Origin of the sequence: Pseudomonas sp. PB105, assembly GCF_009764655.1 — a bacterium.
Classification (GTDB): domain Bacteria; phylum Pseudomonadota; class Gammaproteobacteria; order Pseudomonadales; family Pseudomonadaceae; genus Aquipseudomonas; species Aquipseudomonas cyclaminis.
In genome coordinates this window covers 1-56309 of record NZ_RWIO01000064.1, presented here as the reverse complement: position 1 = coordinate 56309, position 56309 = coordinate 1, and the positions used below count along the sequence as shown (strand labels likewise).

Annotated in this window: 57 protein-coding genes (1 of these 57 running past the window's edge); 33 read left to right on the top strand and 24 right to left on the bottom strand. The window is 61.0% G+C overall.

The window, feature by feature from the left end; all coding sequences use genetic code 11:
- The 4 genes from EJD88_RS17160 to EJD88_RS17145 all read left to right on the top strand — a co-directional run.
- Positions 1–493, top strand: partial view of a TonB-dependent siderophore receptor gene (locus EJD88_RS17160; RefSeq protein WP_112192602.1) — the final stretch only. 1946 nt of this gene lie to the left of the window's left edge; 493 of the gene's 2439 nt are visible here — the last part of the coding sequence; its start codon lies beyond the left edge, outside the window; its stop codon occupies positions 491–493.
- Positions 494–557: 64 nt separating this feature from the next.
- Entirely contained in the window at positions 558–1661 is a 1104-nt protein-coding gene (locus tag EJD88_RS17155; protein ID WP_158878559.1) for a PepSY domain-containing protein, read from the top strand.
- Positions 1658–1840: a hypothetical protein gene (locus tag EJD88_RS17150; protein ID WP_112192604.1), complete on the top strand. Its 183-nt coding sequence runs from the start codon at positions 1658–1660 to the stop codon at positions 1838–1840. Before EJD88_RS17155 ends, EJD88_RS17150 begins: the two co-directional genes overlap by 4 nt.
- A 164-nt stretch (positions 1841–2004) precedes the next feature.
- A complete protein-coding gene (locus EJD88_RS17145; protein WP_099585720.1) occupies positions 2005–2634 on the top strand; it encodes a glutathione S-transferase in 630 nt (209 codons plus the stop codon).
- Positions 2635–2796: 162 nt separating this feature from the next.
- On the opposite strand, the gene creD is transcribed toward EJD88_RS17145, so the two are convergent.
- The 4 genes from creD to EJD88_RS17125 are packed head-to-tail and all read right to left on the bottom strand — an operon-like array spanning position 2797 to position 6839.
- Positions 2797–4170: a cell envelope integrity protein CreD gene (gene creD / locus EJD88_RS17140; RefSeq protein WP_099585721.1), complete on the bottom strand. Its 1374-nt coding sequence runs from the start codon at positions 4168–4170 to the stop codon at positions 2797–2799.
- Positions 4171–4221: 51 nt separating this feature from the next.
- A complete protein-coding gene (gene creC, locus EJD88_RS17135) occupies positions 4222–5661 on the bottom strand; it encodes a two-component system sensor histidine kinase CreC (RefSeq protein ID WP_158878558.1) in 1440 nt (479 codons plus the stop codon).
- Complete coding sequence (creB, locus tag EJD88_RS17130; protein WP_158878557.1) at positions 5661–6329, bottom strand: two-component system response regulator CreB; 669 nt, start codon at positions 6327–6329, stop codon at positions 5661–5663. The genes creC and creB overlap by 1 nt, the downstream gene beginning before the upstream one ends.
- Positions 6330–6338: 9 nt before the next feature.
- Positions 6339–6839, bottom strand: a complete 501-nt coding sequence (locus EJD88_RS17125) for an ATP-dependent zinc protease (protein ID WP_099585724.1) — start codon at positions 6837–6839, stop codon at positions 6339–6341.
- Positions 6840–7011: 172 nt separating this feature from the next.
- Here EJD88_RS17125 and EJD88_RS17120 point away from each other — a divergent pair, with 172 nt between their 5' ends.
- Positions 7012–7899, top strand: a complete 888-nt coding sequence (locus EJD88_RS17120; RefSeq protein ID WP_158878556.1) for an acyltransferase — start codon at positions 7012–7014, stop codon at positions 7897–7899.
- Here EJD88_RS17120 and EJD88_RS17115 read toward each other — a convergent pair.
- Positions 7896–8468 (bottom strand): DUF2780 domain-containing protein, encoded by a 573-nt coding sequence (locus EJD88_RS17115; RefSeq protein ID WP_158878555.1) that lies wholly within the window; start codon positions 8466–8468, stop codon positions 7896–7898. The two genes, EJD88_RS17120 and EJD88_RS17115, sit on opposite strands and share 4 nt — an antisense overlap.
- Positions 8469–8598: 130 nt before the next feature.
- Here EJD88_RS17115 and EJD88_RS17110 point away from each other — a divergent pair, with 130 nt between their 5' ends.
- The 5 genes from EJD88_RS17110 to EJD88_RS17090 all read left to right on the top strand — a co-directional run bounded on the left by EJD88_RS17110 (position 8599) and on the right by EJD88_RS17090 (position 12019).
- On the top strand, positions 8599–9225 hold the full coding sequence (locus EJD88_RS17110) for a sigma-70 family RNA polymerase sigma factor (protein WP_158878554.1): 627 nt from the start codon (positions 8599–8601) through the stop codon (positions 9223–9225).
- Complete coding sequence (locus tag EJD88_RS17105; protein ID WP_112192608.1) at positions 9222–9899, top strand: anti-sigma factor domain-containing protein; 678 nt, start codon at positions 9222–9224, stop codon at positions 9897–9899. The genes EJD88_RS17110 and EJD88_RS17105 overlap by 4 nt, the downstream gene beginning before the upstream one ends.
- Before the next feature lie 76 nt (positions 9900–9975).
- Positions 9976–10434 carry an anti-sigma factor domain-containing protein gene (locus EJD88_RS17100; protein WP_099585729.1) on the top strand — a complete coding sequence of 153 codons (459 nt, stop codon included), beginning with the start codon at positions 9976–9978 and terminating at the stop codon, positions 10432–10434.
- Between the two features lie 250 nt (positions 10435–10684).
- Positions 10685–11659 (top strand): hypothetical protein, encoded by a 975-nt coding sequence (locus EJD88_RS17095; protein ID WP_158878553.1) that lies wholly within the window; start codon positions 10685–10687, stop codon positions 11657–11659.
- A complete protein-coding gene (locus EJD88_RS17090) occupies positions 11660–12019 on the top strand; it encodes a hypothetical protein (RefSeq protein WP_158878552.1) in 360 nt (119 codons plus the stop codon).
- A gap of 46 nt (positions 12020–12065) precedes the next feature.
- Here EJD88_RS17090 and fdhA read toward each other — a convergent pair whose 3' ends face one another.
- From fdhA to EJD88_RS17050, 8 genes are all read right to left on the bottom strand, one after another.
- Positions 12066–13265 carry a formaldehyde dehydrogenase, glutathione-independent gene (gene fdhA / locus EJD88_RS17085; RefSeq protein ID WP_099585732.1) on the bottom strand — a complete coding sequence of 400 codons (1200 nt, stop codon included), beginning with the start codon at positions 13263–13265 and terminating at the stop codon, positions 12066–12068.
- Positions 13266–13447: 182 nt separating this feature from the next.
- Positions 13448–14305, bottom strand: a complete 858-nt coding sequence (purU, locus tag EJD88_RS17080; RefSeq protein ID WP_016977808.1) for a formyltetrahydrofolate deformylase — start codon at positions 14303–14305, stop codon at positions 13448–13450.
- 10 nt (positions 14306–14315) lie between these two features.
- Complete coding sequence (locus tag EJD88_RS17075) at positions 14316–14948, bottom strand: sarcosine oxidase subunit gamma (protein WP_112192612.1); 633 nt, start codon at positions 14946–14948, stop codon at positions 14316–14318.
- A 61-nt stretch (positions 14949–15009) separates the two neighbouring features.
- Positions 15010–18027, bottom strand: a complete 3018-nt coding sequence (locus EJD88_RS17070; protein WP_158878551.1) for a sarcosine oxidase subunit alpha — start codon at positions 18025–18027, stop codon at positions 15010–15012.
- A complete protein-coding gene (locus EJD88_RS17065; protein ID WP_065885450.1) occupies positions 18024–18326 on the bottom strand; it encodes a sarcosine oxidase subunit delta in 303 nt (100 codons plus the stop codon). Before EJD88_RS17065 ends, EJD88_RS17070 begins: the two co-directional genes overlap by 4 nt.
- Positions 18327–18341: 15 nt before the next feature.
- Positions 18342–19592 (bottom strand): sarcosine oxidase subunit beta, encoded by a 1251-nt coding sequence (locus tag EJD88_RS17060; protein WP_010207084.1) that lies wholly within the window; start codon positions 19590–19592, stop codon positions 18342–18344.
- A 22-nt stretch (positions 19593–19614) separates the two neighbouring features.
- Complete coding sequence (glyA, locus tag EJD88_RS17055) at positions 19615–20868, bottom strand: serine hydroxymethyltransferase (RefSeq protein ID WP_099585735.1); 1254 nt, start codon at positions 20866–20868, stop codon at positions 19615–19617.
- Positions 20869–21022: 154 nt separating this feature from the next.
- The gene (locus EJD88_RS17050) at positions 21023–21751 is read right to left on the bottom strand and encodes a TraX family protein (RefSeq protein WP_158878550.1); all 729 of its coding nucleotides are present in this window, start codon (positions 21749–21751) and stop codon (positions 21023–21025) included.
- Positions 21752–21841: 90 nt separating this feature from the next.
- On the opposite strand from EJD88_RS17050, the gene EJD88_RS17045 reads away from it, so the two are divergent.
- Together EJD88_RS17045 and EJD88_RS17040 are read left to right on the top strand one after the other, a co-directional pair.
- Positions 21842–22882, top strand: coding sequence for a low specificity L-threonine aldolase (locus EJD88_RS17045; RefSeq protein WP_099585737.1), 1041 nt, complete (start codon positions 21842–21844; stop codon positions 22880–22882).
- Positions 22883–23058: 176 nt separating this feature from the next.
- Positions 23059–23256, top strand: coding sequence for a hypothetical protein (locus tag EJD88_RS17040; RefSeq protein WP_158878549.1), 198 nt, complete (start codon positions 23059–23061; stop codon positions 23254–23256).
- 56 nt (positions 23257–23312) lie between these two features.
- Here the strand turns inward: EJD88_RS17040 and gbcB are convergent, their stop codons facing one another.
- Entirely contained in the window at positions 23313–24413 is a 1101-nt protein-coding gene (gene gbcB / locus EJD88_RS17035) for a glycine-betaine demethylase subunit GbcB (RefSeq protein ID WP_038443963.1), read from the bottom strand.
- A 282-nt stretch (positions 24414–24695) separates the two neighbouring features.
- Here gbcB and gbcA point away from each other — a divergent pair, with 282 nt between their 5' ends.
- The 14 genes from gbcA (at position 24696) to EJD88_RS16965 (ending at position 38022) form a co-directional block, all read left to right on the top strand.
- Positions 24696–25991, top strand: coding sequence for a glycine-betaine demethylase subunit GbcA (gbcA, locus tag EJD88_RS17030; RefSeq protein WP_158878548.1), 1296 nt, complete (start codon positions 24696–24698; stop codon positions 25989–25991).
- Between the two features lie 860 nt (positions 25992–26851).
- Positions 26852–27346, top strand: coding sequence for a type II secretion system protein (locus tag EJD88_RS17025; RefSeq protein ID WP_158878547.1), 495 nt, complete (start codon positions 26852–26854; stop codon positions 27344–27346).
- On the top strand, positions 27321–27701 hold the full coding sequence (locus EJD88_RS17020; protein ID WP_099585741.1) for a type II secretion system protein: 381 nt from the start codon (positions 27321–27323) through the stop codon (positions 27699–27701). Before EJD88_RS17025 ends, EJD88_RS17020 begins: the two co-directional genes overlap by 26 nt.
- Positions 27688–28194, top strand: coding sequence for a type II secretion system protein (locus EJD88_RS17015; protein ID WP_177411501.1), 507 nt, complete (start codon positions 27688–27690; stop codon positions 28192–28194). The genes EJD88_RS17020 and EJD88_RS17015 overlap by 14 nt, the downstream gene beginning before the upstream one ends.
- Positions 28195–28268: 74 nt before the next feature.
- Positions 28269–29801, top strand: a complete 1533-nt coding sequence (locus EJD88_RS17010) for a lytic polysaccharide monooxygenase (protein ID WP_158878546.1) — start codon at positions 28269–28271, stop codon at positions 29799–29801.
- Positions 29802–30070: 269 nt separating this feature from the next.
- The gene (gene gspG, locus EJD88_RS17005) at positions 30071–30502 is read left to right on the top strand and encodes a type II secretion system major pseudopilin GspG (protein ID WP_112192618.1); all 432 of its coding nucleotides are present in this window, start codon (positions 30071–30073) and stop codon (positions 30500–30502) included.
- Between the two features lie 6 nt (positions 30503–30508).
- The gene (locus tag EJD88_RS17000; RefSeq protein ID WP_099585744.1) at positions 30509–30973 is read left to right on the top strand and encodes a transglycosylase SLT domain-containing protein; all 465 of its coding nucleotides are present in this window, start codon (positions 30509–30511) and stop codon (positions 30971–30973) included.
- The gene (locus EJD88_RS16995) at positions 30970–32154 is read left to right on the top strand and encodes a type II secretion system F family protein (RefSeq protein WP_158878545.1); all 1185 of its coding nucleotides are present in this window, start codon (positions 30970–30972) and stop codon (positions 32152–32154) included. Before EJD88_RS17000 ends, EJD88_RS16995 begins: the two co-directional genes overlap by 4 nt.
- Positions 32155–32158: 4 nt before the next feature.
- On the top strand, positions 32159–33796 hold the full coding sequence (locus EJD88_RS16990) for a GspE/PulE family protein (RefSeq protein ID WP_158878544.1): 1638 nt from the start codon (positions 32159–32161) through the stop codon (positions 33794–33796).
- Positions 33777–34502, top strand: coding sequence for a hypothetical protein (locus EJD88_RS16985; RefSeq protein ID WP_158878543.1), 726 nt, complete (start codon positions 33777–33779; stop codon positions 34500–34502). Before EJD88_RS16990 ends, EJD88_RS16985 begins: the two co-directional genes overlap by 20 nt.
- The gene (locus EJD88_RS16980) at positions 34499–35053 is read left to right on the top strand and encodes a hypothetical protein (RefSeq protein WP_158878542.1); all 555 of its coding nucleotides are present in this window, start codon (positions 34499–34501) and stop codon (positions 35051–35053) included. Before EJD88_RS16985 ends, EJD88_RS16980 begins: the two co-directional genes overlap by 4 nt.
- 6 nt (positions 35054–35059) lie before the next feature.
- Positions 35060–35596 (top strand): hypothetical protein, encoded by a 537-nt coding sequence (locus EJD88_RS16975; RefSeq protein ID WP_158878541.1) that lies wholly within the window; start codon positions 35060–35062, stop codon positions 35594–35596.
- Positions 35593–36084, top strand: a complete 492-nt coding sequence (locus tag EJD88_RS16970; protein ID WP_158878540.1) for a hypothetical protein — start codon at positions 35593–35595, stop codon at positions 36082–36084. The genes EJD88_RS16975 and EJD88_RS16970 overlap by 4 nt, the downstream gene beginning before the upstream one ends.
- 18 nt (positions 36085–36102) lie before the next feature.
- On the top strand, positions 36103–38022 hold the full coding sequence (locus EJD88_RS16965; protein ID WP_158878539.1) for a secretin N-terminal domain-containing protein: 1920 nt from the start codon (positions 36103–36105) through the stop codon (positions 38020–38022).
- A gap of 46 nt (positions 38023–38068) precedes the next feature.
- Here the strand turns inward: EJD88_RS16965 and EJD88_RS16960 are convergent, their stop codons facing one another.
- The 6 genes from EJD88_RS16960 to EJD88_RS16935 form a co-directional block, all read right to left on the bottom strand.
- Positions 38069–38839, bottom strand: a complete 771-nt coding sequence (locus EJD88_RS16960) for an electron transfer flavoprotein subunit beta (RefSeq protein ID WP_112192626.1) — start codon at positions 38837–38839, stop codon at positions 38069–38071.
- A gap of 10 nt (positions 38840–38849) precedes the next feature.
- Positions 38850–40070 (bottom strand): electron transfer flavoprotein subunit alpha/FixB family protein, encoded by a 1221-nt coding sequence (locus EJD88_RS16955; protein WP_158878538.1) that lies wholly within the window; start codon positions 40068–40070, stop codon positions 38850–38852.
- Complete coding sequence (dgcB, locus tag EJD88_RS16950; RefSeq protein ID WP_158878537.1) at positions 40070–42022, bottom strand: dimethylglycine demethylation protein DgcB; 1953 nt, start codon at positions 42020–42022, stop codon at positions 40070–40072. Before dgcB ends, EJD88_RS16955 begins: the two co-directional genes overlap by 1 nt.
- 171 nt (positions 42023–42193) lie before the next feature.
- Positions 42194–44254, bottom strand: coding sequence for a dimethylglycine demethylation protein DgcA (gene dgcA, locus EJD88_RS16945; RefSeq protein WP_099585755.1), 2061 nt, complete (start codon positions 44252–44254; stop codon positions 42194–42196).
- Positions 44255–44269: 15 nt separating this feature from the next.
- On the bottom strand, positions 44270–44800 hold the full coding sequence (locus tag EJD88_RS16940; RefSeq protein WP_005792152.1) for a DUF5943 domain-containing protein: 531 nt from the start codon (positions 44798–44800) through the stop codon (positions 44270–44272).
- Between the two features lie 69 nt (positions 44801–44869).
- Positions 44870–45847 (bottom strand): dipeptidase, encoded by a 978-nt coding sequence (locus EJD88_RS16935; protein WP_099585757.1) that lies wholly within the window; start codon positions 45845–45847, stop codon positions 44870–44872.
- 220 nt (positions 45848–46067) lie between these two features.
- Here EJD88_RS16935 and EJD88_RS16930 point away from each other — a divergent pair, with 220 nt between their 5' ends.
- Positions 46068–46469, top strand: a complete 402-nt coding sequence (locus tag EJD88_RS16930; protein ID WP_158878536.1) for a lysozyme inhibitor LprI family protein — start codon at positions 46068–46070, stop codon at positions 46467–46469.
- 41 nt (positions 46470–46510) lie between these two features.
- On the opposite strand, the gene EJD88_RS16925 is transcribed toward EJD88_RS16930, so the two are convergent.
- Positions 46511–47476, bottom strand: a complete 966-nt coding sequence (locus tag EJD88_RS16925) for a tyrosinase family protein (RefSeq protein WP_099585759.1) — start codon at positions 47474–47476, stop codon at positions 46511–46513.
- Positions 47477–47692: 216 nt separating this feature from the next.
- On the opposite strand from EJD88_RS16925, the gene EJD88_RS16920 reads away from it, so the two are divergent.
- Positions 47693–48109 (top strand): DUF3010 family protein, encoded by a 417-nt coding sequence (locus EJD88_RS16920; protein ID WP_158878535.1) that lies wholly within the window; start codon positions 47693–47695, stop codon positions 48107–48109.
- A 125-nt stretch (positions 48110–48234) separates the two neighbouring features.
- Here EJD88_RS16920 and EJD88_RS16915 read toward each other — a convergent pair whose 3' ends face one another.
- Positions 48235–49401 (bottom strand): AAA family ATPase, encoded by a 1167-nt coding sequence (locus EJD88_RS16915; protein ID WP_158878534.1) that lies wholly within the window; start codon positions 49399–49401, stop codon positions 48235–48237.
- Between the two features lie 68 nt (positions 49402–49469).
- Positions 49470–50414 (bottom strand): GlxA family transcriptional regulator, encoded by a 945-nt coding sequence (locus EJD88_RS16910; RefSeq protein ID WP_160385001.1) that lies wholly within the window; start codon positions 50412–50414, stop codon positions 49470–49472.
- 193 nt (positions 50415–50607) lie between these two features.
- Here EJD88_RS16910 and EJD88_RS16905 point away from each other — a divergent pair, with 193 nt between their 5' ends.
- The 5 genes from EJD88_RS16905 (at position 50608) to EJD88_RS16885 (ending at position 54551) form a co-directional block, all read left to right on the top strand.
- Positions 50608–51552, top strand: a complete 945-nt coding sequence (locus EJD88_RS16905; protein WP_099585763.1) for a choline ABC transporter substrate-binding protein — start codon at positions 50608–50610, stop codon at positions 51550–51552.
- A gap of 73 nt (positions 51553–51625) precedes the next feature.
- The gene (locus EJD88_RS16900; RefSeq protein ID WP_099585764.1) at positions 51626–52513 is read left to right on the top strand and encodes a 3-keto-5-aminohexanoate cleavage protein; all 888 of its coding nucleotides are present in this window, start codon (positions 51626–51628) and stop codon (positions 52511–52513) included.
- Positions 52514–52576: 63 nt separating this feature from the next.
- On the top strand, positions 52577–53542 hold the full coding sequence (locus tag EJD88_RS16895; protein ID WP_099585765.1) for an L-carnitine dehydrogenase: 966 nt from the start codon (positions 52577–52579) through the stop codon (positions 53540–53542).
- 13 nt (positions 53543–53555) lie between these two features.
- The gene (locus tag EJD88_RS16890) at positions 53556–54032 is read left to right on the top strand and encodes a thioesterase family protein (RefSeq protein ID WP_158878532.1); all 477 of its coding nucleotides are present in this window, start codon (positions 53556–53558) and stop codon (positions 54030–54032) included.
- A 255-nt stretch (positions 54033–54287) separates the two neighbouring features.
- A complete protein-coding gene (locus EJD88_RS16885; RefSeq protein ID WP_017735989.1) occupies positions 54288–54551 on the top strand; it encodes a hypothetical protein in 264 nt (87 codons plus the stop codon).
- Positions 54552–54657: 106 nt separating this feature from the next.
- Here EJD88_RS16885 and EJD88_RS16880 read toward each other — a convergent pair whose 3' ends face one another.
- A complete protein-coding gene (locus EJD88_RS16880) occupies positions 54658–55761 on the bottom strand; it encodes a GlxA family transcriptional regulator (RefSeq protein WP_099585767.1) in 1104 nt (367 codons plus the stop codon).
- Positions 55762–56309: the final 548 nt, after the last annotated feature.

Here is a 56309-nt window from a genome sequence, read left to right as displayed (position 1 = left end):
AGGCAGCATCACTCGCCAAGTCGGTGAGGTACGAGTCCGTGGACTTGAATTGGAAGCCAGCGCCGACGTTACCGAGAGCCTCAAGCTCGTGGGTTCCTATACCTATAACGACAGTGAAATCACTGAAGGTGTTGCCGCAGAAAAAGGCAATCGTCTGAACCAGCTGCCTCGCAACCAAGCCACCGGCTGGGCCGACTACACCTGGCGCAGCGGCATGCTGGACGGATTCGGTGTGGGTGCAGGCGTGCGCTACGTCGGCGACACCTACGGCAATGCCGCCAACACCGACCTCGGTCATGTGGGCTCCTACACCGTATACGACGCCTCGGTGCACTACGACCTGGGCCGCGTAAACAGCTCCATGAAAGGTGTGACCGTGGCAGTCGACGCCAAGAACATCTTCAACAAGGATTACCTGTCGACCTGCGACGGCTTCTACTGCTACTACGGTGACCAGCGTAACGTGGTCGCCAGCGTGAACTACAAATTCTAAGACGGTGAAAAACCGCTGATGAAGGGCCGCCTGAACCGCGGCCCTTTTGCCTTTTGGAGCCGTGATGAAAAGCAAAACCATCCGCCGCTGGTCCTTCCTCCACACCTGGACCAGCCTGATCTGCACCGTATTCCTCCTGCTGCTCGCCCTCACTGGCCTGCCGCTGGTGTTTCACCATGAGATCGACCATCTGCTGGGCAACGAGCCCACGCTGGCACAGATGCCTGCCGATACGCCGCAGCTCAACCTGGAGCAGCTTGTCGCCAAAGCAGAGGCCCATCTACCCGGCGAAGCCATGCAATACCTGGCCTGGGACGAGGACGATCAGAACGGCGTGATCGCGATCATGGCCGCCACCGCCGGCACCGAGCCCAATTCGTCCCACACCTTCATGCTCGACGCGCGCACCGGCGATGCGGTGGAAATGCCCTCGGCCAATGGCGGTTTCACGCTGTTCCTGCTGCGCCTGCATGTGGATATGTTCGCCGGGTTGCCCGGCAAGTTGCTGCTGGCGTTCATGGGCGTGCTGTTTGTGCTGGCGATCATTTCCGGCACGGTGTTGTACCTGCCGTTTATGCGTCGCTTGAAGTTCGCCACCGTGCGGCAGGACAAATCCACCCGCCTGCGCTGGCTCGACCTGCACAACCTGATTGGCGTGGTCACCCTGACCTGGGCGCTGGTGGTGGGCGTGACCGGCGTGATCAGCGCCTGCGCCGACCTGATCATCGCCGCCTGGCGCCAGGACAGCCTCAACGCCTTGATCGAACCCTACAAAAATGCCCCGCCGCTGACCCTGCGTGCGCCTGCAACGGAACTGCTGACCATCGCCGCCGAGGCCGCCCCCGGCATGCGGCCGGACTTTATCGCCTTCCCCGGCACGCGCTTTTCCAGCGAGCACCATTACGCGGTGTTCATGAAGGGCAGTACGCACCTGACCTCGCACCTGCTCACGCCGGTGCTGATCGACGCCAGTACCCTGGCCGTCACCGCCATCGCCGAACGCCCGTGGTACATGGACGCCATGGGCATGTCCCAGCCGCTGCACTTCGGTGATTACGGCGGCATGCCGATGAAGATCCTGTGGGCGGTGCTGGATGTGTTGACCATCGTGGTGCTGATCAGCGGGATTTACCTGTGGATCGTGCGACGCAAGGCAGGCAAGGCATGAAGCCGCGTCAGTCGAATTTCTGGAAGGTGTTTGGCCTTCCGCTGGGGATTGGCCTGCTCAGCGCCGCCGGGTTGTTTGCGGCGCTGCTGGGGGATGGGCTGTGGGATTCGTTGAGTTGGCTCGGGCTGGGCATACCTGCCGCCATAGGTGCCTGGGGGTTGTTCAAGCGGCGCGACTGAGGGCCTTATCGGGGGGAAAGCCCCCTCCCACATTCTGATTTGTGAACACGTTCAAGTGTGGGAGGGGGCTTGCCCCGATGAGACCCATAAAAACCCCCACAATCCCCCTCGCCAGCCACCGCGCAACCCTCTAGGCTAGCCCCAGCCTATTCAGAGGAATGCCCATGTCCGCTCCCAGCATGACCTTGTTTCATAACCCGGCTTCACCCTTCGTGCGTAAAGTCCGCGTGCTGCTGATCGAAACCGGCCAGCAAGATCGCGTCGCCCTGCAAGGGTGCATGCCGACCCCGGTCAACCCGGATGCTCAGGTGGTGCAAGGCAACCCCGTGGGCAAAATCCCGGCCCTGCGCCTGGCGGACGGCACGGTATTGCACGACAGCCGGGTGATCCTCGATTACCTGGACTACCAGCATGTAGGCAACCCGCTGATCCCCCGTGATGGCTCGGCCCGCTGGCGCCGCCTGACCCTGGCGTCGATGGCCGACGGCATCATGGATGCCGCCGTGCTGGTGCGCTACGAAACCACCCTGCGCCCGGTAGAAAAACACTGGACCCCGTGGCTCGACGAGCAGCGCCACAAGATCCGTCGCGCGCTTGCCGAATTGGAGCAGGACGCGATTGCCGAACTGACCAGCCACTTCGACATCGCCGCCATCAGCGTGGCCTGCGCCTTGGGTTATCTGGACTTTCGCCATCCGGACATGCAGTGGCGGTTGGATAATCCCAAGCTAGCTGCGTGGTACGCCGAGGTCAGCCAGCGGCCGTCGATGCAGCAGACCCAACCACCCATGTGAGGTTTCGTGGCGAGGGAGCTTGCTCCCGCTGGACTGCGCAGCAGTCCCCTTCTTTTGGGCCGCTTCGCGCCCCAGCGGGAGCAAGCTCGCTCGCCACAAAAAATAGCCGGTCAATCCGTGACACCAATGTTGCCTTCATTTGCTGATCCTCGCGCAACCCGATCATTGCACTGCCTCCAGATCAAACACCAACGGCTCAACCTCCTTGCGCTTGCCCACGCCATACCAGTCCAGCTTACGCGTCAGCACCATCACCGTGCCCAGCAAGCCGAACAGCAACAACGACCCCATCAGCAGCGCGTAATCCTCGGCGCTCAACAGTCCGTACAACAAGCCATACAACGCCGCCAACCCCGCCGAAAACCCCAGGCCATGGACGACGCTGCGCAGCACGTGGCACACATAAAAGCCGATCAACATCACACAGGCACTCGCCGAGATCAGGTACGCCAGGGCAAAGCCCAAGTGCTCGGACAGCGACAACAGCAGCAGGTAGAAGAACGCCAACGCCACGCCCACCAAGGCGTATTGAATCGGGTGCACCGCCAGGCTCTTGAGCACTTCGAACAGGAAGAAGCCGGCAAAGGTCAGGGCGATAAACAGCAGTGCGTATTTGATCGCACGGTCGCTCTTGAGGTACTGGTCCACCGGGTCGATGAAGTTCACGCCGAAGCTGCGGCTGTTGAAGTCCTCGCAGCTGTTTTCGGACAGGCAACCGCGCAGGGCTTCTTCAAGGTTGGTGGAAAAAAACGAGGTCTGCCAGTTGGCCGTGAAGCCTTGGTCGGTAACCTCGCGCTGAGCCGGCAGGAAGTTGCCGATAAAGCTCGGGTGCGGCCAATTGGAGGCCAGCGACACCTGGCTGGTCTTGCCCACCGGCACCACTTGCAGTTGTTCGGTGCCTTGCAGGCGCAGGTCAAAGGCGAAGTCCATGGCGGCCGGTTTCTTGTTGTCCTGCGCCGGCAGTTCGACGTGTACACCTTCGCCCAGCCAGCCCACCTGGCTGCCCGGCGAGAACTCCAGGCGCTGGCTGCCCAGTTCCAGTTTCAGTGCGTTTTCGATGCCGCGAATATCGCTGATGCCCACCGCCAGAAACGCCGGTTCAAAACGGTAATCGGCATAGTTCTCGGTGATACCCCACTGCTCCGGCAGCACAAAACGCCCGCTGATGCGGTTGTCGGCATGGAACAGTCGCGCCTGGTAAATGCCCCGTGCGCGCAGTTCGGTCTGCACCTTGCCATCGAGCTCAAAACGCTCCGGCAGGAAGTACAAACGACCACGCACTTCACGGGTTTCTTCGTAGCGCTTGTTGAGCTTTTCATTGAGCTTCCACTCGCGCACGGTTTTGCGATACGGCACCACCATCACCGGGCCGGTGAGGCGCTGGGCGTAGCTGGAACTGCGGGCGATGTCCATCAATACGCCGTCGCGCAGTTGCTGGCGGTCGCTGATGATGCCGTTGATCATCAGCAACGGAATCAGCAACAGCAGGATCAGCAGCGCAATCGCGCCAAGTTTGAAAAGCAGGCTGCGGTTCATGGGTCTCTCCCTGTTTTGATGGAGGGAGAGTGGGCCGCGTGTGTGGGGGTTTTATGTGGGCAATGTGGAGACTGTGTGGAGATGCAGTTCCACGCGCACGCCGCCGGGGACGTTACCGATCTGCAAAGCGCCGCCGTGGAGCTTCATCACTTCCTCGACAAAGTTCAGACCCAGGCCCGTGCTTTTGCGTCCGCTGGCCGGGCGTGGCAGCGAATAAAAGCGCTCGCTCAGACGCGGCAAGGCGTAGTCGGGAATCGGTGCGGCCTGGTTGAACAGGCTCACCTGCACTGCGTTGTGGTGCGTCTGCGCCGCGAATTTCAACAGGCCGCCCGGCGGTGTGAAATCCAACGCGTTCTCCAGCAGATTGCCCAGCGCCTGGCGCAGCAGAAAGGGCTCGCCGAACACCTTCACATCCGCCGCGATCGTCTGCTCCACTCGCAAGCCGGCGCTTTCGATCCGTGCACATTGGGCCTTGAGCACTTCGTCGACCAAGGCGGCCAGCGCGATAGTTGCCTGCTCTTCCAGGCCCTGGCGTTGCTCCACTTGCGCCAGGTTCAGCAGGCGCTCGATCAACTGTTGCAGGCGTGCGCTTTCGCTGTCGATATTGCCGACAAAACGCTGCTGCTGCTCGCGGGTCATGTCGCCCTGCAACAGCTCCGCCGCACCGCGAATCGCCGCCAGCGGGCTTTTCAATTCATGGGTCAGGGTGTGCACGTAATGCTCGACGTAGGCCTTGCCCTCCAGTTGCGTGCGCATGTGCTCCACGGCGGTGGACAACTGCTTCAACTCGCCGCCACGGTAGTGAGGCAACTCGGCGCGCCGCCCTTCACTGACCGCCTCGGCATAGGCCGTCAGCCGCCGTAGCGCAACGCTCAACCACCACGACAACAGCGCGCCCAGCAGCAGGCCCAGGATGACCAATCCGGCGCCGTACCACAGCAGGCGCCGCTCGGTGCGATCCACATAAGGCTGCAATGAGCTATTGGGTTTGGCCACAGTGACCACGCCGATGATCTGCCCGTTGTCGCGGATCGGCGCGCCCACGTGCATCACCGATGACGTGGCGTCATCCACATCGCTGCGGGTGGAACGGGCGCCGTATTCGCCGCGCAGGGTGAGGTAGACATCGTTCCATTTGGAGTAGTCCTGGCCCACCGCCTGGCCCGTGGAGTCGAGCAACACGATGCCTTTGGCGTCGGTGACGTAGATGCGGTGGTTGACCTGGTTTTTCGGCAGGCCCCAGATGGTCGCGCCCGGCTGGCGGTTGCCGTAGGCCTTGAGCAGTTCCTGCCAGTGGCTTTGGCCAAGGGTGCGGTTTTTCACGTCGTCGCGCAGGATCTCGGCCAACAGGTTGGCGGTGTCCACCAGGGTTTCTTCGGTGGACTGGCGCACGCCGGGGCGGATTTCCTTCATGACGGTGCTGAGCACAAAGTAACCGGTAAGGCCGATAAACAGCGCGTACACCAGGAAAATCCGCAGCCCCAGGCGCATCAGCTGTTGCTCGGGCTGTAGCTGTAGCCCAGGCCGCGATGGGTCTGGATCGGCTCGGCCTGCGCCGCCACGCTACGCAGTTTGCTGCGCAGGCTTTTGATATGGCTGTCGATATTGCGCTCGTAGCCGGCATCCGCCGGTACACCCACCGCATCGAGCAACTGCTCGCGGCTGAACACCCGCTCGGGTTGCTCCAGCAGGCTTTGCAGCAGGCGGAACTCATGGCGCGTGAGGTTCAGGGGCTGGCCGCGATAGTGGATCTGCATGCGTTCCAGATCCACCTGGAACACTGGCGGTGCAACGCCAGGGCCGACCCGCTTGAGGATCGCCTTGACCCGCGCCGCCACTTCCCGCGGGCTGAACGGCTTGACCACATAATCGTCCGCGCCGATTTCCAGCCCCACCACGCGGTCGATTTCGCCATTGCGGGCGCTGAGGAACATCACCGGCACTTCGGTGAAACGGCGCAATTGCTTGCAGGTTTCAAACCCGCTGATGTCGGGCAGGCCGATGTCGAGGATGATCAGGTCGGCGGGGCTCTGGCGCTGATGGGCCAACGCCTCCTGGCCGAGGCTCAGCCAGGTGGTGGTGAAACCCTCGCCTTGCAGGGCGAATATCAGCGTGTCGGCTATCGCCGCTTCGTCTTCGACAATCAGGATGTGGGGCATTTGGGTCTGTCAGCAGTCCGGTTTGTCGGCAGTGTACCGACGGGCCGGGTTTACCGCTGCGCCGAATTCACGCAGGGCCTTGGCGCCGATCAGCAGCGGGTAGTTGAAGCTGCTGCGGTCGGTAAGGTTGACCTCGACGGTGCGCTTGACGTCGCCCAGGCACATTTCCAGGTCGATCACCGGGCGCTTGGCCACGCTGGCTTCGTCCTTGTCGTCGTCTTCGTCGGCGCGGCTCTTGATCTTGCTGATGCGCGAGACTTTGTGTTCGTAGACTTTGTTGGAAGCGTCCTTGCCGCCGAGGCGGAAGCGCACCCAATCGTCGCCATCACGGGTGAAGGTTTCGATGTCGCGGGCCGACAGCGAGGCGGTCAGCGCGCCGGTGTCCATCTTGGCCTTGAAGGTTTCGCCGATCTCCGGCAACTGGATGTATTCGTAGCGACCGTAAAGGGTCGGCTCGGCGGCCATGACGGGCAGCGCAACGAGGGCAAGCAAGGCAAGGATAGATTTCACGTAGGTGGTTTCCTTGAATTAAGTAGGCGGATTCTAGACCGCAAGAGTGACTGTTAGTTAGTCTTCCCACCGTACCCGGTGCCTTGTGAAACATTCGTCAGGCGTTTTGCGATTTGGCCTCTAGACTCAGCTCTCTTATCATGGCCCGCCCACAAGATCCCAAGAGTTGCTTATGCGCCGCCTGCTCACCGGCTGTCTGGTCACCCTGCTGCTGTTACTCAATACGCTGATCCTGATCGGCCCCTTGCTGGTGTTCGCCCTGCTCAAGCTGGTGGCTCCGGGGCGCTCGCGTGACTACATGTCGTGGGCGGTGATGTGGATCGCCGAGACCTGGGCCGAGATCGACAAACTGATCTTCGCACGCTGCATCCCCACCCAATGGGACATTCGCGGCGGCGACGACTTGCGCAGTGACACCTCGTATCTGGTCATCAGCAACCACCAATCCTGGGTGGATATTCCGGCGCTGATCCAGGCGCTTAACCGGCGTACGCCGTTCTTCAAGTTCTTCCTGAAAAAAGAACTGATCTGGGTGCCCTTCCTGGGCCTCGCCTGGTGGGCGCTGGATTACCCGTTCATGAAGCGCTACAGCAAGGCATTCCTGGCTAAGCATCCGGAACTGGCGGGGCAGGATCTTAAAATCACCAAAGAGGCCTGCGAGCTGTTCAAGCGCCAGCCGGTGACGGTGGTCAATTACCTGGAAGGTACGCGGTTCACCGAGGCCAAGCGCACGCAGCAGGGTTCACCCTTCACGCGGTTGCTCAAGCCCAAGGCGGGCGGCGTGGCGTTTGTGCTGGCGGCGATGGGTGAACAACTGGACGCGATCCTCGACGTCACGGTGGTCTATCCGCAGCAGAAGATTCCGGGGTTCTGGGACTTGATCAGCGGCGCAGTGCCGAAGGTGATCATTGATATCCGCACCCGTGAGCTGGACCCGGCGTTGTGGCAGGGGGATTACGAGAACGATCCGGCGTTTCGCCAGACCGTCCAGAACTGGGTCAACCAGCTCTGGAAGGAGAAGGACGCGCGCATCGGGCAACTGCGCGCGGAATCGACTTAGCTGCCGGTGCCCCAGGCCTCGGCCAGCTTGCCCAGCACGGAACTGCTGGCACCCTGGCCGCCCAGGTACTGCAGGATCACCGGGGCGAATTGGCCGATCATGCCACTGTCCATGCCCAGCGCGCTGAACGCGGTGTTGAGGTCGTTGGTGCTCTTCACATTACCCAGCAGGCCGTCCAGGCCGCTGGTCTTGCTGCCGCCGGTCTGGCCGAGCATCCCGCTCAAGGCACCGAGGCTGCCCAGGGCATTGTTGCCCGATAGCTGATCCAGGCCAGGCACGCTGCTGCCCAACTGCGAGTAATCGTTGCCGCTCAGTTTGTTCTTGGCCAGGCCCAGCATGGCGCCAGTACCGCCAATGGCTTGTTCGGGGGTGATATTGAGTTGCGAGGTCAGGGCGCTCAGCAGGCCGGCCGTCTCGGAAGACGGCGCGGCGGCAGCGGCTTTGTTGCTGCCGCCCTGCATACCGGAAATGGCATTGGCCGCGTCGCCGAGGCTGAAGCCTGCGGCAAACACCGGGGTTGCCGCCAGGGTCATCAGACAGGAAAGGGCGAAACCGCGTGAAATCTTCATTGAAACAACCTCTGGATATAGGTGCGAAAGCAGGCGTTTGACTGGGTATTCCGGAGGATTGTTCCCATGCCCGCATCCGAATCGCCCTACCCTACGTATAGGCTTCATACCCCGCCCGGAGCAGGATGGAATGAATGCCCAAGCTGGACTAACCTCTGCCTACCGTGCGCAGTCCCGTCGCCCTCGAAAGAGAGCCTGGAGAAGCCCTATTACCCTCACCGATGCTGACCCGTTGCGGCCCCTGCTGGCCCAATGCGCCTTGGGCAATCGCCAAGCGTTCGAAACGCTCTATCGCACTGTATCGCCACGTCTGCACGGCGTGGCCATGCGCTTCATGGGCCGCCAGGACCTGGCTGAAGAGGTGCTGCAGGAAGCCTTCATACGCATCTGGTACAACGCCTCGCGTTACGAAGCCCACTTGGCTGCGCCGATGACCTGGATGATCAACATCACCCGCAACCTGGCCATCGACCAACTGCGTAAACGCCGCGAACAGCCCCTGGCCGACGGTCAAGAAGACGCCTTGCTCGACGAAAGCCCCAGCGCCCACGACCTGCTCGACAGCGAACGCGACGCCCGCGCCCTCAACCGCTGCCTCGACACCCTCGACGGCATGCAGCGTCAATCGATCACGGTGGCGTACTTCCAGGGCCTGTCGTGCTCGGAGTTGGCCGAACACTTGGCCGCGCCGCTGGGCTCGGTCAAATCCTGGATTCGCCGCGGCATGGAACGCCTGCGCAGGTGCCTCGAATCATGAACTACCAAACCACAGCCCTGCGCCGCGCCCTGGCCGCCGACTACGCCATCGGCCTGATGCCCGCCACCGCCCGTCGGCGTTTTGATGCCCTCTTGCTGGACGATGCCGCATTGCGCGTCGAACTGGGTCATTGGCAGCAAACGCTTGCCAGCCTGACCGGCGGCCTGCCCGAGCGGCCGGTGCCTGAGCATGTATGGGCAGCCATCAACGCGCGGATCGAGCCGCAAGTGCTGCATGTGCCGGCGCAGAAACCGTTCTGGATGAACCTGCGCCTGTTGGCGGCAGCCTTTGGGGTCGTGCTCGCGGTGCTGGTCGGCCTGCTTTACCAGCGCGACACATCCGTGGAATACAACGCCACGCTGGTCGCCGCCGACCAGCAACCGGCGCTGCACATCCAGGCGTTCAGCGACCACCTGCAAATCGAACCGCTGGCCTTGGCTGCGGTGGAGCCGACGCGAGACCTGGAGCTGTGGGTCATCCCGCCCGGTGGCAAACCCATCTCGCTGGGGCTGGTGCCGGCTGCCGGCAAGGGTCGAATCCAGTTGAGCAAGGAACAGCAAGCGCTGCTGACAGCGCCGCTGACCCTGGCCGTGAGCCTGGAGCCTCGGGGCGGCTCGCCGACCGGTCAACCAACCGGGCCGGTGCTGTATCAAGGCCAATTGGCATCACTGTGAGCTGAACCGGGGCCAGGAACCCATCGCGCCCATCGGGGTCAATGACAAGTGTGAAAGCCCTGTCAGGAAAATCTCAATGAGCGCGACACGTCCCACAGTGATTGAACAGAAGCCCCCATTCTGGAACCGCCCCCGCCTGCTTATCGGCGTCTGCGTGGCCCTCCTCAGCGGCCTCGGCGGCGCACTCTACACTCAAGACAACGTCCAATCCGCCGCCACCCTGGTGACCACCACCCAGCAACCGGCTGCGCAAATCAGGGCGCATAAGGATTACCTCGAAGTCGAACCCATCGCCGCCACTGCCCCAGCACCCGACCAAAGCCTGGAGCTGTGGGCCATGCCCGAAGGTGGCCAGCCGGTTTCGCTGGGGCTGTTGCCGGAGGATGGCCAAGGCATCATCGGCTTGAACCCGCGCCAGCAGGCGAGCATCAGCCAGCCGGTGGAATTGATGGTGAGTGCGGAAACCAAAGGTGGGTCGCTGAGTAAGCAACCGACAGGCCCGACGGTGTACCAGGGCGCACTGGCTACCCGCTGAAAGCGTAAACCCGTGTGGGAGGGGGCTTGCCCCCGATGGCAGAGTGTCAGGCAGCCTATGTGTAGCTGACCCACCGTCATCGGGAGCAAGCTCCCTCCCACATTTGATCTTCATCAGCTGATGGGATCGTAGGCATGCGCCTGGACTTAAGTAGTCCATTTCCGAAACGTTAAAACCGCCCCTGCATGCGTCTTACCTCGCTTGTAGCGCCTTCTTATAGTCGTGCGCCACAGTCCTGGAGGTACACGTTATGCAGGGAGCCTATGCATTTATTAATGAACGGCCGCAGCCTTATCCGTTGCTCAAACTGAGCCTCTCGTTCAACCCCAATACCCAAACCAAGTTCGACATCCTCAACCAGCACATTCGCAACACCGTCGTGCTGCCTGGGCAATTAGTCATTATCGGGGACAGCCGAACCGCCGCTTGTACCGCTGAAGAAGCTCGCTTGATGCAATCAGCCGCTAACATCAAACATGCTTTATTGGCTCACTCCGCCACTGATCAATTTCTGATCAAAAACTACGATCAGTTGCAGGCCATCATGTCCCATGCGTCTTTGGGCATCGGTAGCGTGAGCAGTGCTTGGAGCAAGCACCTGGCGCAGATCGAGCAGACGCTCAAGGAAATCGATGAGTTGCATAAGCAGTTCCTGAGGAGCGGTACCGTGAATGCGAGAAATGAATTTCTGGTTAAGCGCAGGGCTTTGTTTGCGAAGCTGGATGGTCAACTTTCAGGATTGGCACGGTTGGGGACGGGCTTGAAAAACGAAGGTTCGATTAAAAAAATGCTGGGAATTTCCAGTAAGAGTTATTGGCACTACGGGGAGATTCGCGGGTACGAGGAGACGATCAAGCGGGTAGCCAGGGCGTCGCAGATATTGAAGAAAGGCACTTATATTGGTCTTGCGCTGGATGTGGGGTCGACGGCGATAGAGATAGCGGAGGCGTGTTCCACCGGGCGTGAGCAAGAATGTACACGGGCGAAATATGTTGAAGGCTCAAAGTTGGTGGGCAGTGTTGGCGGCGCATCTGCGGGTGGAACACTTGGACCTCTTGTCGGTATCGCCGCCTGCGCGATTGTTTTTGGCATACCAACGGCTGGCGCCGGAGCTTTGGTTTGCGCCATCGTCGGCGGTACTGCGGGCGGACTCGCGTTTGGCACGCTCGGAGGCACGGGTGGAGAATGGGTGGGTAACATTCTCTATCAGGCTGTGGAGAATTGAATGAACCAAGAATACTTTGCGGTGGGCTCATTCGCCCTTTTGTTATTGAGCTTCCCGATCATATTTTCTGCCATGTACAAAAAACTTGATGCCGCTGAGCGCTATATGAAATACAGCACTTTTATAGTCGGATGCAGGCACACCTTTCGTCATGCGCATTTTGAAGGAAGACCCCAACGCGTATTCGCTATGGCAACCGTTATTCTCATCCCCAAAATATTTCAATGGAGGGGGATGGTACTTGTTGAGGACGTTGAGAAAATACCACCTCGCCTCAAGTATTGGATGGTCATACCAACACTCGTTACTTGCCTCGCCCTTATAGGCATCGCCATCACTGGGATGCTTATAGTGGATTGAAATCGTATAAAACAAGGGCGACCCGAGGGTCGCCCTTATCTAACGTTTACGCCGCACTAAACAACTTATGCGGATCAATCACAAACTTCTTCGGCACACCCGCATCGAACTCGCCGTACCCACGCGGCGCGTCATCCAGGCTGATCACCTGCACGCCAACGATTTCGGCGATGTTGATCCGGTCCCACATGATCGCCTGCATCAACTGGCGGTTGTACTTCATCACCGGCGTCTGACCCGTGTGGAAGCTGTGGGACTTGGCCCAGCCCAGGCCAAAACGAATGCTCAGGCTGCCCATTTTGGCGGCGGCGTCGACGGCGCCTGGATCTTCAGTGACGTACAGGCCAGGGATACCGATCTTGCCCGCTACACGCACCACGCCCATCAGCGAGTTGAGTACGGTGGCCGGGGCTTCGGCCTTGACGCCGTCGTGGCCGTGGCCGCGTGCTTCGAAGCCTACGGCATCGACGGCGCAGTCCACTTCGGGCTCGCCGAGCAGCGCGGCAATCTGCTCGTGCAGCGGTGTGTCGGTGGACAGGTCGGCAATTTCAAAACCCTGCGCCTTGGCGTGGGCAAGACGGATCGGGTTGACGTCGCCGATGATCACCACGGCCGCACCGAGCAAGCGTGCGGAAGCGGCAGCCGCAAGGCCCACGGGACCGGCACCGGCGATGTAGACGGAGCTGCCCGGGCCAACGCCAGCGGTCACGGCGCCGTGATAGCCGGTCGGCAAAATGTCGGAAAGGCACGTCAGGTCGCGGATTTTTTCCATGGCCTTGTCGCGGTCCGGCAGTTTCAGCAGGTTGAAGTCGGCGTACGGCACCAGCACGTATTCGGCTTGACCACCGGTCCAGTCACCCATGTCGACGTAGCCGTAGGCACCGCCCGGACGGGCCGGGTTGACGCTCAGGCATACGCCGGTGTGTTGCTCCTTGCAGGAGCGGCACAGGCCGCAGGCGACGTTGAACGGTACCGAGACCAGGTCGCCGATTTTCAGGTTTTCGACGCCTTTGCCCATTTCGATCACTTCGCCAGTGATCTCGTGACCGAGCACCAGGCCGGTCTGGGCAGTGGTGCGGCCGCGCACCATGTGTTGGTCGGAGCCGCAGATGTTGGTGGAAACCACGCGCAGGATGACGCCGTGCTCAATCTTCCTGCCACGGGGGTCCTGCATTTTGGGATAGTCGATTTTCTGTACTTCGACCTTGCCGTTGCCGAGATACACGACACCACGATTACCAGACATGCTTTCACCTCGCTGTTGTTTTTATGGAACTACGTTGCCCTTGGGGGCAGCGCGTTAAATGCTCGGGTACAGATGCTGTTTCTTGTGTTGTTTGTTGGGCCTCATCGGGGCAAGCCCCCTCCCACATTTGAAGGTATTCACAATTCAAAAGGTGGGAGGGGGCTTGCTCCCGATGGCGTCAGTCAGAGCACCACAGTTCTATTGGCATTCAAGAACACCCGCCGCTCAATGTGATACCCCACTGCCCGCGCCAATGTCAGCCCTTCGATGTCCCGCCCCTTGGCAATCAAATCCTCGGGATAGTGGCTGTGATCCACCACTTCCACGCCTTGGGCGATGATTGGGCCTTCGTCCAGATCGTTATTGATGTAATGCGCCGTGGCGCCCACCAGTTTCACGCCCTTGTTGTACGCCTGGTGGTAAGGCTTGGCGCCCTTGAACCCCGGCAACAACGAGTGGTGAATATTGATGGCCTTGCCATCCAGCTTGCGGCACAGCTCCGGCGACAGCACTTGCATGTAGCGCGCAAGGATCACCAGTTCGGCGCCGGTATCTTCCACCACTTGCCACACTTGACGCTCCTGGGAAGGTTTGTCGTTGGGGTCGAGGGGGAAATGGTAGTAGGGAATCTGATGCCAGTCGGCCAAAGGTTTCAGATCGGGGTGGTTGGACACCACCGCGACCACGTCCATCGACAGTTGGCCGATGCGCTGGCGGTACAACAGGTCGTTGAGGCAGTGATCGGCCTTGGAGACCATGATCACCACTTTTGGCCGGTAGTTCGGCGCCGTCAGCTCGAAGATCATGCCAAAGGCTTCACCGCGAGTGGCCAGGCCATCGCGGAAACCCTGCTCGTCGAAGCCGTCGGGCTGGCGGAATTCCACCCGAATAAAAAACCGGCCCGAGAGGCGATCATCGAACGAATGGTGCTCGGTGACGTAGCAACCCTGCTCGAACAGGTAGCGGGTGACCGCGTCCACCGTGCCGAGCACGCTGGGGCAGTCGGCAGTCAAAATCCATGTATCAGGAGCGCGGCTCATGGGTCATTCCTCAGGCTTGAACACTCAGGCCGAATTCGGCAGAGGCGTCCTGCAGCCACAGCCACCAGTAATCCGAGAAGCTGCGACGGATCAGCAGTTCCCAAGTGTCTTCAGCCGTGTGGCGGATCACCAGTTGCGACTTGGCGAACACCGTGCCCACTGCCTTGCCCACCGGGAAGTTGTTGGGATGCACGTCGTAGCTGGTGGACTTCATCAGCACGTCGCGCACGTTCGGGCCGCTCAGCTCAAGAATCTGCTGGCCGCCGCTGACGTTGACGATCTGGATATGCAAATCGCCCAGCGCGGCACGCAGGTTTTGCTCGGCGGCGAATTCTTCACCGCTCGGCACGATCAGCAACCACTCATCCGGGCCGAGCCATTGCAGGCTGGTTTCACCTTTGATGATGACTTGCAGGGCGCCGGGCAGTTCGATGCCCAGGGCCTTGTGCACGCCGGCGGCGAAGGCCGCGTCATGGCCGTCGCCACGAATGGTCAGGTGACCGAGGAGTTTCTTTTCACGCACGGTCACGCCGGCGTTCTTGCGGCCCTTGCCGACCAGGCTGGCGAGGTCGGCGTGGTGCAGCGAGGATTCGGCCTTGGCGCCGTTGGTGGGGCGTTGTTGGTAGACATTGGCTGCTGTCATAAAGCACCTGTTCTGAATTCTGTTGTGAGGCTGATGGCCTCATCGGGGGCAACTCGGTCTATCAGATGTTCTGCCGATCACCCTTAGGGTCAAAGAACACCGAAGACACAATCTCCGCCTCGATCACGCTGCCATCCGCCTGCGGTGAGAACACCCGCTCACCGATGCGCTTCAAGCCGCCCTTCACCACGCCCATGGCAAACGAATAACCCAGGGAGTTGTGTGCATAACTTGAGGTGACGTGGCCGACCATCTTCATCGGGATCGTCTGCTTCGGATCGAACACCAACTGCGCGCCTTCCGGCAGCCACACGGTCGGGTCGATCGGCTTCAAGCCCACCAGTTGCTTACGCTCTTCGCGCACGCAGTCTTCACGGTTCATGCCGCGCCAGCCGATCCACGAGAACGGTTTGGTGCGGCCAACGCACCAGCCCATGTTCAGGTCGTCCGGGGTCATCGAGCCGTCGGTGTCCTGGCCGACGATGATGAAGCCCTTCTCGGCCCGCAGGACGTGCATGGTTTCGGTGCCGTACGGGGTCAGGTTGTACTTTTTGCCGGCCTCGACGATTTTTTCCAGCACGCCCATGGCGTAGTCGGCTTGCACGTTGACTTCGTACGACAGCTCACCGGTGAACGAGATACGGAACACCCGCGCTGGAACACCGCCCACCAGGCCTTCTTTCCAGGTCATGAACGGGAAGCCGTCCTTGTCCAGGTCGATGTCGGTCACTTCGCTCAGCAGCTTGCGGCTGTTGGGGCCGGACAGGGTCATGGTTGCCCAGTGGTCGGTAACCGAGGTGAAGTACACCTTGAGGTCCGGCCATTCGGTCTGTTGGTAGATTTCCAGCCACTGAAGAACGCGAGCCGCACCGCCGGTGGTGGTGGTCATCAGGAAGTGGTTGTCGGCGATGCAGGCGGTGACGCCGTCGTCGAAGACCATGCCGTCTTCCTTGCACATCAGGCCGTAGCGCGCCTTGCCTACGTCGAGCTTGGTCCAGGCGTTGCTGTAGATGCGGTTGAGGAACTCGCGGGCATCCGGGCCTTGAATGTCGATCTTGCCGAGGGTCGACGCATCGAGCAGGCCGACGCTGTCGCGCACGGCCAGGCATTCGCGTTTGACGGCGGCGTGCAGGTCTTCACCGTTACGCGGGAAGTACCATGGGCGTTTCCACTGGCCGACGTCTTCAAACTCAGCGCCGTTTTTCACATGCCAGGCTTGCAGCGCGGTGTAACGCACCGGTTCAAAGATGTGCCCACAGTGACGGCCCGCCACCGCGCCGAAAGTCACCGGCGTGTAGTTGGGACGGAACATGGTGGTGCCCATCTGCGGGATGGTCACGTTCAGCGAGCGGGCGGCGATGGCCAGGCCGTTGACGTTACCCAGCTTGCCCTGGTCGGTGCCGAAGCCCAGCGCGGTGTAGCGTTTGACGTGCTCGACCGACTCGAAACCTTCGCGGGTGGCCAATTCGATGGCGGCAGCGGTGACGTCGTTTTGCAGGTCGACGAATTGCTTCGGCGCCCGTGCGGTAGGTTTGTCGTGCGGCACTTGGTAGATCGCCAGGGTTGGCTCTTCCAGACGGCTCAGGGCTTTTGGCAGCGTGCCTTCCACCGGAGCGAAACCGGCTTCGCTGGCCGCGCGAACACCGCCTTCAAAACCGTCCGCCAGGGAATCACCGAGGCCGTAGACGCCGTTGATGCCACCGACACACACGCGTTTCTGCGGTGCTTCGCCCGGAACAAAACCGAGGATGTCTTCACGCCAGGTCGGCTTGCCGCCCAAATGCGAGGCCAAGTGAACCACCGGGCTGTAGCCGCCGGAACTGGCCACCAGGTCGCAGTCCAGCCACTCGCCAGGGCTGCTGACTTTATGTGCCTTGACGTCAATCGCGGCAATCCGTGCAGCGGTCACGCGCTTGGTGCCACGGGCTTCGACCACAGCGCTGCCGGTGAGGATACGAATGCCTTTGGCGCGGGCTTCTTCCACCAGCGCGCCACGTGGGTTGTGGCGCACATCAGCCACGGCAACCACTTGCAGGCCGGCGTCGAGCCAGTCCAGCGCGACGCGGTAGGCGTGGTCGTTGTTGGTCGACAGCACCAGTTTCTTGCCCGGCGCCACGCCGTAGCGACGCACGTAAGTCGAGACCGCACCGGCCAACATGTTGCCCGGCACGTCGTTGTTGCCGTACACCAGCGGACGTTCGCACGCGCCAGTCGCCAGCACGACACGCTTGGCGCGCACACGGTGGATACGCTGACGCACCACGCCGATCGGCGCACGGTCACCGAGGTGATCGGTCAGGCGCTCGTGAATGGTCAGGAAGTTATGGTCGTGGTAGCCGTTGACGGTGGCGCGGGGCAGCAGCACCACGTCCGGCAGGGCTTTCAATTCGGCGATGACGCTGGCAACCCACTCAGCAGCCGGCTTTCCGTCGAGGCTTTCACGCGAGTCCAGCAAGGACCCGCCGAACTCTTCCTGCTCATCGGCGATGATCACGCGGGCACCGCTGCGCGCAGCCGCCAGTGCAGCGGCCAGGCCGGCAGGGCCTGCGCCCACGATCAGCACGTCGCAGTGACGGTTGAAGTTGTCGTAGGTGTCCGGGTCGTTCTCGGTTGGCGAGCGGCCAAGGCCTGCTGCCTTACGGATGTACTTCTCGTAGGTCATCCAGAACGATTGCGGGTACATGAAGGTTTTGTAGTAGAAACCCGGCGGCATCAGCTTGCCGCCAACCTTGCCGAGAATGCCCATCACGTCATTGTTGACGTTCGGCCAGCCGTTGGTGCTGGTGGCGACCAGGCCCTGGTACAACGCCTGTTGCGTGGCGCGCACGTTGGGAATTTGCGTGGCTTCGGTGGCGCCGATCTGCAGCACTGCGTTTGGCTCTTCAGCGCCCGCAGCAAAGATGCCGCGAGGACGCGAGTATTTGAAGCTGCGGCCGATGATGTCGACGCCATTGGCCAGCAGGGCTGCGGCCAGGGTGTCGCCTTCAAAGCCTTTGTAGCTCTGGCCGTTAAAGGTAAACGTCAGGACTTTATTACGGTCGATCCGGCCACCGTTGGACAGGCGATTGGTCTGGCTCATACCTTCTCTCCAGAGGCCTTGGCGGTGAATTGTGGCTTCTCACCGATCTTGTAGGTTTCAAGAATTTCGTAGGTGACGGTGTCGCGGGTGGCGTTGAAGTACTGACGGCAACCGGCGGCATGGATCCACAGCTCGTGGTGCAAGCCACGGGGGTTATCGCGGAAGAACATGTAGTCGCCCCACTCCGCATCGGTGCAGGCATTCGGGTCCAGCGGGCGCGGGATGTGCGCTTGGCCGGAGGCGTGGAATTCCTCTTCGGAGCGCAGTTCGCCACAGTGAGGACAGAAGATATGCAACATAGGAAATTTCTCCTGTTAGTGGGCGACAGCCGCAGCGCCGTGTTCGTCGATCAACGCACCGTTGTGGAAACGGTCGATGGAGAAAGGTGCGGCCAACGGGTGCATTTCACCCTTGGCGAGGCTCGCGGCAAATACGTTGCCTGAGCCAGGCGTGGCCTTGAAGCCACCGGTGCCCCAACCGCAGTTGAAGAACATGTTCGGTACCGGCGTCTTGGAGATGATCGGGCAAGCGTCCGGCGTGGTGTCGACGATGCCGCCCCACTGACGGTTCATGCGCACCCGCGACAGCACCGGGAACATCTCGACGATGGCCTGGATGGTGTGTTCGATCACCGGGTACGAACCACGCTGGCCGTAGCCGTTGTAGCCGTCGATACCGGCGCCGATCACCAGGTCGCCCTTGTCGGACTGGCTGATGTAGCCGTGCACGGCGTTGGACATGATCACGCTGTCGATGATCGGCTTGATCGGCTCCGACACCAACGCTTGCAGCGGGTGGGATTCGATCGGCAGGCGAAAGCCCGCGAGCGAGGCCATGTGCCCGGAGTTACCGGCTGTGACCACACCGACGCGCTTGGCGCCGATAAAGCCCTTGTTGGTTTCCACACCGATGCACACGCCGTTTTCCTTGCGAAAACCGATCACTTCGGTCTGCTGGATCAAGTCCACGCCCAAGGCGTCGGCAGCGCGGGCAAAGCCCCAGGCCACAGCATCGTGACGGGCCACGCCGCCGCGCCTTTGCACGGTGGCGCCGAGCACCGGGTAGCGGGTGTTTTTCGAGCAGTCGAGGTACGGAATCTCGTCGGCTACTTGTTTGGCGTTGAGCAGTTCACCGTCCACGCCGTTGAGGCGGTTGGCGCTGACGCGACGCTCGGAATCACGGATGTCTTGCAGGGTGTGGCACAGGTTGTACACGCCACGCTGGGAGAACATCACGTTGTAGTTCAGGTCCTGGGACAGGCCTTCCCACAGTTTCATCGCGTGTTCGTACAGGTGCGCCGACTCGTCCCACAGGTAGTTGGAACGCACGATGGTGGTGTTGCGCGCGGTGTTACCGCCGCCCAGCCAGCCTTTCTCGACCACGGCCACATTGGTGATTCCGTGTTCCTTGGCCAGGTAGTACGCGGTCGCCAGACCATGCCCGCCACCGCCGACGATGACCACGTCGTAGACCTTTTTCGGGGTCGGCGTGCGCCACATCTTCTGCCAGTTTTCGTGATGGCTGAGGGAGTGCTTGAAGAGGCCGAAGCCCGAGTAGCGTTGCATAGTCATTACTCCAAAACCGCGCTCAGCGATAAACCGGGAAATCAGCGCACAGGGCAGACACGTGCTTGGCCACGTTGGCCTCGACATCGGCGTCGCCGAGGTTGTCGAGGATGTCGCAGATCCAGCCAGCCAACTCGACACACTGCGCCACTTTGAAACCACGCGTGGTCACCGCCGGGGTGCCGATGCGCAGGCCCGAGGTCACAAATGGCGACTGCGGGTCATTCGGCACGGCGTTCTTGTTGACGGTGATGTGGGCGCGACCGAGAGCGGCGTCTGCGTCTTTGCCGGTGAGGCCCTGACGGATCAGGCTGACCAGGAACAGGTGGTTATCGGTGCCGCCGGACACTACATCGTAGCCGCGTTTGATAAACACGCCGGCCATGGCCTGGGCGTTGTCGATCACTTGTTGCTGGTAGGCCTTAAAGCCAGGCTCAGCCGCTTCCTTGAAGCACACGGCCTTGCCGGCGATCACGTGCATCAGCGGGCCACCCTGGGCGCCAGGGAATACGGCGGCGTTGAGTTTCTTCTCGATGGCTTCGTTGGCCTTGGCCAGGATCAAGCCGCCACGTGGACCGCGCAGGGTCTTGTGAGTGGTGGTGGTGACCACGTCGGCGTACGGCAGCGGGTTCGGGTACAGGCCAGCGGCGACCAGGCCGGCGACGTGGGCCATGTCGACGAACAGCAGCGCGCCGACTTTGTCAGCAATGGCACGGAAGCGCGGGAAATCCAGGGTCTTGGAGTAGGCCGAGAAACCAGCCACGATCATTTTCGGCTGGCACTCGACAGCCAGGCGCTCGACTTCGTCGTAGTCGATCAGGCCAGTGTCGGTGTTGATGCCGTACTGCACCGCGTTGTACAGCTTGCCCGAGGACGACACTTTGGCGCCGTGGGTCAAGTGACCGCCATGGGCCAGGCTCATGCCCAGGATGGTGTCGCCGGCATTGATCAGCGCCAGGTACACGGCGCTGTTGGCGGACGAACCGGAGTGTGGCTGCACGTTGGCGTAATCGGCGCCGAACAGCTGCTTGGCGCGTTCGATGGCCAGGGCTTCAACCTTGTCCACGTGCTCGCAGCCGCCGTAGTAGCGCTTGCCCGGGTAACCTTCGGCGTATTTGTTGGTGAGGCCACTGCCTTGAGCTTCCATCACGCGCTTGCTGGTGTAGTTCTCCGACGCGATCAGCTCGATATGATCTTCCTGACGCTGCTCCTCGGCATTCATCGCCGCCAGCAGTGCATCGTCATAACCCTGGATCTGGTCTTTCTTGCTGAACATCGCGTCTCTCCCAGCCTTTCGTATTGTTGAGGCCCTCGCAGGGCCCTTTGATGCGATGGTAGGGCTGGCGCTGGTAGATCAAATGCCTACGCACGCCACGCAAAGGTGCGTTTACGACATTGCCGGAACAACACACAACAAATGTGGGAGGGGGTTAGGCGATAGTCTGGCGGGCGAGTAGCAGCAGGAAGAAATGCAGGGGATAGAGGGTGTACGCCCAGCGGCGCATGGCGGGTGGTGAGGTGCTTGTGGCATGTCGTAATAAGACCAATCCGGCCAATGGCGCGATCAGGCATGCAGCCAATCCCAGCAGCGCCACCGGCGTGCCGCTGTTGAGCAGGATTTGCCACTGATTGGCGGCCACGCAGACCAATCCCGGCAACACACTGAAATACCAAGGCCGACGAAACACCAGCAGCATCGCCAATGGCAGCAAGACACCAAAGAAACCGAACATTAAGTGGGATGAAAACAAAGCCGCTATCGTGACGGCGATCAGCGCCAATCCTCGATCAACCACCGCCTTCTGCTGCCATCCTCGGGCAACCAGCAACCCCAGCGCCAACGTGGGTAGAACGTTCAACGTATCGGCATCCTCGATAAACAACCGATACGGCACTTCGCTGATCACACTGAACAGCAGCAGCCATGCCAGGTAACGCCAATGGCCGGTCACCGACGCATGCCGGGTGCGATGCAGGTTCGCTGCAATCGCCAGGCAAAACCACGGGAACGCCAGGCGCCCCGGCACGTACAGGCCGTCCAGGCTCAAGCCGACATAGCGCAGGTGATCCAGCACCATGCACAGCAGCGCCAACCACTTGAGCAAATCCAAAGCGCCATCGCGGACACGTCCGACAGGCATCGTTTCAGTCCCGTGCATAATTCCCCAGTGACTTTGCATTTACAGAGCGTGCGCACCCGCGACAATCTTGGTTACAGTGCGCACCAACATCGACCACAGGAATGGGCCATGACCGACAAGAGCCAACAATTCGCCAGTGACAACTACTCCGGCATCTGCCCGGAAGCCTGGGCCGCCATGGAACAAGCCAACCAGGGCCATCAACGCGCCTATGGCGATGATGAATGGACCCACCGCGCCGCCGACGGTTTCCGCAATCTGTTTGAAACCGACTGCGAAGTGTTCTTCGCCTTCAACGGCACTGCCGCCAACTCACTGGCGCTGTCGTCCTTGTGCCAGAGCTACCATAGCGTGATTTGCTCGGAAACGGCCCACGTCGAAACCGACGAATGCGGCGCGCCGGAGTTCTTCTCCAACGGCTCCAAGCTGCTCGTCGCCCGCACTGAAAACGGCAAGCTGACCCCGGAGTCGATCCGCGAAATCGCCCTCAAGCGTCAGGACATCCACTACCCCAAGCCGCGCGTCGTGACCCTGACCCAGGCCACCGAAGTCGGCAGCGTGTACACCCCGGAAGAAATCCGCGCCATCAGCGCCACCTGCAAAGAGCTGGGCCTGAACCTGCACATGGACGGCGCACGCTTCTCCAACGCCTGCGCATTCCTCGGCTGCTCGCCGGCCGACCTGACCTGGAAAGCCGGCGTCGACGTGCTGTGCTTTGGTGGTACCAAAAACGGCATGGCCGTGGGTGAAGCCATCCTGTTCTTCAACCACAAGCTGGCCGAAGACTTCGACTACCGCTGCAAACAGGCCGGCCAGCTCGCGTCGAAGATGCGCTTTTTGTCCGCCCCGTGGGTAGGCCTGCTGGAGAACGACGCCTGGCTCAAACACGCACGTCACGCCAACCATTGCGCACAACTGCTGAGCAGCCTGGTAGCGGATATTCCGGGGGTGGAACTGATGTTCCCGGTGCAGGCCAATGGCGTGTTCCTGCAACTCTCCGAACCGGCCATTGCGGCGCTGACGGCCAAGGGTTGGCGCTTCTACACCTTTATCGGCAAAGGTGGCGCGCGCTTCATGTGTGCGTGGGATACCGAGGAAGAGCGTGTAAGAGAATTAGCCGCGGATATTCGGAAAGTGATGGAAGCCTGAAACCACGGGCCTTCCAGCGCATTTTCAGAGACTGTTTGTACGTATTTCTGACAGTATCTATCTACCCCTTGCCTTGGTTAGGATCTCGTCACCCCGATTGAACGGACGCGTTATATCGGGGCTGACTGCCTGCCGAATTGTCGGCTGGAAAAGGAAATCCTATCGAGGGCAACACCATGGAAATTCAACGCTACACCACTGATTCGCAACTCCGGAACGACACCAACGCCACACTCGTCAGCCTGGACGATCTTCGGAAGTTGGCGAGCGTCGGCGATACCATCATCGAGCCTTCACGACTCTTTACCGTGACCGGTAAAGAATTCGAAATGACAGCATCCGGAGCGTACATCATCAACCTGTTTGTGCGTTAAGCACTGACTGTGGGAGGGGGCTTGACCTCTCCCACATTTCAGACCGGCGCTGTTAGTCAGAACTCGATGCGCACGTCACCCTTCGGCACGCTGCAGCACGAGAGGATGTAACCTTCGGCTTCGTCTTCTTCGGTAATCCCACCGTTGTGCTCCATCTCCACCTCGCCACCCAGCTTCATCACCTTGCACGTCCCGCATATCCCCATGCCGCAGGCTTTCGGAATCAACAGCCCAAGCTTGGCCGCCGCTGCGTGCACGGTTTCGCCCGGCGCCACGCGAATGCTCTTGCCTGACGCAATGAATTCCACCTGATGCAGGTCCGCCAAGTCGATTTCCGGCGCGTCGGCGGCTTGTTCGGCTTGTTCCACCGCATCGGCACGGGCTTCCGGCGGCGTCGCACCGAAGGATTCCTCGTGATAGCGCGCCATGTCGAACCCAGCCACTTCCAGCAGGCGCTTGACCGCGTTCATGTACGGCGTCGGCCCGCAGCAGAACACTTCGCGCTCCAGGAAGTCGGGCACCATCAGTTCGAGCATCTTGTGGTTCAGGTAGCCGCGATACCCGGCCCAAGGCTCTCCCAGGCCGTGCTTTTCGCAGATCAGGTGCAGGCTGAAGTTGTCGATCCGCGATGCCATGTGCTCCAGCTCGCGGTGGTAAATGATGTCTTTGGGCGAGCGGGCGCTGTGGATAAAGGTCATGTCGACATTGGCGTTGGTGTCGTAGAACCAACGCGCCATGGACATCACCGGCGTGATCCCCACGCCGCCGCTGAGGTACAACACTTTCGGGCTTGGGAAATCGATGGCATTGAACAGCCCGACCGGGCCGTGCACCGCCAACTCCTGGCCTTCGTGCAACGTGTCGTGCAGCCAGTTGGAGACCTTGCCCCCCGGCACACGCTTGATGGTCACCGAGAAGCTGTACGGCACCGACGGCGAGCTCGAAATGGTGTAGGAGCGCATGATCGGCTGGCCTTCGATTTCCAGCTCCAGGGTGACAAATTGCCCCGGCTTGAAAAAGAACAGGATCGGCTGGTCGGCCATGAAGCAAAAGGTGCGCACGTCCCAGGTTTCCTGGATGACTTTGACGCAACGGACGATGTGCCGACCATTGGCCCAGGTCTGGGTGGTTACTGGATTCAGGAAACTGTTGGACATGCTGATTCTCCACTGCCGATGCTCGGCTTTATGGTGGCGATTCTGCGTAACGCGAGAACCACCCATTTACCTATCTGCGACATTCACATACTTATCGCGACCAGCCCCCAACGACAGGGGGTTGCGCGTCGGGATCAGATTGGGCCATGTCGCCCATGGATAAGGATCGTCGCAACGCCGGCCCCACACTCACTCCCAACAACGACGCTTTCTTTACGCCTTGCTGCAAACCTGATTAGCCACTTATCTCGGCCACACAGAATGGCCATGAGGACACACACGATGGACGTCACCGCAACGTTAAGCTTGGGCGATCCGCTGGAACCCGCACGCAAGGCCACCGCGCAAATGCTGCAAGAGCGCGAGCGCACGTTTTCGCTGCCGCAGCCGTTTTACTCTGATGAGCGGCTGTTTGATATCGACATGCAGGAGATCTTCCAGAAAGAGTGGTTGATCGCCGGCATGACCTGCGAGATTCCCGCCAAGGGCAACTACCTGACCCTGCAAATCGGCAAGAACCCGATCATTGTGATCCGTGGCGCCGAAGGCGTGGTGCATGCGTTCCACAACGTCTGCCGCCACCGTGGCTCGCGCCTGTGCACCAGCGACAAGGGCAAGGTCGCCAAACTTGTGTGTCACTACCACCAATGGACGTACGAACTGGACGGCCGCCTGCTGTTCGCCGGTACCGAGATGGGCGCCGACTTCGACATGAAGCAGTACGGCCTCAAGCCAGTGAACGTGAAGACCGCTGGCGGCTACATCTTCATCAGCCTGGCCGAGAACCCGCCGGCCATTGATGACTTCCTGTCGACGCTGAACCATTACATGGAACCGTACGACATGGAGAACACCAAGGTGGCGATTCAGACCACTTTGTTCGAGAAGGCCAACTGGAAACTGGTGCTGGAAAACAACCGCGAGTGCTACCACTGCAATGCGTCGCACCCGGAACTGTTGAAAACCCTGCTGGAATGGGACGACGTCACCGACCCACGCGCCGACCAGGCGTTCAAGGACCACGTGAGCGCCTGCGCCACCGCCTGGGATGCCGAGAAGATCCCTTACGCCCACGCCAGCTTCGGCCTGCGTAACCGCATCGTGCGCATGCCGCTGCTCAAAGGCACCGTGTCGATGACGCTGGACGGCAAGCAGGGCTGCGCCAAGCTGATGGGCCGCATCAAGAACCCGGACCTGGGCTCGATGCGCATCCTGCACCTGCCGCATTCGTGGAACCACTGCATGGGCGACCACATCATCGTGTTCACCGTGTGGCCGATCAGCGCCCAGGAAACCATGGTCACCACCAAGTGGATCGTGCACAAGGACGCCGTCGAAGGCGTGGACTACGACGTGGATCGCATGCGCCAGGTGTGGGACGCCACCAACGACCAGGACCGTCGCCTGGCCGAAGAGAACCAGCGCGGCATCAACTCCACCGCTTACCAGCCTGGCCCGTACTCCAAGACTTACGAGTTCGGCGTGGTGAACTTTGTGGACTGGTACAGCGAACGCCTGCTGAGCAACCTGGGCGCGGCCCCGGCGCCGTATCTCAAAGGCGTGGCCGTACACGACTGATTGAGGTCACTCATAGTCGTCTTACCCCTACCGGGCGAGCGCACCGTTCGCCCCGTAGATACCGTCTTGACTCACACCGGGCAAGCGCGCGTTTCGCCACGCACCTCGCCATCGATCAAAATTCAACCAAACCTCCCCCAGACCTCTCCCACCCTGCCTCCCAGCCTTTGACCAACAACTTATCCACAAAGCCACCCACAGCAATTGTGGGCAACTGCGTTGCTTGCTCAAAATTAACTGAAGAAAATCCGTGACTTATTCAACTTGACGGGTTTCAGCGCACATTGATCAATTTATGATCAATAGCCTAAACACTACGGAATACGTGGTTCACAGCGGTACGCAAACACCTTATCCACAGAACGGCCAACAGACTTTGGGGGCAACTCTGGCCGAGCTGTGGAAAACCATCTCAAACCTTCATAAACCGGGGCATCCATCGGTTTTTCGAAGCAAAAGACGCAAATTGATCAAAATACAACCAACCCCATGAAACCCACTGTTTATATGGTCTGCAGCCGATAGCGAACATCTTATCCACAGAACCGCCAACAGAGTTTGGGGGCAACTCGACATCGGGCGCAGCCCTTATCCACATCAAAACACCTGTAAAAACCGCCACTTAGCCTGATCATTTTTCGTACAGCCCGCCACAGGCCTTGATTTCCGTGACCTGTGGACAAGCACAAACACCTTATCCACAGGCACGTGCACAGCGATTGTGGGTAACCACCGCTTATCGGCCAACTGTACAAAAAACACTCATATTAAAAGTTCATCTACACTCACTTTTGCAGTTATATCCACTGGCCCGGGTGAGTGCAGAAGTCCTTGGCGCGATAGAGGGAGATAGACCAGTGATGTGGCAGGTTCATTCCAGCCATCACTGCGCCAAAGGTTTTACGCTGATTGAATTACTACTGACGCTGGCCTTGTTGGCCACGCTTTCGACAGTGGCTTATCCGCTGACGGCGTTGATGGGTAAACGCGACCGGGAACTCGACCTGCAGCGCTCGTTGCGGGAAATACGCCGTGCGATCGATTCCTACAAAGAAGCCAGCGACGACGGTCGTATTGAAAAAAGCATCAGCGACAGCGGTTATCCACCCTCACTGCAGGTATTGGTCGAGGGGGTCACGGACAAGACCGATCTCAAGGGCAAAAGACTCTTCTTTCTGCGCCGTATTCCCCGCGACCCTCTCTGTGAATGTCCACACCTGTCGCCTGCGCAAACCTGGCAACTACGCAGCTACAAGAGCACCGCTGATAACCCACAAGAGGGAGAAGATGTATTCGACGTTTCGTCCAGCAGCACTCGGGAGAGTTTGAATGGAACGTTATACAGCCAGTGGTAATCGGGGTTTCACCCTGATCGAGTTGCTGGTGGTCATGGCGATCATCGCCACTCTCATGACCCTGGTGACGCCCCAGTATTTTCGCCAGCACACTAAGGCCCAGGAAACCGTACTGCGCCATAACTTGTCCTCCATCCGCCAGGCGCTGGACCAATACCGTGAAGACCACGGCGCCAATCCCGAGTCCCTGCAAGCCCTGGTGGAACGGCGTTATTTGCGCGAAATCCCCATGGACCCCCTGACCGGCAAGCGCGAAACCTGGCGATTGCAGCCTTCCGATGAACAAGGCCTGGGCGACGTGCGCAGCGGCGCCCCCGGCACCGCCAACGACGGGAGCACCTATGCCGACTGGTAAGCACAACCAGCATGGCTCGGTATTCATGGGCATGCTGGTGACGGTGGCCGTGGTGGCCGTGATGCTGATGGAAGCCGGCACGCTGTGGTCCAGCGTGATGCAGCGCGAGCGCGAGTTGGAATTGCTGGCGCGCGGCAATGAGATTCGCCGCGCGATCGGGCTGTATTACGCGGCCGGCAATACCTTCCCCAAGTCCCTCGAAGACCTGGTACTCGACCGCCGTCAACCGACCATCAAGCGCTACCTGCGCCGTGCCTATGCCGACCCGCTGACCGGCAGCGCCGAGTGGGGTGTCATCGCCGGCCCCGGCGACACCCTCATGGGTGTGTTCAGCAAGGCCAGCGGCACGCCCTTCAAGCAAGGCAACTTTGCAGTCATCAATCAGAGTTTTACAGGACAAGGCAGTTATCAAGGGTGGGTGTTTCTGTTTGGCCCTGGGCAGAACAACCCTGCAACCCGCATCGCTCCCACGGAGGATCAACTGACCCGATGACACTCACGCAACTGGCACACTGATCGTTCCAGCAGTTCGGAACTTGTTTATCTGAATTGAAGGTGGACTAGAGCATGAATAAGTATACGAAGAGACTTTTCAAATGGACGGTGGCGACCGTGCTTCTGGCACCCGCCTTGAGCTGGGCACATGGTGCGCTGGACTTCCCGGCATCACGCGCGGTGAACTGCCAGGCGACCGGCGGTTACTGGCAATCTGAGGATGGTTCCTCCATCGTCGACAAAGGCTGCCGAGAATCCGCAAAGATCTTTAACGGCTCGGCCGCGAAAGTATTCCCCGCGCAGCAATGGAATGAGGTTGCCCATATTCCAGAGATCAATAACCCATCCTTGGATCAGATCAAGGCCATCATCAAAGATGGTCAGATCTGCTCCGCCAATGATCTCAGGAAAGCCAGCCTGGATAAGCCAACGCCCTATTGGACAAAGACGGAGGTCATTCCTGGGCAATCACTCACGATGCGACTTATCGGCACTGCCCCCCATGTGCCGAGCAAGTTTTATGCATTTACGAGCCGACCCGGCTTCGATACGGCTACGGATATATTGAAATGGAGTGATCTGGTACCGCTGGGCCCGGAAGAGCGGTTTACCGTCGCTAAAACAAACTGGCAGACCCCGCCAAGAATCGCCGGGGCTTCGGGTTACTTTGAAATAGTTAGAACAATCCCGAGTGATGTGTCGGGAAGTGGGTTGATCGTGGGTATATGGGTACGGAATGACCCCAATGGCGAATTTTTTATCTCGTGCTCGGATGTGAATTACCAAGGAGGCGGCGTGCCTGAAGAACCACACAACATTGGTTCATTCATCACTGCCGATATGCAAACGGCCAAGCGCGGAGACTCCGTGCATTTCAGGATCTTTGGTATCGACGCGGCGAGAACGGAACTGGTCAACATCATCCATAAACTTACAGCTTCTAATGAAGCCCCCAGTCAGTGGGGGAAAGAAATCGCCGATAAAGTCAACCCTTCCATCGCCAGGATTGGCGAGTTGGAGGGCACGACAATCAGGTTCAATCAAGCCAACCCACTGATCAACTCGACCTATGTCACCAACAAAGGTTACACACAGGCGATGTCAATCATGCCAGGTGAGGACCCAGGCCCTGTTAATCCGGCACCGCCTGTAGCACGAATCACGGGCCCGACAACGTTGAAATCGGGACAAGCCTTTACGTTCAGTGGAGCAGGATCAACTGGTAGCAATGGACCTTTACTCTATGAGTGGGCAGTGCCAGGGATGACAGGCGCACAGAACGGCTCGACCATCAGCGGCAAGGCAATCAGCGTCACACAGGCAACTCCGTTCAAGGCACGCCTGCTTGTTCGCGACCGGCAAAACGGCAAAATCAACCAGGCGGTGTTGGACTTTACGGTAACGCCACCCAGTGACGGTGGGGAATACCCGGCGTATGTACCCAACAAACAACCCCCCTATCAGGCAGGCGAGATCGTTTCCAACAAGGGTGCAAATTACGCGTGCAAACCCTTCCCTGCCAGCGGCTGGTGCTCGCAGTCACCCAGTCATTACGAGCCTGGCGCAGGAAGCCATTGGAGCGATGCGTGGGATAAAAAAGACTGAACCCTAAGGCGTTTACGGTGAAAGACAAACGCCGGTTGAGTACGGCGTTTGTCTGCACATTATTCATTACGGGTTCAACCATTAGAGCCAAACGTTATTGCCGGGCTAGGGCGTCTATATCAGCCAACGCTATAGTTGAGAGAGTCCTTAACCCTAATTCAACTGGAACCACATTAAACAACGCAGTCCTACCGGCGGTGCCCGCGTGACGACGGGCCGGGAGAGTTATACACAACCGCCCTACCTTGGCACTCCCACAGGGTATTTCCATGCGCACACACTCTTTTATCCACAGCCCCCAACGCGGCTTCACGTTATTGGAGCTGCTGGTCGTCCTGCTGATCATCGCCCTGCTCGCCAGCTATGTCGGACCCAAGATGTTCGATCGCCTGGAACTGGCCAAAGTGCAAACAGCCCAGGGCCAGATGAAGTCCCTTGCCGACGCCCTGAACCAGTACCGCCTGGACAACGGCAACTACCCCGACGAAACACTCGGCCTGAATGCGCTGAGCACGCGCCCTGCCAACGCAAACAATTGGCAGGGACCGTACCTGAAAACGCTGCCGCCAGACCCTTGGGGCAACCCTTACCTGTACAAAAACCCCGGCGCCCCGCCCAACGATGCAGAGATCATTTCCCTGGGTCGCGATGGCAAGGCCGGCGGTGTGAACACTTACGCCGACATCGTGTACGGGCTGTGACCCGCCATGCGCACGCTGCGGATGGCCCTGACCCTGCTTTGTCTGTCGGGCATCGCCCAGGCCAACTGCTGGCAGTTGGCAGCCAGTCGTTACCACGTCGATCCGCTCCTGTTGTACGCCATCGCCAGGGTCGAATCCGGTCTCAACCCGATGGCTCGCAACGTCAACAGCGATGGCAGCCAGGACATCGGCCTGATGCAGATCAACAGCCGTCACTTGCCGGCACTGGCGCGGTTCGGCATCACCGAACAGCACTTGATCACCCAGCCCTGCACCAGTGTCATGGTGGGTGCGTGGATTCTTGCCGGGTTTATCCGCGAGCAAGGTTATGGCTGGCAGGCCGTGGGCGCGTATAACGCCGGGGCCAAGCCGGACCGCGAAGCACGGCGCTCGCGCTATGCCCTGGCCGTGTGGCGCTACTACGGCGAGTTGCTGCAACAACGCCAGCAACTGGCCAGGCAAACCCCATGATCGACATCGACGCCCGCATCATTCGCGACGGCCATTTGCAGACGCTGCGTCTGCAAGCCCTCGATTTGCCCCAGGCACGCCAGCAATTACAGGCCGACGGCGCCCAGGTCATTTCGCTGAAGGCGCGCCGCGCGTTCACTCTGCCGCGTCGACGCGCCAGGTTTGCCCTCGGCCTGTTTATCCAGGAACTGGTGGTGCTGCTGGACGCCGGCCTGGTGCTGGTGGAAGCGGTGGAAACCCTGCGCGACAAGGCGCCAGCGGGCGTCAACCGCCAGGTCATGAGCGATCTGCTGGCCTCCATGTACGAAGGCAACTCGCTGTCCAGGGCGATGCAGCTCAGGCCGCAGACGTTTCCTTCACTGCTGATTGCCACCGTGGCGTCCTCCGAGCACAGCGGCCAATTGGCCGTGGCCTTGCGCCGTTACCATCATTTCGAAGCGCATTTGGAAACCGTCAAAAAGCGCGTCAGCGGCGCCCTGATGTACCCCTTGGTGGTGCTCAGCGTGGGCGCGTTGATCCTGCTGTTTTTGCTGTTCTTCGTGATTCCGCGCTTCGCCTCGGTATTCGATGCGGTCAGCGACCTGCCAGCCACCGCACGCTTCATGGTGTGGTGGGGCGCGCTGGTGGATGCGCGAGGCATGGAGTTACTGATCGGCCTGGCGCTGGCCATCGCGGCACTGGTCCTGATGTTTCGCAGCGCCGGGCTCAAGCGTCGCGCAGCGGGCCTGTTCTGGAAGATCCCCAGCCTGGGCGCCCAGCGCACGCTGTTTATCCTCGCGCGGTTTTATCGCACGGCCGGCATGTTGCTGATGGGCGGGATGCCGGTGGTTACGGCGGTGGAGCTGTCCGGTGCGTTGCTGCCCGTGGAGCGCCAGGCGGACCTGCGCCAGGCCCTGAGCGACATCCAGGCCGGCCAGCCACTCTCCACCGCCCTGGCCCGCCATCAACTGACCACCGCTGTCGCCGAACGCCTGTTGCGGGTGGGTGAGCAAAGCGGCGAGCTGGCGGCCATGTGCGAACGGATCGCGCAGTTTCACGACGAGGCGCTGGAGCGGGCCATCGAGCTGTTCAGCAAGGTCTTCGAGCCGCTGTTGATGCTGGTCGTGGGCGGGTTGATCGGCTTGATCGTATTCATGCTGTACATGCCGATTTTCGAACTGGCAGGTTCCATCCAGGGGTAGCGCGATGAGCGAGCAGACACGGCAATGGCAAGCGCTTGCGACGCAACGGGGCATGAGCTTGTCCAACTACCTGTTGGAGGTGCTGGACAAGGCGCCCGACCAATTACCGACGATCGCCCAGCCCCTTGGCCTGCTCGCCATCGCCCCGGAACACCTCAATGAAGACTGGCGTTTCGATCTACTGGCGCTGCCCCAGGCACTGATCCATAACGTATTGCCTGTGGATAACCACGGCCAGCCGTGCCTGGTGCTGGGAGATCCTTTCACCTTGGCCAGCCGACACTGGCTGCAGTCCTCCAAGACCTTGCGCCAACTGCCCCTGGCCATGAGCCTGCCCGGCGCGGTCAAGGCCCAGTTGACTGCGGCCGAAGCCAGCCAACGGGTGATGCAGCCCTTTGGCGACGACGCTGAAAGCGCCCTCGTCGGCCAGTCCGCCCAGGAAATATCCCTGAGCAGCATCGCTCGCGACGACAACCCGGTGGTGCGCTTGGTCAACTCCATGCTGTTCGATGCGCTGCAAAGCCGCGCCAGCGACATCCATGTGGAAACCACACCGCAGGGTCTGGTGATCAAGTACCGCATCGACGGTGTGTTGCAGCAGATGGGCCAAGCCGGCGGCATGGACATGGCCGAGCAGGCGCTGTCGCGGATCAAGGTGTTGTCGGAGCTGGACATCGGCGAGCGACGGGTGCCCCAAGACGGACGTTTCAAGATGAAAATCCAGGGCCGCGAGGTGGATTTTCGCGTGTCGATCATGCCCAGCATCCACGGTGAAGATGCGGTGTTGCGGATTCTCGACAAATCCCAGCGCGGCGAGTCGCTGAGCCTGGAAAACCTCGGCCTGGCCACCGACACCATTGCGCGCATCCGCGTACTCGCCAGCGAACCCTACGGCATGCTGCTGGTGACCGGCCCCACCGGCAGTGGCAAATCCACCACGCTGTACGCCGCGTTGTCGGAGACCAATACCGGCGAGAAAAAGATCATCACCATTGAAGACCCGGTGGAGTACGAACTGCCCGGCGTGCTGCAAATCCCGGTCAACGACAAGAAAGGTCTTACCTTCGCCCGTGGGCTGCGCTCGATCCTGCGCCACGATCCGGACACGATTCTGGTCGGGGAAATCCGCGACGGGGAAACGGCAGGCATTGCGGTGCAAGCCGCGTTGACCGGGCACCTGGTGCTGTCGTCGGTGCACGCCAACAGCGCGTTCAGTGTGCTGGAGCGCTTTACCTACATGGACGTGGACCCGGCCAGTTTTGTCGAAGCCCTCAACGGCGTGGTTGCCCAACGCCTGGTTCGGCGCATCTGCCCGGACTGCGGCGTAGACGCTACCCCCGATCCAGACATCGCCCACCTCGCCCAACTGCCCGAGACCCAGCTCAAACAAGGCCACTACCGCATAGGAAAAGGCTGCGAGGCCTGTCGCCACACCGGCTATCGCGGTCGGCTCGCGCTGGCCGAAGTGTTGACCCTGACCGACAGCATCAAGGAGGGCCTGCTCAACCGCAGTTCGGCCGCCACCTTGCGCGAACTGGCCCGTGAAGCCGGCCACGTGTTTATCCGCGATATCGCCCTGGACCATGCGGCCCAGGGCGAGACCACGCTCAAGGAGGTTCACCGTGTCATTTCCCTTTATTGAGCACGTGGTGGCGCTGCACAGTGCCAGCGCCGAATGGGCGGCTCGTCCACGCTGGCGCGGTGCACGTATCTGGCACGCGCAGCACACCGGCGAGCCATTGGCCGCTTGCGCCGCACTGCTGGAGCAGGCACCTCGGGGCCACGTGGGCTTTCTGGACCGGGCCACCGTGCTGCTGGGCTTTCCCCATGTGCACTACCTGATATTGCCGTGGCAAACCGGCCTGTACAGCGCAGGCGATTGGCAGACATTTGCCGAAGCCACCTTCAGCCAACAGGTCGGCATCGACCCTGAGCACTGGCAGGTGCAAGCCGCCAACGGTCACTTCGGCCAGGCTTGTGTCGCGGTCGCGACCTCACGGGAGCTGCTGCAAGACCTGCGCGACCTGTTCAAGCTGCACCGCTTGCCCCTGGTCACCTGTACGCCGTTGCTGACCGCCGTGGCGCAGCGGTACTGGCGACAATTGCCCGACGACTGCGTACTGGCCGTGCCCGAAGCCGACAGCCTCAGTTGCCTCTACCGACAACAGGGCACAATCGAGCAGCTGTGCGTCATTGCGACCCAACCAGGCAGCACGTTGAGCGACAACCTGTTCACCGCCGACCTGCTGGTCGAGCGGCACGCGCTGACCCCGCTGGTCGTCACCAATAACCCTGCGGACAATCGCCTGGGCCCCGTGCACCCCTGGCTGGAGGCATCGACAGCATGAGAACCAGGCTCATCAGTGCCTGGCAACGGCTGCGCGCCCGCCGTGCACCCGCCGTTGATTTCCAACACGCCACGGCGACGCTTCGGCCACTGGTGACTGCGCTTTGGCTGATGGTTGCGGTAATGATGTTCGGCCTCTGGCGACAGTGGCAACACATGGAGTACCAACAGCAAAAGACCGATGAACTGGAGCAACACTTTATCCAACTCACCCGCCGCCAGGAGCAGTTGATCCAGGCGGCCATTCGCTTGTCGCCCCAGCAGAAAAAACAGCTGGCAGCCTTCGCCCAACAGAAGGCCAGCCCCTTCGCCCTGATGGATGCCGTGGCCCAGGCCTGGTCGAGAGAAATCGCCCTGACCCGTGTCGAGGTCAACACCCAGGCCCACCTGATTCACCTGGATCTGGAAGCCAAGCAGTTGGGTGATGCGTTTCGCTTCGTGGACCGGCTCAAGGCCCGGCCAGGGGTACAGGTACATCTGCAACAAAGCGCGCTCAAACCCGATGATCCGCAGCACCCGGTGCAGGTCAAACTCAGCGTTGGATCAGGATAGCCAGCCATGGACACCCTCACTCGCTACCTGCCACGTCTGCGCTGGCAACTGATGCAGTGCCAACAGCGCCTGGGCTTCTGGGGCTTGCTGGCGTTGGGTGTGATGTTCACGACACTGGTGATCGAAGTGGCGGTGATTTACCCGGCAGGCGCTACCGACCGCATGCGTCGCCAGGAAATACAGGCCGGCATCGACGAGCAGCCACAGGAGGTGCAGGTCACCGAGCCGGTCGTGGTCGAGCGACTGCCCAGCGCAGACGACTTTGCACCGCGCCTGGAAAAGCTGCTGGGCGTCCTCACTCAACGCGGCTTTATCGTCAAACAAACCACGCTCGCCTACTCCGCCCCCGGCGACAGCGGGCTGCAACGCCTGGACGTGGACATTCCGCTTACCGGCCCGTACACCCTGCTGCGCGACGCCCTGACCGACGTCGCCAAAGAGCCGGCCGTGCGCATCGAGCACCTGACTCTGGAGCGCAAGGACATCACCAGCGGCATGCTGAATATCACCCTCAAGGTGAGCGTACTGGGGGTGACGCAATGAAACTGTCGCCGTATTTGCGCGTGCTGTTAGTGCTGACCCTGATCGGCTGCGGCTGGCTGTTCTGGCAGGACAACGCAAACAGCCCCGACACCGCATCAACAGCGGTAATCCGCCCGCCGGTAGCCGCCTTGCCAGCGCCTGTTGTCGAAGCGGACACGCCCGTGGTCGAAACGGTTGACCTGTTCCCCGCCCAAAGCTGGACACCGCCACCGCCCGTTGCCCCCGTCGACACTTCACCGCCCAAGCCGCCACCGCTGCCCTTCACCGTCAGCGCGCAGTGGCGCTATGAGAACCAATCGAAAATCGTCGTGCTTCAGGGCAACAGCCGCCAGTACACGCTGTGCAACCGCTGTTCGGTACCCGGGCGCATCGTGCCCGGCAAGATGCTCGACGCGCACTACCGCCTGGACAAACTCACCGACACCGCTGTGGTGCTGACCTACATGCCGCTCAAGCATGCCAGCACTTTGCGGCTGGACACTCACTGACCGGAGCAGGACACGATCATGGCGATACGTACGTGGGTTCCCTTGAGCCTGGCCGTGGCCTTGCTCAGCGCCTGCCAGACTCAACGGGCGATCAAGGAGAGCGACGAGTTGCGCCAGAAGGGCGACATCATCCGCTCCGTCGAAGTGCTGCAAGCCGAAGCCAAACAAGCCCCCGACGACGTGCAATTGCGCACCGCCAACTACAGCAAGCTGGAGTTGCTGGTGGCGCAATACAGCCGCGAGGCCAGCACCGCGCTGATGCGCGGCGACGATGCCGCCGCCATCCGCGCCCTGGAAACCATCCTCAAGTACGACCCCAGTAACCTCGGCGCGCGCCAGGAAATCCAGAGCATCCAGGCGATGAAACAGCTGCGCCCGCAACTGGCACAAGCCTACGACCTGAAGCGTTCCAACCCCGTGGAAGCACTCAACCTGGTGCGCCGGATCATCGCGCAAAAGCCCAACTACCGAGAGGCCCTGGACTTTCGCAATGCCCTGACCCGTGAACTGGTGAGTGCCGACTACCTCAGCGCCGACCTCTCCGAGGCCATGCGCAAACCCCTGAGCCTGGAGTTCAGCGCCCAAAGCCTGACCACGATTTTCGAGACCATTGCGCGCCTGTCGGGGGTCAACTTCGTCATCGATAAGGATGTCAATCCCAGTGCCTCAGCGAGCATGACCGCGAGCCGAACCACCGCCGAAGACGCGCTGAACCTGCTGCTGACCACCCAAGGGCTGGACAAGAAAGTCCTCAACGCCAACACCATTCTGGTTTACCCCCGACGCCCGGACAAAGAACGGGAATATCGCGAGTTGGCCGTACGCACCTTCTACCTTAGCCATGGCGACCCCAAGGTCATCGCCGCCGAGATCAAGCAAGTGCTCAAGCCCAAGGAGGTATTGGTGGACGAACGCCTGAACGCGGTGATTGTGCGCGATGGCCTCGACACCCTGAGCGCGGTGGAAAAACTCGTGGAGGCCATTGATATCGCGCAGTCGGAAGTGACCATCGACATTCAGGTGCTGGAGGTCAGCCTGACCGACGAATTGAACCTGGGCATCCAGTACCCGGAAAGCATCGGCCTGTCCGTGGGCAACCTCGCCAACGTGCCTGCGGGGCTCGCGGGCATCCCGATCAGCGCGTTGCGTGGGATAAATGGCGACAATATCCTGCTCGATTCCGGCAGCACCTCGGCGCGCATCAATATGCTGCAGCGCAGCGGCAACACCGTGACCCTGGCCAACCCCAGGGTACGGGTGCGCAACCGCGAAGAAGCCCAGGTGAACATCGGCGACAAGATCCCCGTGGTCACCACCACCACGGCCAACCAGATCACCACCTCGTCGGTGTCTTACCAGGACGTGGGCTTGCAAATCACGGTCAAGCCCAACATCAGCCTGAGCGATGAGGTAAACCTGGAGTTGAACGTGGAAATGAGCCATATCACCAAGCGCATTCCCGGCTCGGAAAACGTACCAGCCACCTTCGAGCTGGGCTCACGCGCCACCAAGACCCTGCTGACCGCGCGCAACAATGAAACCCAGATCGTCTCGGGGCTGATCCGCACGGCGGATGTCGACGAAGGCTCGGGGCTGCCGTGGTTGAGCCAGATCCCGTGGATCGGCAAGAAGCTGTTTGGCACGAACCAGAATACCCAGCAGAAAACCGAGATCATCCTGCTGCTGACGCCGAGGATCGAACGCAACCTCGACCTGCCGATTTCCCAGATCAGCACCTTTCACAGCGGCACCGAGGCGCGCAGCTCTACACAAGGCATGATCCTGCGCGATACCACCGAGAAGATGATCCTCAAACCGATTGGCGGCGATCCCACGCCGACGCTGCCACCGCCGATGCAGCAGCCGGACGCCACCTGGCAACCGCTGCCGCCACCGTTGCCGGAGTTGGTGCCCAAGCCTGCCCCAGCGCCCCCTTAATCTCAGAACCTTATGCAGATCAAAATGTGGGAGGGGGCTTGGTGGGTTAGCGCACCACGCCTTCTTCTATGAGCAACTTGAGAATCGCCTGGGCACCTTCTTCGGCGCTCACACCTTTGAGCACCTGCCCACCGCCACCACTGGCCTTCGCCGTTGCCGCCTTCATGCGGTCTGCCCCGCTCTTGGCCTTGATCACCTTGAGGCGCTTGGGCCGGGGCTTGGCCGGTTGCAGCGCCGCGTCGGTGAATAACAGGTCTTCTTCAATTTCGACCTCATGGGCCGCCAGTTCGCCGCGCTGCGCCGGGCCGTAGGCACTCTGCCGAGGCTTCGGCGCGGCGTTATCCACCGTCGCCAAAAACGGCAGGCGCACTTTCAGGCGCCGCCGCTGACCACGGGGCAAGGCTTGCAGCACATGGGCCACGCCGCCTTCGATGGACTCCACCTGAGCCAACCCGACAATCAGCGGCCAGCCCAGCTGCTCGGCGAGCAGGAACGGCAGCATCCCCGAGCCCTCACCGGTTTCGGCCTGGCTGCCGGTGAGCACCACCTGGGCGCCGGCCTCGCGCAGGTAGTCACTGAGCACCGGCAAGGCGTCGGCGCCAGCCGGTTGTTCGAGCACATGCAGTTGCGGCAAACCCATGCCCAGGTAGCTGCGCAAGGTGGGTTCGGCGATGTTGCCTGCGTGCAGCACCTGCAACTTATCCCCAGCCATTTGCAGGCCGAGTTCAACGGCACGCGCATCCTGTTCGGCACGGCGCGGGCGCCCTGACGTGGGGTGGGCGCCGATGGATACCAGGCTGATTACATTCGTGGTCATAGTCATGTCCCTAAGCCGCATCGCGCTTGGCGCCGTTGCGGTAGGCCTCGACCGCATCGATCAAGGCTTGCAGAATCGCGGCGCTCTCGCCGATCACCGACAGGTCGGCACGCTTGATCATGTCGCAACCCGGGTCGAGGTTGATCGCCACCACCTTGTCGCAGGCACCGATGCCTTGCAGGTGCTGGATCGCCCCGGAAATTCCCACGGCCACATACACCCGTGCGGTGACCCAAGTGCCGCTGGCGCCGACCTGGCGATCACGGGCCATGAAGCCGTCGTCCACCGCCACCCGCGACGCGCCTTCGGTGGCGCCCAGGGCAGCAGCGGTCTGGTGGAACAGGTTCCAATCCTTCACGCCGTTGCCGCCGGAGAAAATGAACTCTGCTTCGGCCATCGGAATCGCCGCCGGGTCCACCGCCACCGCGCCGAGGTCTTCGATACGCGGCAGGCTGCGGGCCAGGGTTGTGGATAACTCCACGGGCAAGACTTCATGGCGCGTGTCGCTGACCGGATCGGCACATTCGACGGCGGCGAGGATCAAGCGTGGCAGTGGCCGCGCCAAGTCTTGCTGGCCGGCACCGGCGCGGCCGATGCACTCGTCATCCTTAATCTGCCACACCCGCGTGGCCAGGCGTTCCTTGAGGCTGGCGGCAAAACGCCGACCCAGCTCACCCCCGCCACTGCGGCTGTCGGGCAGCAGCCAATGGCGTGGGTTGAACTGGTTATCCACAGCCCGCAAACCCTGCACGCGTTGCTCGGGTGAATAACCGTCGAACTCATGCCCCTCCAGCACCAGCAGGCGGTCGACACCGGCGGTGGCAAACGCGCTTTCCTTGTGCTCGCCAAACACCACCGCCAACACCGCGCCGTCGTTGCCGGCGAGTTGCCGCGCCAGGCCGAGCAGGTCACGGTCGTGGCTGCTCAGACGGCCGCCGACCATGTCCGGCACTACGTTGATGTAGAACGCAGGCGCAGGCACCTGATGCAGCGGCAATTGCACTTCCACCGCCGCCGTACGCTTGGCCGCGCCGCCCTGCTGGGCGCCGCTGCGGTCGATGCGCTTGATGCCGTTGGGGCCGATAAACCCGACGCCATGGACGTTTTTGCGGATAACGCCGTTCGGCCCCATCCAACTCTGTTGCACCGGCTGCATGGCCGCATGCAACGGGTGCAGACGGTTACGGGCGATCCATTCAGCCCGTGGGTCGCGGCGGATAATGTCGCTCATCAGTGCATCTCCGCAGACGTTTGTTGGACAGGACGTTTAGGCACTTTCGCCGGCGCAGTGTCTTCAAGCAACGCGTCAGCCACCAGCTCGGCAATGTCCTTGATCAATGGCCGCGGCTCGACAACACCTTCAAGCATCGCCGTGCATTGCGGGCAACCAACTGCCACCAACTCGGCACCGGTCTCGCGGATATCGTCCATGCGCATATCCGGGATCCGTTGCTTGCCAGGAATGTCCGTGATCGGCGCCCCGCCGCCACCGCCGCAGCAGCGCGAACGGAAGCCCGAGCGTTGCATCTCCTTGACCTCGATCCCCAGCGCCCGCAGCACTTGGCGCGGCGCCTCGTATTCGCCGTTGTAGCGGCCCAGGTAGCACGGGTCGTGATAGGTCACGCTGTTGCCTTTGTGCTGGCCCAGGTTCAGCGCGCCGTCACCGATCAGCTCGGCCATGAAGGTGCTGTGGTGCTGCACGAGGTAGTTGCCGTTGAAGGCGCCGTATTCGTTTTTCAGCACATGGAAACTGTGGGGGTCGCAGGTGACGATGCGTTTGAAGCTGTACTTGGCCAAGGTCTGGATATTGCGCGTGGCCAGCAGTTGGAACGTCGCTTCATCGCCCAGGCGACGGGCGACGTCGCCGCTGTCGCGCTCTTCCAGGCCGAGCACGGCGAAGTCGACGTTGGCGGCTTTGAGCACTTTGACGAACGCACGCAGGGTGCGTTGGTTGCGCATGTCGAAGGCTCCGTCGCCGACCCAGAACAGCACGTCGGTGGTGCCCTTGTCACTGAGCAACGGCAGGTTCAGATCCGCCGCCCAGTTGAGGCGACCGCCCGGTGCAAAACCGCCAGGGTTGTCGGTGGCGATCAGGTTTTCCAGGACTTCGGCGCCTTTGTTCGGGGTGGCGCCTTTTTCCAGAGTGAGGTGGCGACGCATGTCGACGATGGCGTCCACGTGCTCGATCATCATCGGGCACTCTTCCACGCAAGCGCGGCAGGTGGTGCACGACCACAGGGTCTCGGCGTCCACCAGGCCGTTGACGATCGGTTGATGCGGGTTGCCGCCGTGTTCGCCAATCGCCTTGCCCGGATACGGGCTGCCGGCGAACTTGGCATCGGTGCCACCAGCCAGGCCGACCACCATGTCCTGGATGAGTTTTTTCGGGTTCAGCGGCTGGCCGGCAGCGAACGCCGGGCACGCCGCTTCGCACTTGCCGCACTGCACGCAGGCGTCAAAGCCGAGCAGTTGGTTCCAGGTGAAATCCTTGGGTTTCTCCACGCCCAGCGGCGCGGATTTATCGCTGAGGTCCAGCGGTTTCAAACCGGTGGAGCGCCCGCCACCGAAGCGTTCGGCACGGCGGTGCCAGGCCAGGTGCAGGGCACCGGCGAAGGCGTGCTTCATCGGCCCGCCCCAGGTCATGCCGAAGAACATTTCGGACACGCCCCACAGCACACCCACGCTGAGCAACGCCGCGAGCAGCCAGCCACCGAAGTCGGCGGGCAGAATCCCGGCCACCGGCAGCGTCACCAGGAAGAAACTCACCGAGAACGCCATCAGGCTTTTCGGCAGGCGCATCCATGGGCCTTTGGACAGGCGTGCGGGCGGGTTGCGCCGACGCAGGTACATAAAGATGGCGCCGACAAACATCAACACCGAAGCCAGCAGCAAGGCATAGCCGAGGATGCGGTTTTGCAGGCCGAAGCCATGCACCAGAATCGCCAGCAGCGCCGACAGGACAAAGCCCAGCGCCGTGGCGACGTGGGTGTTGGCGATGTATTTATCGCGGGCGACCACGTGGTGCAGGTCGACCATATAGCGCTTGGGCATGGCCAACAGACCGCCGAGCAGGTCGACCTTGGAGGCACGGCCACGGCGCCACATGTTCACGCGGCGCAGGGCGCCGAGGACGGCGAGGCCCAGGGCGGCAAACAAGAGAATAGGCAGCAAGGTGTTCAACATGGTGAAGCTCCCACAGACCACACAGGTCTACTGTGAAACCGGCCTAAATGTGGGAGGGGGCTTGCCCCCGATAGCGGTGGGTCAGCTACAGCTGTATCAACTGACACTCCGCCATCGGGGGCAAGCCCCCTCCCACATTTGAAACCAATCCCACATTGGTTCGGTGTCGGGTCAGAAATCCTTGCACAAGCGCAGGGCGTCGTAGATCGCAGCGTGGGTATTGCGCTGCGCCACACAGTCACCGATGCGGAACAGCAAGTACCCCTCGCCCGCTTCGCTCAGGCACGGCTGCGGTTTGATCGCGAACAGCGCTTCAACGTCGATCTGGCCCTTGTTGCGCGACCCTTCCTTGAGCCCGTAGTAGATGGCTTCGTCCGGACGCACGCCGTTCTCCACCACCACCTGGTCCACCACCCGCTCCTCTTTGGCGCCGGTGTATTCGTTCTCCAATACCGCCACCAGCTTGTCGCCTTCGCGGTAGACCTTTTCCAGCATCATGTCGCCGGTCATGATCACTTCTTTGGGGTACATGCTGCGGTAGTAGGTCGGGAACGACGTACCGCCAATCGCCACGCCCGGCTTGATGTCGTCGGTGACGATTTCCACCTGGCAGCCTTTGTCGGCCAAAAAGTCCGCCACCGACATGCCGGTGAATTCACAGATGGTGTCGTAGACCAGCACGTTCTTGCCCGGCGCGACTTTGCCGTCGAGCACGTCCCAGCTGCTCACCACCAGGCCTTCGGCGGCGCCCCAGTGCTCGTTCTGCTCGATAAACGGATGCCCGCCGACCGCCAGCACCACCACGTCCGGACGCAGGTCCAGGATGGTCGCGGCATCGGCCGCCACGCCCAGGCGCAGGTCGACTTTCAAGCGCGCCAGTTCCAACTGGAACCAGCGGGTGATGCCGGCGATCTGGTCGCGTTGCGGCGCCTTGGAAGCCGTGGTGATCTGCCCGCCGATAAACTCTTTTTTCTCCAAAAGGGTCACGTCGTGGCCACGTTCGGCAGCGACACGTGCAGCCTCCATACCGGCAGGGCCGGCACCCACCACGACCACTTTGCGTTTCGGCCCGGTGGATTTCTCGATGATGTGCGGTACGCCCATGTATTCACGGGAGGTCGCGGCGTTCTGGATGCACAGCACATCCAGGCCCTGGTACTGGCGATCGATGCAGTAGTTGGCGCCGACGCACTGTTTGATCTGGTCGATCTGGCCCATCTTGATCTTGGCGATCAGGTGCGGGTCGGCGATGTGCGCACGGGTCATGCCGACCATGTCCACATAGCCGCCTTCCAGAATGCGCGTGGCCTGGTTCGGGTCCTTGATGTTCTGCGCGTGCAGTACCGGAACCTTGACCACTTCCTTGATGCCGGCCGCCAGGTGCAGGAACGGCTCCGGCGGGTAGCTCATGTTCGGGATTACGTTGGCCAGGGTGTTGTGGGTGTCGCAACCCGAGCCCACCACGCCGATGAAATCGAGCATGCCGGTGTCGTCGTAATACTTGGCGATCTGCTTCATGTCCTCGTGGGACAGGCCGTCCGGATGGAACTCGTCACCGCACAGGCGCATGCCCACGCAAAAGTCATCACCGACTTCGGCGCGCACGGCCTTGAGGACTTCCAGGCCGAACTTCATGCGGCCTTCAAAGGTGCCGCCCCATTCGTCGGTCCGCTTGTTGACCCGCGGGCTCCAGAACTGGTCGATCATGTGCTGGTGCACGGCGGACAGTTCCACACCGTCCAGGCCACCGGCCTTGGCGCGTTTGGCGGCGCTGGCGTAGTTGCCGATCACGCGCCAGATCTCTTCCGGCTCGATGGTCTTGCAGGTTGCGCGGTGCACCGGCTCACGCACACCGGACGGCGACATCAGGGTCGGCCAGTTGAAGCCGTCCCAACGCGAGCGTCGGCCCATGTGGGTAATCTGGATCATGATCTTGGCGCCATGCTTGTGCATGGCATCGGCCAGGTTCTGGAAGTGCGGGATGATGCGGTCGGTGGACAGGTTCACCGAGCTCCACCATTCCTGGGGGCTGTCGATGGCAACCACCGAGGAACCGCCACAGATTGCCAGGCCGATACCGCCCTTGGCTTTCTCTTCGTAATACTTCACATAGCGGTCGGTGGTCATGCCGCCGTCGGTGGCATACACCTCGGCGTGGGCGGTACTGAGCACGCGGTTGCGGATGGTCAGTTTGCCGATCTGGATCGGCTGGAACATTGCTTCGAAAGCCATGGCACGGTCCTCGGCTTACAACGGCTTGACGGTGAACAAACCATCATCGTGGCCCTCTTCGGAGCCTCCGTAGACTTGTTCGGCGACGGTGCGGATCTTGCTGCCACGGGCCTCAAGAATCTGGTCCATGGCGCCGGCAAACCAGCCGGTGAACATGTAGTCCACCTTGCGCCCGACCTTGCCGTACACGTAGACGAATGCCGAGTGTTCGAGCTTGACGCTGGCGGTGCCTTTGTCGAGGTCGATGTCCTGGATCTTGAACAGGCCCCAGCCGCGTTGCGACAGGCGCTTCATGTAGTGCTCGAACACCGCGACGCCTTCCAGGCCGTGGCACTCGGCTTCTTTTTCACACCAGTGCCAGGCGGATTTGTAGCCGGCCTTGTAGAGGATCTCGGCGTAGGCGTCGGCGCCCAGCACTTCTTCGATGCCCATGTGGTTGTTGACGAAGAAATGGCGCGGCACGTACAGCATAGGCAGGGCGTCGGAGGTCCAGACACCGGTTTCGCTGTCGACTTCGATTGGCAATTGCGGGGCGATTTTGGCCATGGAAACTTAACTCCAGAAAATTCTTAGGTGTGCCCTCGACGCGAACGGTCGAGGGAAAAATGCGGTGGCTTATTCGCCCCAGACGTCCTTGAGCACGTTGACCCAGTTCTCGCCCATGATCTTGCGCACCACGCGCTCGCTGTGGCCGCGCTTGAGCAGGGTTTCGGTGAGGTTGGGGAACTCGCCCACGGTGCGGATGCCCAGCGGGTTGATGATCTTGCCGAAGCTGGTCAGGCGGCGGGCGTAGCCCTTGTCATGGGTCAGCATTTCGAAGAAATCCTGGCCATGGCCCTGGGTAAAGTCGGTGCCGATGCCAATGGCGTCTTCGCCGACGATGTTCATGGTGTATTCGATGGCTTCGGCGTAATCGTCGATGGTCGAATCGATGCCCTTGGCGAGGAACGGCGCGAACATGGTCACGCCGACAAAGCCGCCGTGGTCGGCGATGAACTTAAGCTCTTCATCGGACTTGTTGCGCGGGTGCTCTTTCAGGCCGGACGGCAGGCAGTGGGAGTAGCACACCGGTTTTTTCGATTCGAGGATGACTTCTTCGGAGGTTTTGGAGCCGACGTGGGACAGGTCGCACATGATGCCGACGCGGTTCATCTCGCCAACGATCTCGCGACCAAAACCCGACAGGCCGCCGTCGCGCTCGTAGCAACCGGTGCCCACCAGGTTCTGGGTGTTGTAGCACATCTGCACCACACCGACGCCGAGCTGCTTGAAGATCTCGACGTAGCCGAGCTGGTCTTCAAATGCATGGGCGTTCTGGAAGCCGAAGATGATGCCGGTCTTGCCCAGTTCCTTGGCCTTGCGGATGTCGGCGGTGGTTTTCACCGGGATTACCAGGTCGCTGTTCTCGCGGATCAGGGTCTGGCTGGCGACGATGTTATTGATCGTGGCCTGGAAGCCTTCCCACACCGACACGGTGCAGTTGGCGGCGGTGAGGCCACCCTTGCGCATGTCCTCGAACAGCTCGCGGTTCCACTTGGCAATAATCAGCCCGTCGATAACGATGCTGTCGGCGTGAAGTTCGGCTGGGCTCATCAGGCTGTCCCCTTATTGGCAATTCATGCGCCGAATCGTCTGCCGGCGCTTTGGGGCCAGCATATGCCCAGGGGCAACCTGAGCCGGGTGCAAAAACGACAGGGGAATTGCCGAAAGCGTCAATCCGCGACAAAGGCTGTTAAGAGAGGTCTGACTGGCGGCTGTTATTTGTCTTACGCTTGAGCCAGAATTCCCGCATCACCTGATATGAGACGGCGCAATGAAATCGATTTTCCTGGCTTTGGCACTCATCGCAACCGGCGTCCACGCGGCCGAAGACACCGACAGCACGCCGTGCGATGGCATCGAAAGCGACACGCAAACCCTGGAATGCGCCTCCTATAACAAAACCACCGCTGAGCAATTGCTCAAGGATAACTATCAGGGGTTGCTGGAGCGCATGGGTTCGACCTACGGCAGCGACAAGACCAAACTGGCGGACATTACCGCCCGTCTGAAGGACGCGCAGCAAAAGTGGGAAAAACTGCGGGATGCCGATTGTGCGGTGGACACCTTCCCGGCAGTCACCGGCACCAAGGCCTATGCGATTGCGCACAACGACTGCCTGGCGCGGATGAGTGATGAGCGGTCGGAGTTTTTGGAGTCGATTGGGCAGGAGTGAATGCCAACTCCCGCCGCCAACGTGCGGGAGCGGCGACGGATTCAAGCCATGAAAGGCGACTTGAACGGGCTGCGAACCAATTCTCGCGATGGAGAGTATTGATAGCCCAGCTTGGCGATATCCAACACCTGACGAATACTACGCTCACCCCACGGGTTGATCAGGTCCCCAACGTTGTGGCCCTCCGGACCGCAGCGCATCGGCGCGTAATGGGGCGCCCACTTGGGTTTATCCAGCTTCATTTGCGCTTGCCAGTCCGCCCATACCTTGTCGATAAAGCAATGATGGAGGAAGAACACCGGATCCTCCGGCGAGGTCATCGCCAACATATTGCCGCCGATCCAGAGATGCACGCGGTTATGCAACTGGGAGCCAGGCGTAGTCACTTGTGGATCGCCACGTTGAGTGACCCAGCCCTCCAAACGATTGCGAAACCCACGGGTATAGGGTCCTGAATCAAAAGGCGGCGTGTCATACAAGCTTTCACGCATGGCCATCTGCAGATCGGCCACTGTAGGAAGCGAGCCGACCCACTGACCAAACTGGCGCTTGAGGCCTTTGCCCGGCAAATCATCCTCGGGGTACTCAGGCACTTCCCATTGACCGCCGCTGTAGGCAAACGGCCCATCCTTGACCCGAAACTGATCGCTTGGATCGCCGTTTCCGCCCATCAAGTCCGTCCTCCAGACCGGTGATCCCGCAGGATTGGCCGCATCTTCGGTCCAGTCCCAATAAGGCAGCGCTACATCGGGACTGATACCGCGCAACTCAGCCTCAAGCTGCATAAGCATCTCTCGATGCCAGGGCAGGAAGGCCGGCCCGAGATGGGCCCCATTGCGGTAGTCGGGATCCTGGGGCTCATCGCAATGCACAGTCGGCACCATGACGCCGTGATGCCAGTGAACGTACTTGTCGTATTCACCGCGTCTCTTGAGTTCAAGCAAGCTATCAATAAACGACTTTTTCTCGCTATCACTCAGAGAGCGAATATTTTTCCTGATGATCATTGCGCAACTTCCTTCTCAGAAGGTCGAGGGGGTTGACTCTTTCAAACCAATCTATGCAGGACTTCCATCATTGGCTACTGTCAGAAATAACAGGTCGGAATGATCTTCTGACAGACGGTCATGGGTTGCGGTTTTTATTTGAGCCGATTTGGAGTTGGCTTTAGTCTTGAGGTGCGCGACCATCCGTCGCCTCTCCACCTATTGCCAGGCCATGACATGAAAACCTGCGGCATCGAAATCAAAGGCAGCGAAGCCATCATCGCCCTCGCCGCCCTGGACAACCAGGCGCTGACCCACGTCGCCCTGGCGACCAAGAAAATCGCCCTCGACGATGACGATGAAGCGGCCAACGTCAAAGCCTTCGCCGCTCAGGTGAAAGCGTTTGTGCAGGACAACGCCATCACTCGCATCGCGATCAAGAAGCGCAGCAAGAAGGGTGAATTCGCCGGCGGCCCGACGACGTTCAAGATTGAAGGGGTGTTTCAGTTGCTGGAGGGCGTGGAGGTGACCTTGCTGTCGCCGCAGACCGTTAATGCGCAGAACAAAAAGCACAATTTTGACCTGCCGGCGACGCTGAACAAGTATCAGCATGAGGCCTTCAAGACCGCGTGCTCCGCCCTGCTGAAAAAATAACACACACCGAAAATCTACTGTGGGAGGGGGCTTGCCCCCGATGACGGACTGTCAGTTGATACAGCTTTGGCTGACACACCGCTATCGGGGGCAAGCCCCCTCCCACATTGAAGCAAAAGTGCCCTTCAGCGCTTGTGCAGCAGCCAATCCCCAAACGCCTTGTCTTCCAGGGCATACCCACCCCGGCTCGATTTCCACACCAATTCCTTGTCGCGCAAGGCATCGATACAGGCCTGAATCGTCTGGGTGCCCGGCACCACGTCGCTGCCCATGTCTTCCAGCGCCTTGCTGACCGCCGTCAGGGTGCTGTCGGTGAACGGGGCAAAGGGTTCGTTGTGTTGCGAACGCTCTACCATCACCGCCAGCACCGCACGCTGCGGGAGGGTCAGCGCGTTCCAGGCGCTTTCGAATTCGGTCCATACACCTGCGCGCAGCAATTCGGCGCGGCTGTGCAGCAGTTGGCCCAGGTTGCTCGCCTCGCCTAACTCCAGGGCGACTTCACCGATGATCGTGCGCAACATCTCGGGGCGACGGCCCACTAGCTCAAAAGCTTCATCAATATCCGCCGCGTTGAATTGGTTGGTCTTGGCCAGGTGCGCGTTGAGATGCACGGTGTAGGCCTGGGTGAATTCTTTGCCGAGCAACGGAAACGGCGTGATGCTGGAGCCGAAAAACGGCTGGCTTTTGCCCAACACCAGATGTGCCAGCTTGTCGCGATTGGAGCCAGTGAACACCAGATGCAAACCGCTGCCGTCTTCGTCACGACCTTGGTTGAGTTGGTCCCGGGCTGCTTTCAGCGCGAACATGGCGTTGATGCCTGAATCGCTGGTCAAGGCGTGCTGCGCTTCATCAATCACCAGTACGACGGGCTTTTCCGCCGCGCGGTGGAGCAATTCCAACGCCTGGGTCAACGTGGCGCCCACAGGCAATTGCGGCTTGCTGAAATCCCAGGACAACGTCCGCAGAAAGCTGAGCTTCTCGATCCCGATGTTCTTGGCCAGTTTGCGAATGCCTTTTTCATAGGGAACCAGCGCGGCCGCTATGGCGCTGGCGATCAACTCGGCGGGATCCTTTTCCTTGTCGGCCCACAGATCCACATACACGGCCAGCCAACTGCGCAACTGACACTCCGGGATGAGGTCTTCGCGCAAAAACGTACTTTTACCGGTGCGGCGCGGCGCGGCGAGAAACAGGCCAGAGGTGAAATCCTGAATCCCGGCCCCCACAAGACCATCGGCAATGCTGCGCGCCAGGGCGGGGCGGCGGAACACAAAGCCGCTGTGCTTGGACATGGTTTTATACTCAATTATGGAAAGGACTATAAATTATAGCTATGAGTATAATTGACTATAATTGCCGGTCAAACCACCTCCCGTCGCCGATCCTCCCTTGGGCACTTCGCAAACCTTGCCCGATAGCTGCGAGTGAAGTACGACGGTGACTCAAACCCGCAGGCAATGCTCACCTCCAGCACACTCATGTCGCTTTGACGTAAGAGCTGCCGGGCTTTTTCCAGGCGCAGGCCGAGGTAGAAGTTGCTTGGCGTGTCGTTCAGGTGCAGGCGGAATAGCCGCTCCAACTGGCGTCGGGTGACTTTGATCGCGTCGGCCAGGGCCAAGGTGCTCAGGGGCGGCTCGGTGTGCTGCTCCATCTCGCCGATCACGTGGACCAACTTTTTGTTGTTGATGCCGTAGCGCGTGGCGATCTGCATGCGCTGGTGGTCTTTGCGTGGGCGGATGCGGCCGAGCACGAATTGTTCGGAAACCTGGATGGCAAGCTCCGGGCCGTGGGCCTGGGCGATCAGGTCGAGCATCAGGTCGATGGACGCGGTGCCGCCGGCGCAGGTGATGCGGCGGCGGTCGATCTCGAACAGTTCCTGGGTCACGGTCAGGTGAGGATAGGACTCCTTGAACGCATCGATGGCTTCCCAGTGCAGGGTCAGGCGATGGCCTTCGAGCAGGCCGGCTTCGGCGAGGACGCAGGCGCCGGTGTCGATGGCGCCGAGGGTCACGCCGTCGTGGTCGAGGCGGCGCAGCCAGTGTTCCAGTGCGGGAGTGGCGAACTGCAACGGTTCGAAGCCGGCCACCACCAGTAAGGTCGCGCCTTTTTTCAGCGGTTCCAGCGCGGCGTCGGCGTTGACCGACATGCCATTGCTCGCCAATACCGCGCCGCCATCGGCACTCAGCACATGCCAACGGTACAGCTCGCCACGAAAGCGGTTGGCCACCCGCAGCGGCTCCAGCGCAGAGATAAAGCCAATGGCCGAAAACCCCGGCATCAGCAAAAAGTAGAAATCCTGGGACATGGTGGCGCTCTCGTCGGACGGGCAGCGTGGCACTGTGATACTCCCGTTCCGGGGCGGATTCAAGGGGGCAGGTCGCTGCAGTGCAAGAGGTGGTCGCCGCCGTGCGTTTTGCCGTCCGCTGGCTTGCGTAACTTGGCTGCACGGCGCACAAAGACGCCGGACCCCACAATAACGACCTGCCGAGGGATCCACCATGAATCGACTGATCAGCCGCTGCGTGCTTGCACTCAGCGCCAGCGCCATTTTGAGCACCAACGTAATGGCAGCGGATGCCGCTTCATGCCAGAACGTGCGCATGGGCGTGGTGAACTGGACGGACGTCATCGCCACCAGTGCCATGACCCAAGTACTGCTCGACGGCCTCGGCTACAAGACCAAACAGACCAGCGCCTCCCAGCAAATCATCTTCGCCGGCATCCGCGACCAGCGCCTGGATATGTTCCTGGGCTACTGGAACCCGCTGATGACCCAGACCATCACGCCGTTTGTCGACGCCAAGCAAGTCAAAGTCCTCGACAAAGCCAGCCTGGAAGATGCCCGCGCCACGCTTGCCGTGCCGACGTACCTGGCCGACAAGGGCCTGAAAACGTTCGCCGATATCGCCAGATTCGAAAAGGAACTGGGCGGCAAGATCTACGGGATCGAGCCGGGCTCGGGGGCTAACACCCAGATCAAGGCGATGATCGCCAAGAACCAGTTCGGCCTGGGCAAATTCCAACTGGTGGAGTCCAGTGAGGCCGGCATGCTCGCCGCCGTGGACCGCGCCGTGCGCCGCAAGGAAGCCGTGGTGTTCTTCGGCTGGGCGCCGCACCCGATGAACGTCAACGTGGCGATGACTTACCTCACCGGCAGCGATGACGCCCTCGGCCCGAACGAAGGCATGGCGACGGTGTGGACCGTGACCTCGCCGACCTACGCCGAACAGTGCCCCAACGTGCACAAGTTGCTGACCAACCTGACCTTCACCGCCGCCGACGAGAGCCGGATGATGCAGCCGTTGCTGGATCACAAGGACGCTATCGAGTCCGCCAAGCAGTGGCTCAAGGATCACCCCCAGGACCAGGCGCGCTGGCTGGAGGGCGTGACCACCTTCGACGGCAAACCGGCTGCAGCCAACCTGCAACTGACCAGCAAATAACCCGCTTTCCATCACCGTTTCGCAGCCCGCACAGGCTGCGAACGGTTTCACCACGCCTGCAAGGAACCGCCCCATGAACCACGACGTCATCATCACCTGCGCACTCACCGGTGCTGGCGACACGACCGCCAGAAGCCCACACGTGCCGGTCACCCCCAAACAGATCGCCGCCGCTGCGGTGGAAGCCGCCAAGGCCGGCGCTACCGTGGTGCATTGCCATGTGCGCGACCCCGAAACCGGTAAGTTCAGCCGCGACGTAGCGCTGTACCGCGAACTGATGGAGCGCATTCGCGAGGCCGACATCGACATCATCGTCAACCTCACCGCCGGCATGGGCGGCGACCTGGAGATCGGCGGCGGCGAGAACCCGATGGAGTTCGGTCCCAACACCGACCTGGTCGGCCCACTGACGCGCCTGGCCCACGTCGAAGCGTTGCTCCCGGAAATCTGCACCCTGGACTGCGGCACCCTGAACTTCGGCGACGGCGACACGATTTACGTGTCCACCCCGGCGCAACTGCGCGCCGGGGCCAAACGCATCCAGGAACTGGGCGTTAAGCCTGAACTGGAAATCTTCGACACCGGCCACCTGTGGTTCGCCAAGCAGATGATCAAGGAAGGCCTGCTCGACAACCCGCTGTTCCAACTGTGCCTGGGCATCCCATGGGGCGCGCCGGCCGATACCACCACCATGAAAGCCATGGTCGACAACTTGCCCGCCGACGCAGTGTGGGCCGGCTTCGGCATCGGCCGCATGCAAATGCCAATGGCGGCGCAGGCGGTGCTGCTGGGCGGCAATGTGCGGGTCGGGCTGGAAGACAACCTGTGGCTGGACAAGGGCGTGCTCGCCACCAACGGCCAGCTTGTGGAACGGGCGAGTGAAATCCTCAGCCGTCTGGGGGCACGGGTCATGAGCCCGGCCGAGGGCCGCGTGAAGATGGGCCTCACTAAACGCGGTTAAAAAATGTGGGAGGGGGCAAGCTCCCTCGCACATGGGTTCTTCACATTATTCAGGAATGTCTCCATGCGCTTTATCACTGAGATCAAAACCTTCGCCGCCCTCGGCAGCGGTGTTATCGGCAGCGGCTGGGTGTCCCGCGCCCTGGCCCACGGACTCGATGTGGTGGCCTGGGATCCGGCGCCCGGCGCAGAAGCGGCACTGCGCAAACGTGTCGCCAATGCCTGGGGCGCGCTGGAGAAACAGGGCCTGGCACCGGGCGCATCACAGGACCGCCTGCGCTTTGTCGCCACTATCGAAGAGTGCGTAAAAGACGCGGATTTCATCCAGGAAAGCGCCCCGGAACGCCTGGAGCTGAAACTGGAACTGCACAGCAAGATCAGCGCAGCCGCCAAGCCCGATGCATTGATCGGTTCGAGCACCTCCGGCCTGTTGCCGAGTGAGTTCTACGAGGGTTCGACCCACCCGCAACGTTGCGTGGTCGGGCACCCATTCAACCCGGTGTACCTGCTGCCGCTGGTGGAAGTGGTGGGCGGCAAAAATACCGCGCCGCAGGCAATCCAGGCGGCGATCAAGGTGTACGAATCCCTTGGCATGCGCCCGCTGCATGTGCGTAAGGAAGTCCCCGGTTTTATCGCCGACCGGCTGTTGGAAGCGTTGTGGCGCGAGGCGCTGCACTTGGTGAATGACGGTGTGGCCACTACCGGCGAAATCGACGATGCGATTCGTTTTGGCGCCGGCCTGCGCTGGTCGTTCATGGGCACCTTCCTCACCTACACCCTGGCGGGCGGCGATGCCGGCATGCGCCACTTCATGGCGCAGTTCGGGCCGGCATTGCAGTTGCCGTGGACCTACCTGCCCGCGCCGGAACTGACCGACAAGCTGATCGACGATGTGGTCGATGGCACCCGCGATCAGTTGGGTGATCACAGCATTTCGGCGCTGGAGCGCTATCGTGATGATTGCTTGCTGGCGGTGCTGGAAGCAGTGAAAACCACTAAGGAAAAACACGGTATGACCTTCGCCGAATAACGGACAACTCACCATGCCTGCATTGATCACCTACACCACCCCAGTCCTCCCCGACTGGGTCGACTACAACGGCCACCTGCGCGACGCGTTCTACCTGCTGATTTTCAGCTACGCCACCGACGCGCTGATGGACACCCTGGGCCTGGACAGCGACAACCGCGAAGCCAGCGGCCACTCGCTGTTCACCCTGGAACTGCACCTGAACTACCTGCACGAGGTAAAACTCGGCGCCAAGGTTGAGGTGCACACCCAACTGATCGCCCACGACGCCAAGCGCCTGCACCTCTATCACAGCCTGCATCCAGTGGGCGAAGAACGGGAACTGGCGGGCAACGAGCAGATGCTCTTGCACGTCGACCTGGCCGGCCCGCAGTCGGCGCCGTTTACCGAGGCGACGCTGGGAAAAATCATCGCCCTGCGCGCCGAACAGGCCGACCTGCCAAAACCCGCCCTCCTCGGCCGGGTCATTGGTTTGCCCGCTAAAAAATAACCGGCAAAAAAAGCCCCGATCCAGCCGTGACTGGATCGGGGCAGAGGTGCCTTGTGAGAGCGTTACATCCCGAGGGTGACCAAACCATCAAGCTGTGTGCCTGGGTGCAGTGTGCCGGTAAGTGCCGTCCGCAAATGGCCCGAAAACGACACGCTCATAGCCATCTGAGGCATTCGCGCATTCTGCCCTTGCCGACCGCCGGGGTGGCTACCAGAATCGAGGTCGAACCCCGCTCCCCTCACCAGGATAAACGTCATGATGCATGCGGATTTGATTGATCAGGATGACCTGCTGGGCCAACTGCGCTCACTGGGTTTCGAAGTCTCCAGCGGCTCTACTGCCGAGCAGGCCTGTGAATGTGCCGTACGCGGTTTGAGCGAAGCGCGGGCCAAGGCGCTCAAGGGTATGGTTGAGCAGATGTACACCGGCAGCGCGACGATTTTGCCGGCGGTGCGTCAGGCGATTGATAAGCAGCTGTTGCCGGCTTTGGTGCAGTTCAAGCAGAACTCTGGCGCCTGATAAACCGCTATCGGGGGCAAGCCCCCTCCCACATTTTGACCGCATTCGCATGTTGAAACTCGGTCAACGGTGGGAGGGGGCTTGCCCCCGATGCAGGCGACTCGGTCTAGAGCCTCACGCTGGCAAAAGTCGACTCATTGCGCGCCTGGCTCAACGCCGACATTGGCCCCGCCAATGGCGCCAATACCAGCGCCTGCGGAATCGGCATCATCGCCACCTGCTGGGTGGTGTTGGAACCGACGCGCTCATCCCGTGGCGGAATGCCGAAGTATTCGCGGTAGCACTTGGAGAAGTGCGGCGTGGAGACAAACCCGCACACCGACGCCACTTCGATGATCGACATCGGCGTCTGCTTGAGCAACTGGCGCGCACGGATCAAACGCAGCTTGAGGTAGTAGCGCGACGGCGAGCAGTGCAGGTATTTCTGGAACAAGCGCTCCAGCTGGCGCCGCGACACGGCGACGTACACCGCGAGCTCGTCCAGGTCGATCGGCTCTTCCAGGTTGGCTTCCATCAGCGCGACGATTTCCTGCAGCTTCGGCTGGTTGGTGCCAAGCATGTGCTTGAGCGGCACACGCTGGTGATCCTGTTCGTTGCGGATGCGCTCGTACACAAACATCTCGGAAATGGCGGCCGACAGTTCACGGCCGTGGTCGCGGCTGATCAGGTGCAGCATCATGTCCAGCGGCGCGGTGCCGCCGGAGCTGGTGAAGCGATTGCGATCGAGGGTGAACAGGCGCGTGCTCATGGCCACACGCGGGAAAGCTTCCTGCATCGACGCCAGGCATTCCCAGTGCACGCTGCAATCAAAACCGTCGAGCAGGCCGGCGCAGGCCAGGGCCCAACTGCCGGTACACACGGCGCCAAGGCGACGGGACTGGCGCGCCTGGCTTTGCAGCCACGACACGTGTTCACGGGTAACGGTGCGCTGGATACCCACGCCGCCGCACACGATCACCGTGTCCAGGGCCGGGGCTTTGTGCATGGAGGCATCGGGGGTGATTTGCAGCCCGTCGCTGGCCCAGACCTGGTTGCCGTCGACACTCAGGGTTGTCCAGCGATACAGCTCGCGGCCGGACAGTTGGTTGGCCATGCGCAGCGGTTCCACGGCCGATGCCAGGGAAATCAGCGTGAAATTGTCCAGCAGCAAAAAGCCGATGGATTGAGGCGCACGGTTCTGGGGTTGGGCCCCTGAGTTGAACGACGTCATCGCGGTATCTCCTCACACAAAGCGGGTGATGGCCTCAGGCGAGGCTCTTGTTATTGCGCTCTTCGTCGGTAAAGAAGAGAGGCTTTGAATGGATAGAGCAAATGCCGTGCCTAAAATTGAATGGCTATTCAATAAATCCTGAAAACGACCTGTTGATGCCTCTATATAAGCCCGCGCGGGAAGTACGGGATATGGCTTGAAATGATGTAGGAGTAGGTCCGCTCAAGGGGCGTGAGCAGAACGGTAGCACTTGTGGGAAGGCGCTTTGAGGCGTGTGGGATAAGCCTGTCACCCCAAGCACGGGCGACAGCAGGTCGAGGGAAAATCGTTTGGAAGCTACTTATCTGTTTGCGACGCGCTAAAAGGTGGCGCTTTTGGCTTGGGTGTTCACTTTATGAGCAGTGTTGGGCGGACTACCGCTATCGGGGCATAGCTATCTACACAACTCTCAAAGGCTTATACATAACTCTGTGGTGAGCGGGCTTGTCCCGCGCTGGGCTGCGCAGCAGCCCCAAAACCAGGCAACTTGGTTTTTCTGAAAAAACGCG

Bases quoted from the DNA above. Each gene is read 5' to 3' on its own strand.
- EJD88_RS17155 (WP_158878559.1), top strand. From the start codon at position 558: ATGAAAAGCAAAACCATCCGCCGCTGGTCCTTCCTCCACACCTGGACC.
- EJD88_RS17150 (WP_112192604.1), top strand. From the start codon at position 1,658: ATGAAGCCGCGTCAGTCGAATTTCTGGAAGGTGTTTGGCCTTCCGCTG.
- EJD88_RS17145 (WP_099585720.1), top strand. From the start codon at position 2,005: ATGTCCGCTCCCAGCATGACCTTGTTTCATAACCCGGCTTCACCCTTC.
- creD (WP_099585721.1), bottom strand. From the start codon at position 4,170: ATGAACCGCAGCCTGCTTTTCAAACTTGGCGCGATTGCGCTGCTGATC.
- creC (WP_158878558.1), bottom strand. From the start codon at position 5,661: ATGCGCCTGGGGCTGCGGATTTTCCTGGTGTACGCGCTGTTTATCGGC.
- creB (WP_158878557.1), bottom strand. From the start codon at position 6,329: ATGCCCCACATCCTGATTGTCGAAGACGAAGCGGCGATAGCCGACACG.
- EJD88_RS17120 (WP_158878556.1), top strand. From the start codon at position 7,012: ATGCGCCGCCTGCTCACCGGCTGTCTGGTCACCCTGCTGCTGTTACTC.
- EJD88_RS17115 (WP_158878555.1), bottom strand. From the start codon at position 8,468: ATGAAGATTTCACGCGGTTTCGCCCTTTCCTGTCTGATGACCCTGGCG.
- EJD88_RS17110 (WP_158878554.1), top strand. From the start codon at position 8,599: ATGAATGCCCAAGCTGGACTAACCTCTGCCTACCGTGCGCAGTCCCGT.
- EJD88_RS17105 (WP_112192608.1), top strand. From the start codon at position 9,222: ATGAACTACCAAACCACAGCCCTGCGCCGCGCCCTGGCCGCCGACTAC.
- EJD88_RS17100 (WP_099585729.1), top strand. From the start codon at position 9,976: ATGAGCGCGACACGTCCCACAGTGATTGAACAGAAGCCCCCATTCTGG.
- EJD88_RS17095 (WP_158878553.1), top strand. From the start codon at position 10,685: ATGCAGGGAGCCTATGCATTTATTAATGAACGGCCGCAGCCTTATCCG.
- EJD88_RS17090 (WP_158878552.1), top strand. From the start codon at position 11,660: ATGAACCAAGAATACTTTGCGGTGGGCTCATTCGCCCTTTTGTTATTG.
- fdhA (WP_099585732.1), bottom strand. From the start codon at position 13,265: ATGTCTGGTAATCGTGGTGTCGTGTATCTCGGCAACGGCAAGGTCGAA.
- purU (WP_016977808.1), bottom strand. From the start codon at position 14,305: ATGAGCCGCGCTCCTGATACATGGATTTTGACTGCCGACTGCCCCAGC.
- EJD88_RS17075 (WP_112192612.1), bottom strand. From the start codon at position 14,948: ATGACAGCAGCCAATGTCTACCAACAACGCCCCACCAACGGCGCCAAG.
- EJD88_RS17070 (WP_158878551.1), bottom strand. From the start codon at position 18,027: ATGAGCCAGACCAATCGCCTGTCCAACGGTGGCCGGATCGACCGTAAT.
- EJD88_RS17065 (WP_065885450.1), bottom strand. From the start codon at position 18,326: ATGTTGCATATCTTCTGTCCTCACTGTGGCGAACTGCGCTCCGAAGAG.
- EJD88_RS17060 (WP_010207084.1), bottom strand. From the start codon at position 19,592: ATGCAACGCTACTCGGGCTTCGGCCTCTTCAAGCACTCCCTCAGCCAT.
- glyA (WP_099585735.1), bottom strand. From the start codon at position 20,868: ATGTTCAGCAAGAAAGACCAGATCCAGGGTTATGACGATGCACTGCTG.
- EJD88_RS17050 (WP_158878550.1), bottom strand. From the start codon at position 21,751: ATGCACGGGACTGAAACGATGCCTGTCGGACGTGTCCGCGATGGCGCT.
- EJD88_RS17045 (WP_099585737.1), top strand. From the start codon at position 21,842: ATGACCGACAAGAGCCAACAATTCGCCAGTGACAACTACTCCGGCATC.
- EJD88_RS17040 (WP_158878549.1), top strand. From the start codon at position 23,059: ATGGAAATTCAACGCTACACCACTGATTCGCAACTCCGGAACGACACC.
- gbcB (WP_038443963.1), bottom strand. From the start codon at position 24,413: ATGTCCAACAGTTTCCTGAATCCAGTAACCACCCAGACCTGGGCCAAT.
- gbcA (WP_158878548.1), top strand. From the start codon at position 24,696: ATGGACGTCACCGCAACGTTAAGCTTGGGCGATCCGCTGGAACCCGCA.
- EJD88_RS17025 (WP_158878547.1), top strand. From the start codon at position 26,852: ATGTGGCAGGTTCATTCCAGCCATCACTGCGCCAAAGGTTTTACGCTG.
- EJD88_RS17020 (WP_099585741.1), top strand. From the start codon at position 27,321: ATGGAACGTTATACAGCCAGTGGTAATCGGGGTTTCACCCTGATCGAG.
- EJD88_RS17015 (WP_177411501.1), top strand. From the start codon at position 27,688: ATGCCGACTGGTAAGCACAACCAGCATGGCTCGGTATTCATGGGCATG.
- EJD88_RS17010 (WP_158878546.1), top strand. From the start codon at position 28,269: ATGAATAAGTATACGAAGAGACTTTTCAAATGGACGGTGGCGACCGTG.
- gspG (WP_112192618.1), top strand. From the start codon at position 30,071: ATGCGCACACACTCTTTTATCCACAGCCCCCAACGCGGCTTCACGTTA.
- EJD88_RS17000 (WP_099585744.1), top strand. From the start codon at position 30,509: ATGCGCACGCTGCGGATGGCCCTGACCCTGCTTTGTCTGTCGGGCATC.
- EJD88_RS16995 (WP_158878545.1), top strand. From the start codon at position 30,970: ATGATCGACATCGACGCCCGCATCATTCGCGACGGCCATTTGCAGACG.
- EJD88_RS16990 (WP_158878544.1), top strand. From the start codon at position 32,159: ATGAGCGAGCAGACACGGCAATGGCAAGCGCTTGCGACGCAACGGGGC.
- EJD88_RS16980 (WP_158878542.1), top strand. From the start codon at position 34,499: ATGAGAACCAGGCTCATCAGTGCCTGGCAACGGCTGCGCGCCCGCCGT.
- EJD88_RS16975 (WP_158878541.1), top strand. From the start codon at position 35,060: ATGGACACCCTCACTCGCTACCTGCCACGTCTGCGCTGGCAACTGATG.
- EJD88_RS16970 (WP_158878540.1), top strand. From the start codon at position 35,593: ATGAAACTGTCGCCGTATTTGCGCGTGCTGTTAGTGCTGACCCTGATC.
- EJD88_RS16965 (WP_158878539.1), top strand. From the start codon at position 36,103: ATGGCGATACGTACGTGGGTTCCCTTGAGCCTGGCCGTGGCCTTGCTC.
- EJD88_RS16960 (WP_112192626.1), bottom strand. From the start codon at position 38,839: ATGACCACGAATGTAATCAGCCTGGTATCCATCGGCGCCCACCCCACG.
- EJD88_RS16955 (WP_158878538.1), bottom strand. From the start codon at position 40,070: ATGAGCGACATTATCCGCCGCGACCCACGGGCTGAATGGATCGCCCGT.
- dgcB (WP_158878537.1), bottom strand. From the start codon at position 42,022: ATGTTGAACACCTTGCTGCCTATTCTCTTGTTTGCCGCCCTGGGCCTC.
- dgcA (WP_099585755.1), bottom strand. From the start codon at position 44,254: ATGGCTTTCGAAGCAATGTTCCAGCCGATCCAGATCGGCAAACTGACC.
- EJD88_RS16940 (WP_005792152.1), bottom strand. From the start codon at position 44,800: ATGGCCAAAATCGCCCCGCAATTGCCAATCGAAGTCGACAGCGAAACC.
- EJD88_RS16935 (WP_099585757.1), bottom strand. From the start codon at position 45,847: ATGAGCCCAGCCGAACTTCACGCCGACAGCATCGTTATCGACGGGCTG.
- EJD88_RS16930 (WP_158878536.1), top strand. From the start codon at position 46,068: ATGAAATCGATTTTCCTGGCTTTGGCACTCATCGCAACCGGCGTCCAC.
- EJD88_RS16925 (WP_099585759.1), bottom strand. From the start codon at position 47,476: ATGATCATCAGGAAAAATATTCGCTCTCTGAGTGATAGCGAGAAAAAG.
- EJD88_RS16920 (WP_158878535.1), top strand. From the start codon at position 47,693: ATGAAAACCTGCGGCATCGAAATCAAAGGCAGCGAAGCCATCATCGCC.
- EJD88_RS16915 (WP_158878534.1), bottom strand. From the start codon at position 49,401: ATGTCCAAGCACAGCGGCTTTGTGTTCCGCCGCCCCGCCCTGGCGCGC.
- EJD88_RS16910 (WP_160385001.1), bottom strand. From the start codon at position 50,414: ATGTCCCAGGATTTCTACTTTTTGCTGATGCCGGGGTTTTCGGCCATT.
- EJD88_RS16905 (WP_099585763.1), top strand. From the start codon at position 50,608: ATGAATCGACTGATCAGCCGCTGCGTGCTTGCACTCAGCGCCAGCGCC.
- EJD88_RS16900 (WP_099585764.1), top strand. From the start codon at position 51,626: ATGAACCACGACGTCATCATCACCTGCGCACTCACCGGTGCTGGCGAC.
- EJD88_RS16895 (WP_099585765.1), top strand. From the start codon at position 52,577: ATGCGCTTTATCACTGAGATCAAAACCTTCGCCGCCCTCGGCAGCGGT.
- EJD88_RS16890 (WP_158878532.1), top strand. From the start codon at position 53,556: ATGCCTGCATTGATCACCTACACCACCCCAGTCCTCCCCGACTGGGTC.
- EJD88_RS16885 (WP_017735989.1), top strand. From the start codon at position 54,288: ATGATGCATGCGGATTTGATTGATCAGGATGACCTGCTGGGCCAACTG.
- EJD88_RS16880 (WP_099585767.1), bottom strand. From the start codon at position 55,761: ATGACGTCGTTCAACTCAGGGGCCCAACCCCAGAACCGTGCGCCTCAA.